The sequence below is a fragment of the Sphaerisporangium sp. NPDC049002 genome (assembly GCF_040649355.1).
In the GTDB taxonomy this organism is placed as follows: Bacteria; Actinomycetota; Actinomycetes; order Streptosporangiales; family Streptosporangiaceae; genus Sphaerisporangium.
This window is the reverse complement of the sequence record NZ_JBEZFH010000035.1, coordinates 1-43,102: the sequence shown is the minus strand read 5'-3', so window position 1 is coordinate 43,102 and position 43,102 is coordinate 1. Positions and strand designations below refer to the sequence as shown.

Annotated in this window: 38 protein-coding genes; 14 read left to right on the top strand and 24 right to left on the bottom strand. The window is 70.3% G+C overall.

Annotation, left to right across the window (positions count from 1 at the left end):
• Positions 1–539 precede the first annotated feature (539 nt).
• Entirely contained in the window at positions 540–1,286 is a 747-nt protein-coding gene (locus tag AB0B89_RS10540) for an efflux RND transporter periplasmic adaptor subunit (RefSeq protein ID WP_358550810.1), read from the top strand.
• A 7-nt stretch (positions 1,287–1,293) separates the two neighbouring features.
• On the opposite strand, the gene AB0B89_RS10535 is transcribed toward AB0B89_RS10540, so the two are convergent.
• From AB0B89_RS10535 to AB0B89_RS10520, 4 genes are read right to left on the bottom strand one after another with little or no spacing between them, the layout of a single operon-like run.
• Positions 1,294–2,808 (bottom strand): HAMP domain-containing sensor histidine kinase, encoded by a 1,515-nt coding sequence (locus tag AB0B89_RS10535; RefSeq protein ID WP_358550808.1) that lies wholly within the window; start codon positions 2,806–2,808, stop codon positions 1,294–1,296.
• A 23-nt stretch (positions 2,809–2,831) separates the two neighbouring features.
• A complete protein-coding gene (locus tag AB0B89_RS10530; RefSeq protein ID WP_358550806.1) occupies positions 2,832–3,533 on the bottom strand; it encodes a response regulator transcription factor in 702 nt (233 codons plus the stop codon).
• Between the two features lie 23 nt (positions 3,534–3,556).
• Positions 3,557–4,741: an L-2-hydroxyglutarate oxidase gene (lhgO, locus tag AB0B89_RS10525; protein WP_358550804.1), complete on the bottom strand. Its 1,185-nt coding sequence runs from the start codon at positions 4,739–4,741 to the stop codon at positions 3,557–3,559.
• Positions 4,738–5,781 carry an NAD-dependent epimerase/dehydratase family protein gene (locus tag AB0B89_RS10520; protein ID WP_358550802.1) on the bottom strand — a complete coding sequence of 348 codons (1,044 nt, stop codon included), beginning with the start codon at positions 5,779–5,781 and terminating at the stop codon, positions 4,738–4,740. The genes lhgO and AB0B89_RS10520 overlap by 4 nt, the downstream gene beginning before the upstream one ends.
• Before the next feature lie 88 nt (positions 5,782–5,869).
• Here AB0B89_RS10520 and AB0B89_RS10515 point away from each other — a divergent pair, with 88 nt between their 5' ends.
• Positions 5,870–6,262: a hypothetical protein gene (locus tag AB0B89_RS10515; RefSeq protein ID WP_358550800.1), complete on the top strand. Its 393-nt coding sequence runs from the start codon at positions 5,870–5,872 to the stop codon at positions 6,260–6,262.
• 155 nt (positions 6,263–6,417) lie between these two features.
• Positions 6,418–7,260 (top strand): hypothetical protein, encoded by an 843-nt coding sequence (locus AB0B89_RS10510; RefSeq protein ID WP_358550798.1) that lies wholly within the window; start codon positions 6,418–6,420, stop codon positions 7,258–7,260.
• 18 nt (positions 7,261–7,278) lie between these two features.
• Here AB0B89_RS10510 and AB0B89_RS10505 read toward each other — a convergent pair whose 3' ends face one another.
• Positions 7,279–8,421: a hypothetical protein gene (locus AB0B89_RS10505; RefSeq protein ID WP_358550796.1), complete on the bottom strand. Its 1,143-nt coding sequence runs from the start codon at positions 8,419–8,421 to the stop codon at positions 7,279–7,281.
• Positions 8,422–8,567: 146 nt separating this feature from the next.
• On the opposite strand from AB0B89_RS10505, the gene AB0B89_RS10500 reads away from it, so the two are divergent.
• The gene (locus AB0B89_RS10500) at positions 8,568–9,539 is read left to right on the top strand and encodes an aldo/keto reductase (RefSeq protein WP_358550794.1); all 972 of its coding nucleotides are present in this window, start codon (positions 8,568–8,570) and stop codon (positions 9,537–9,539) included.
• Between the two features lie 119 nt (positions 9,540–9,658).
• Here the strand turns inward: AB0B89_RS10500 and thpR are convergent, their stop codons facing one another.
• The 4 genes from thpR to AB0B89_RS10480 all read right to left on the bottom strand — a co-directional run bounded on the left by thpR (position 9,659) and on the right by AB0B89_RS10480 (position 13,637).
• A complete protein-coding gene (gene thpR / locus AB0B89_RS10495) occupies positions 9,659–10,222 on the bottom strand; it encodes an RNA 2',3'-cyclic phosphodiesterase (protein ID WP_358550792.1) in 564 nt (187 codons plus the stop codon).
• Positions 10,176–11,624, bottom strand: coding sequence for an MFS transporter (locus AB0B89_RS10490; RefSeq protein WP_358550790.1), 1,449 nt, complete (start codon positions 11,622–11,624; stop codon positions 10,176–10,178). Before AB0B89_RS10490 ends, thpR begins: the two co-directional genes overlap by 47 nt.
• Entirely contained in the window at positions 11,621–12,082 is a 462-nt protein-coding gene (locus tag AB0B89_RS10485) for a MarR family transcriptional regulator (RefSeq protein ID WP_358550788.1), read from the bottom strand. Before AB0B89_RS10485 ends, AB0B89_RS10490 begins: the two co-directional genes overlap by 4 nt.
• 280 nt (positions 12,083–12,362) lie before the next feature.
• On the bottom strand, positions 12,363–13,637 hold the full coding sequence (locus AB0B89_RS10480) for an MFS transporter (RefSeq protein ID WP_358550786.1): 1,275 nt from the start codon (positions 13,635–13,637) through the stop codon (positions 12,363–12,365).
• Between the two features lie 327 nt (positions 13,638–13,964).
• Between AB0B89_RS10480 and AB0B89_RS10475 the strand changes: the two genes are divergently transcribed.
• Positions 13,965–14,780 carry a cellulose binding domain-containing protein gene (locus tag AB0B89_RS10475; RefSeq protein WP_358550784.1) on the top strand — a complete coding sequence of 272 codons (816 nt, stop codon included), beginning with the start codon at positions 13,965–13,967 and terminating at the stop codon, positions 14,778–14,780.
• A 71-nt stretch (positions 14,781–14,851) separates the two neighbouring features.
• Here the strand turns inward: AB0B89_RS10475 and AB0B89_RS10470 are convergent, their stop codons facing one another.
• The 3 genes from AB0B89_RS10470 to AB0B89_RS10460 all read right to left on the bottom strand — a co-directional run bounded on the left by AB0B89_RS10470 (position 14,852) and on the right by AB0B89_RS10460 (position 17,221).
• Entirely contained in the window at positions 14,852–15,385 is a 534-nt protein-coding gene (locus AB0B89_RS10470; protein WP_358550782.1) for an RloB family protein, read from the bottom strand.
• Positions 15,386–15,714: 329 nt separating this feature from the next.
• Positions 15,715–16,374, bottom strand: a complete 660-nt coding sequence (locus AB0B89_RS10465) for a hypothetical protein (RefSeq protein ID WP_358550780.1) — start codon at positions 16,372–16,374, stop codon at positions 15,715–15,717.
• Positions 16,375–16,600: 226 nt separating this feature from the next.
• Complete coding sequence (locus AB0B89_RS10460) at positions 16,601–17,221, bottom strand: TetR/AcrR family transcriptional regulator (RefSeq protein WP_358550778.1); 621 nt, start codon at positions 17,219–17,221, stop codon at positions 16,601–16,603.
• Between the two features lie 70 nt (positions 17,222–17,291).
• Between AB0B89_RS10460 and AB0B89_RS10455 the strand changes: the two genes are divergently transcribed.
• The gene (locus AB0B89_RS10455; RefSeq protein WP_358550776.1) at positions 17,292–17,930 is read left to right on the top strand and encodes a peroxiredoxin-like family protein; all 639 of its coding nucleotides are present in this window, start codon (positions 17,292–17,294) and stop codon (positions 17,928–17,930) included.
• Positions 17,931–18,067: 137 nt separating this feature from the next.
• Here the strand turns inward: AB0B89_RS10455 and AB0B89_RS10450 are convergent, their stop codons facing one another.
• From AB0B89_RS10450 to AB0B89_RS10440, 3 genes are all read right to left on the bottom strand, one after another.
• Positions 18,068–18,367: a helix-turn-helix transcriptional regulator gene (locus AB0B89_RS10450; protein WP_358550774.1), complete on the bottom strand. Its 300-nt coding sequence runs from the start codon at positions 18,365–18,367 to the stop codon at positions 18,068–18,070.
• Between the two features lie 5 nt (positions 18,368–18,372).
• Positions 18,373–18,702, bottom strand: coding sequence for a type II toxin-antitoxin system RelE/ParE family toxin (locus AB0B89_RS10445; protein ID WP_358550772.1), 330 nt, complete (start codon positions 18,700–18,702; stop codon positions 18,373–18,375).
• Positions 18,703–19,100: 398 nt separating this feature from the next.
• The gene (locus tag AB0B89_RS10440) at positions 19,101–20,573 is read right to left on the bottom strand and encodes an NCS2 family permease (RefSeq protein ID WP_358550770.1); all 1,473 of its coding nucleotides are present in this window, start codon (positions 20,571–20,573) and stop codon (positions 19,101–19,103) included.
• 151 nt (positions 20,574–20,724) lie between these two features.
• On the opposite strand from AB0B89_RS10440, the gene AB0B89_RS10435 reads away from it, so the two are divergent.
• Positions 20,725–21,012 carry a DUF2530 domain-containing protein gene (locus AB0B89_RS10435; RefSeq protein WP_358550768.1) on the top strand — a complete coding sequence of 96 codons (288 nt, stop codon included), beginning with the start codon at positions 20,725–20,727 and terminating at the stop codon, positions 21,010–21,012.
• Positions 21,013–21,080: 68 nt separating this feature from the next.
• On the opposite strand, the gene AB0B89_RS10430 is transcribed toward AB0B89_RS10435, so the two are convergent.
• Positions 21,081–24,122: a hypothetical protein gene (locus tag AB0B89_RS10430; protein WP_358550766.1), complete on the bottom strand. Its 3,042-nt coding sequence runs from the start codon at positions 24,120–24,122 to the stop codon at positions 21,081–21,083.
• Between the two features lie 137 nt (positions 24,123–24,259).
• Positions 24,260–25,072, bottom strand: a complete 813-nt coding sequence (locus AB0B89_RS10425; RefSeq protein WP_358550764.1) for a DUF3027 domain-containing protein — start codon at positions 25,070–25,072, stop codon at positions 24,260–24,262.
• Between the two features lie 182 nt (positions 25,073–25,254).
• On the opposite strand from AB0B89_RS10425, the gene AB0B89_RS10420 reads away from it, so the two are divergent.
• On the top strand, positions 25,255–27,084 hold the full coding sequence (locus AB0B89_RS10420; protein ID WP_358550762.1) for an MFS transporter: 1,830 nt from the start codon (positions 25,255–25,257) through the stop codon (positions 27,082–27,084).
• A 98-nt stretch (positions 27,085–27,182) separates the two neighbouring features.
• Here AB0B89_RS10420 and AB0B89_RS10415 read toward each other — a convergent pair whose 3' ends face one another.
• Complete coding sequence (locus tag AB0B89_RS10415) at positions 27,183–27,581, bottom strand: cold-shock protein (protein WP_358550760.1); 399 nt, start codon at positions 27,579–27,581, stop codon at positions 27,183–27,185.
• Between the two features lie 92 nt (positions 27,582–27,673).
• Complete coding sequence (locus AB0B89_RS10410; protein WP_358550758.1) at positions 27,674–28,276, bottom strand: HAD hydrolase-like protein; 603 nt, start codon at positions 28,274–28,276, stop codon at positions 27,674–27,676.
• Between the two features lie 117 nt (positions 28,277–28,393).
• On the opposite strand from AB0B89_RS10410, the gene AB0B89_RS10405 reads away from it, so the two are divergent.
• Positions 28,394–29,038 carry a helix-turn-helix domain-containing protein gene (locus AB0B89_RS10405; RefSeq protein ID WP_358550756.1) on the top strand — a complete coding sequence of 215 codons (645 nt, stop codon included), beginning with the start codon at positions 28,394–28,396 and terminating at the stop codon, positions 29,036–29,038.
• On the opposite strand, the gene AB0B89_RS10400 is transcribed toward AB0B89_RS10405, so the two are convergent.
• Positions 28,986–30,104 (bottom strand): hypothetical protein, encoded by a 1,119-nt coding sequence (locus tag AB0B89_RS10400; protein ID WP_358550754.1) that lies wholly within the window; start codon positions 30,102–30,104, stop codon positions 28,986–28,988. The two genes, AB0B89_RS10405 and AB0B89_RS10400, sit on opposite strands and share 53 nt — an antisense overlap.
• Before the next feature lie 218 nt (positions 30,105–30,322).
• On the opposite strand from AB0B89_RS10400, the gene AB0B89_RS10395 reads away from it, so the two are divergent.
• The 4 genes from AB0B89_RS10395 (at position 30,323) to AB0B89_RS10380 (ending at position 37,004) form a co-directional block, all read left to right on the top strand.
• Positions 30,323–32,779 carry a helicase C-terminal domain-containing protein gene (locus tag AB0B89_RS10395; RefSeq protein ID WP_358550752.1) on the top strand — a complete coding sequence of 819 codons (2,457 nt, stop codon included), beginning with the start codon at positions 30,323–30,325 and terminating at the stop codon, positions 32,777–32,779.
• A 55-nt stretch (positions 32,780–32,834) separates the two neighbouring features.
• On the top strand, positions 32,835–34,409 hold the full coding sequence (locus tag AB0B89_RS10390; RefSeq protein WP_358550750.1) for an AMP-binding protein: 1,575 nt from the start codon (positions 32,835–32,837) through the stop codon (positions 34,407–34,409).
• Between the two features lie 69 nt (positions 34,410–34,478).
• Entirely contained in the window at positions 34,479–35,240 is a 762-nt protein-coding gene (locus AB0B89_RS10385) for a hypothetical protein (RefSeq protein WP_358550748.1), read from the top strand.
• A gap of 117 nt (positions 35,241–35,357) precedes the next feature.
• Positions 35,358–37,004, top strand: coding sequence for a DNA repair helicase XPB (locus tag AB0B89_RS10380; protein WP_358550746.1), 1,647 nt, complete (start codon positions 35,358–35,360; stop codon positions 37,002–37,004).
• Between the two features lie 237 nt (positions 37,005–37,241).
• Here the strand turns inward: AB0B89_RS10380 and AB0B89_RS10375 are convergent, their stop codons facing one another.
• Complete coding sequence (locus AB0B89_RS10375; protein WP_358550744.1) at positions 37,242–37,535, bottom strand: hypothetical protein; 294 nt, start codon at positions 37,533–37,535, stop codon at positions 37,242–37,244.
• Positions 37,536–37,754: 219 nt separating this feature from the next.
• Between AB0B89_RS10375 and AB0B89_RS10370 the strand changes: the two genes are divergently transcribed.
• Positions 37,755–39,860 (top strand): AAA family ATPase, encoded by a 2,106-nt coding sequence (locus AB0B89_RS10370; RefSeq protein WP_358550742.1) that lies wholly within the window; start codon positions 37,755–37,757, stop codon positions 39,858–39,860.
• A 223-nt stretch (positions 39,861–40,083) separates the two neighbouring features.
• Here the strand turns inward: AB0B89_RS10370 and AB0B89_RS10365 are convergent, their stop codons facing one another.
• The 3 genes from AB0B89_RS10365 to AB0B89_RS10355 form a co-directional block, all read right to left on the bottom strand.
• A complete protein-coding gene (locus tag AB0B89_RS10365) occupies positions 40,084–40,509 on the bottom strand; it encodes an ATP-binding protein (protein WP_358550740.1) in 426 nt (141 codons plus the stop codon).
• Between the two features lie 297 nt (positions 40,510–40,806).
• Positions 40,807–41,331 carry an NUDIX hydrolase gene (locus tag AB0B89_RS10360; RefSeq protein ID WP_358550738.1) on the bottom strand — a complete coding sequence of 175 codons (525 nt, stop codon included), beginning with the start codon at positions 41,329–41,331 and terminating at the stop codon, positions 40,807–40,809.
• Between the two features lie 41 nt (positions 41,332–41,372).
• On the bottom strand, positions 41,373–42,719 hold the full coding sequence (locus AB0B89_RS10355) for a transcriptional regulator (RefSeq protein WP_358550736.1): 1,347 nt from the start codon (positions 42,717–42,719) through the stop codon (positions 41,373–41,375).
• Between the last annotated feature and the right edge of the window lie 383 nt (positions 42,720–43,102).

Below are 43,102 nucleotides of genomic sequence, written 5' to 3'. Positions count from 1 at the left end.
CCGGCACTGGTGGTTCCGCGAGCGCCGTGCCATCCTCGCCCGTGAGCTTCGCCGCCTCGGCAGGCCGGGCCGGGCGGGCTTCCACCTCCGGGCACAGCGCGACCCCCAAGCCCTCTCACACCCCCACCGCCTCCCCCACATCAACCCCCAAACCCACCCACACCACCTCCCGGACCTCGACCGCGAAGCCCACTCCCACCGCCTCCCGTACCCCGGCTCCGAGACCCACCCGCGCCCCCACGCCGACCGCCTCCAGCGCGCCCACCGCCTCGCCGTCGGGTGCGCACCCGAGCCACCCAGCGCCGCGGCCGTCTCGGACTCCCGTCGCCGTCGTGCCGCCACCGGGCGGGCCGAGCGACGCCCCCGGACACAGTGGCCAACCCAGCCCGAGCGGGACCCCCACCGCCAAGCCGTCCCCCAGTTGCGGGACCCCCGACGGGCACGACGACGTGACCCCGAGCGGCAAGCCCACCCAGGGGCAGCCCCAGGGCAGGTCAGGCCAGGGCGGACAGGGAGGCCGGAGCGGTCAAGGTCAAGGCATGGGCCAAGGTCGGAGCCAGGGCCAGGGCCAGGGTCAAGGGGGCCAGGGTCAAGGGGGCCAGGCGATCACCACGGTGGCCCAGGCCGAGGCGAACATCAGCAAGGCCAGGACCACGCTCCAGAACGCCAAGGACGCGCTGGCCGGAGTGAAGATCAAGGCCCCTGCCAAGGGCACGATCCTCACCATCGCGGGCACGATCGGCACGGCGGCGAACGCCGGATCGGCGTTCGTGACCCTCGGCAACCTGGACGAACTGCAGGTCAAGGCCATGTTCTCCCAGACTGACGTCGGCCGCCTCAAGATCGGCCAACCGGCCGCGGTGTCCCTGGCGACCCGGGCAGGCAAGACGTACGACGGCGAGGTCACCCACATCGACGTGATGGCCACCAACAGCGACCAGCTCGTGCAGTACGGAGTCATGATCGCCTTCGACCGCCAGCCGGCCGGCCTGATGCTGGGGCAGTCGGCGACCGTCCAGGTCACGCTCGACGAGGCCGAGGACGCCGTCTACGTGCCGGTTCAGGCCGTACGGACCAGGGCGGACGGCGTGGCGACCGTGCTCGTCCGCAACGGAGGGCAGAGCGTCGAGCGGACGGTGAAGGTGGGAGTGCGCGGCGACCAGTACGTCGAGATCCGCTCCGGCCTCTCCGAAGGAGACCAGCTCCAGCTCCCCACCAGCGCCACCTCGGACGGCTTCCCCGACGGAACCTTCCCCGGCCTCCACCCCACCCCGGCCCCCTCCTGAACGGCCGTCAGACCGTTGAGGGGAGTACGTCGGGGGCCAGGGGGAGGTTCACGCGGAAGGTGGCGCCGGTGCCGGGGGAGGTCTCCAGGGTGACGGTGCCGCCGTGGGCGGCGACGAGGCCGGCCACTATGGCGAGGCCCAGGCCGCTGCCTCCGGGGGTCGGCGGGGTGCGCGATCTTGAGGGGTCGGCGCGGTAGAAGCGTTCGAAGACGCGTTCCGCCTGGTCGGGCGCGAGCCCCGGACCCTTGTCGATGACTTCGAGGAACGCGGTGGCGCCGCCCGTACCCGCCCGGATCCTGATCGGGGTGCCCACCGGGGTGTGCGTGAGCGCGTTGCTCATCAGGTTGCCGACGATCTGGCGCAGCCGTACCTCGTCGCCGGAGACGATCGGGGCCACGTCACCGGCGACCTCCAGGGCGATGTCACGGTCGCCCGCCAGGATGCGCGCGTCCTGGACGGCGTCGGCCGCGAGGGCGAGCAGGTCGACGGGGCCCATCGTGAGCGGCCGTTGCTGGTCGAGGCGGGCGAGCAGCAGCAGGTCCTCGACCAGGACGCCCATACGGGCCGCGGCGTCCTCCACGCGCCGCATGAGCCTGGCCGGATCGCCCGCGGGGTTCTGCCGGTAGAACTCGGCGAAGCCCCGGATCGAGGTCAGCGGGGTACGCAGCTCGTGCGACGCGTCCGCGACGAACCGCCGCATGCGTTCCTCGGACGTACGGGCCGCCGCCTCGGAGACCTCACGAGCCCGGAAGGCGGTCTCGATCTGGGCGAGCATGCCGTTCAGCGAGGCCGCGAGGCTGCCCACCTCGGTTCGGGGGTCGCGGTCGGGCACGCGCCTGCCGAGGTCGCCCGCGGCGATCGCCGCCGCCGTGTGCTCCATCTCCACCAGCGGCCGGAGGCTCCTGCGCACGATCACCACGCCGAACAGGGCGAGGACCACCATGACGACGCCACCGCCGAGCAGTTCGGTCAGCGCGAGGCGCGCGGTGATCTGGTCGACCGACGACAGGTCGATCGCGATGACGACGCTTCCCACCCCCACCACGGAGACCACGCGGACGCGCCACTCTCCCCCGCCCGTCGCCGCGCGCACCGTCTCCGGCTCCCAGGCGGGCGCCGCGCCCAGGCCGGGCAGCACGGGCCCCGGCCGGTTCTCGGTCTCCAGCCCGGCCAGCGTGGCGACCACCTTCCCGTCGCGGTCGCGGAGCTGGATGAGCCCGTCCGGGGGCACCCGGTTGCCGAGGCCAGGACCGCGTTGCAGGCGCCGGGCGACGTCCTGGGCGAAGGTAGCGAGCTGCTGGTCCACCCGGTCGACGAGGTACCCGCGGAGCACGGACACGCTGCTCACGCCGATGCCCGCGAGCGCGATCGCGACCAGCGCGAGCATCGTGGCGATCAGCTTGATGCGGAGCGGGGTCCGCGCGAACACCGAAGACAAGGCCGGAGTCCGCGCGAACACCGACGACAGGGCCGGAGTCCGCGCGGACACCGGCGACAGGGCCGAGCGCGGGGTCCTGTTCACGGGCGGCACCGGCGCGGCCCCGTTCACGTGGGAGGGGTGCGGAGCACGTAGCCGACGCCCCGCAGGGTGTGGATCAGCCGGGGGCTCGAATTGTCGATCTTCCTGCGCAGGACCGACACGTACGACTCGACGATGCCCGCGTCGCCCCTGAAGTCGTAGTCCCACACGTGGTCGAGGATCTGCGCCTTGGACAGCACCCGTCCGGCGTTCGCCATGAAGTAGCGGAGCAGCTTGAACTCGGTGGGCGACAGCGGGATGACCGTGCCGCGCCGCCACACCTCGTGGCTCTCCTCGTCCAGTTCGATGTCGGCGAAGGTCATGCGGGGCGGCGGCGCCATGGGGTCGCCGGCCGTACGGCGGAGCACGGCCCGGATGCGCGCGATCACCTCTTCGAGGCTGAAGGGCTTGGTCACGTAGTCGTCGCCGCCGAGCGTGAGACCCCTGATCTTGTCCTCGGTGGCGTCCCTCGCCGTGAGGAACACCACCGGCGTGTGGGCGCCGCCGCCGCGCAGGCGCCGTACGACGTCGAAGCCGTCCATGTCGGGCAGCATGACGTCCAGGACGATCAGGTCCGGACGGCGGCGCTGGGCGGCCTCGACCGCTTGGGCCCCGCTTCCGGCGGGGGTCACCTCGAACCCGGCGAACCGCAGGCTGGCGGCCAGCAGTTCCAGGATGTTCGGATCGTCCTCGACGACCAGCAGTCGGGCTTCAGGCGAATCGGTCACGCCCCTATAGTGGCCTGATTTCCTTAAGCTGGGATGAAAGAAAGGATGTGCCGGGCGATCGCGAGGCTCGATGTGGCGGCAGGTGAGGGGGCATTACGCACCAGGATCACCCTGCCGTGAACGTCCACCACGAAGTCGTCGATCATGCTCCCGTCCCGGGCGACGGCCTGGGCCCGCACTCCTCCGGGGGTGCGCACGAGGTCCTGCGCGGTCAGGATGGGCACGTAGCGGCGGGCGGCCCTGAGGAACGACTTCTTGACGAGCGAGCCGTAGACCTCGCCGACGCCGGTCCTCCAGTGCGCGGCGGCCATGCGGCGGGTGCCGGGCCAGGTCAGGATCTCGCGCAGGTCGCGCGGCGACACCTTGCCCCAGGAGTACCCCTCGCGGGCCAGCGCCAGCACGGCGTTGGGCCCGACCAGCACCTCGCCGTCGATGCGCCGGGTCAGGTGTACGCCGAGGAAGGGGTAGCGCGGGTCGGGCACCGGATAGACGAGCCCGCGGACGAGGTCCTTGGCGGACCCGGCCAGCTTGTAGTACTCACCCCGGAAGGGGACGATGCGCACGTCTCCCGCGTGCCCGCTCATCGCGGCGACGGCGTCCGACTGCAACCCGGCGCAGGAGACCAGCCGGTCGAAGGCCAACCGCGCCTTCCCCGCCAGCACCTCGACCCCGCTCGCGGTCTCGCGCAGCGCGCGGACCGGATGCCCCAACCGTACGGACCCGCCGAGCCCGGCGACGTCGAGGGCGAGGCGGCGGGCGACGGCGGGGAAGTCGACGATCGCCGTGTGCGGGGAGTGGACCGCGCCCACCCCGACGGCGTGCGGCTCGATCTCACGAAGCCCGAGGGCGTCCAGCTCGGCGATGCCGGGCACGCCGTTCTCCCTGGCCCGGGCGGCGATGCGCTTCAGGCCGGCGCGCTCGCCCGCCGTCGAGGCGATGACCAGCTTGCCGACCTCTTCGTACGGGATGTGGTGCTCGGCGCAGTATTCGCGCAGGAGCGCGACGCCGTCCCGGCAGAGCCGGGCCTTGAGCGAGCCGGGAGTGTAGTAGATGCCCGCGTGGACGACCCCGCTGTTGTGGCCGGTCTGGTGGGCGGCGACGTGGTCCTCCTTGTCGAGCACGGTCACCGTGGCGCCGCGTGCCGCCAGCTCCCTGGCCACCGCCAGCCCCAGGATGCCCGCCCCGACGACCCCGATTCGCTCACTCACAGGGTGATATCTTCCTCGCTTTCCGCTGGTCGCGCCAGACGGCCTGCTCGGCGGGGGGCGAGGTGCCCCGCCTCGGTGAGCCAGCGCAGCGTGTCGGCCACGCTCTCCTGGACCGGCCGCAGCCGTACGTCCAGGGTCTCCAGGGTCGCGGTGTCGTCGACGGGGACCATCGACACCATGATGTCGGCGGCGTCCCGGGTCAGGGGGTAGTCGATGCCCTTCAGCTTCTTGATCCCATCCAGCATGCTGCCCGCGGCCCTGAGCAGCGGCGCGGGGGCGGGGAAGCGGCGGCACCGCCCGCCCGTGACCTCGTCGCACACGTCGGCGAGCTCCGCCCAGCGCAGGAAGTGGCCGCCGAGCAGGAACCGGCGCGGCCCCCTGCCGGGCTCGGCGCAGCGGGTGAGCACGGTGGCCAGGTCGCGTACGTCGATCAGGGCGACCCCGCCGGAGGTGATCGGCCATCCCTGGGCGAGGCCGCCGCGCAGCCCCTCGACCATCGAGTCCAGCGTCGGCTGGTGCGGGCCGATGACGCCCGACGGGTACACGACCGTGACCGGGTGGCCCTCGTCCTGGAGTGCCCTCGCGTACCGCTCCCCGTCGACCTTCGTCCTGCCGTAGGCCGTCCGGGGGGACGACAGCGGGCTGTCGAGCGTGATGAGGGGGCCGCTCGGCGGGACGAAGACCGCGGTCGTGGAGATGTGGATCACCGGGTCGAGGCAGAGTTCGACGGCCTGGCCGAGGACGTTCCGAAGGCCGGTGACGTTGGTGCCGACCACGTCTCCGCCGTGTCCCGTGACCCCGACCTCGGCGGCGGTGTGCAGCACGGCCTCCCCGTGCCGCAGCCCCTCTCGTACGGCCCGCGCGTCCCGGATGTCGGCCACGTGGGTTTCCGGCGGATCGGTGATGCCAAGACTCGACAGGACTTTCACCGCTTTTTTGGGGTCGCGAACGAGCAGGACGGGTTCATGTCCGGCGGCCCGTAAAGCGGCCACCGCGTGGCAGCCGACGAATCCGGAGGCCCCGGTGACCACAACGCGCATGAACGCAAGCTAGCGCTTGGCAGCCAGCAAGGAAAGGGGCATAACCGATCACATAGACATCGAACAGACATTCGATACACTCCCTGACGTGTACGTTCCGCCTGGGTGGCCATCGGAGGTCCTCCCGCCGGGGAGCCCCGACTGGGAGGCCTCGGCGGTGGCCTGGCTGCTCGACGCCGTGCCGCCCGACTACCGCGCGTACGGCGTGCTCCGGCGCCACCCCCTCGCGCTGGCGCGCATGGCCCGCCACCACGTGAACGCCATGGTCGAGGCGGCGCGCACCGGCTACCGGGGCGCGGCGGTCGACCTCAAGGGACACCTGCCGCCCCACGCCGTCGAGGCCGTACTGGAGGCCTACCGCCGCGAGGGCCCTCGGCTGGTACGGCTGGCCGCGTCCATCGAACTGGTCGAGCAGGCCCTCCGCGGCGAGCCCTTCGTCGCCCGAATGGACACCTCAGGGCAAAGAAGACCGCCCCGGTAAAACCCTGGGGCGGGGCGGGCCAAGAGTCTCCGGCCTCCCGCGGTTCCGCGTTTCACCAGGGCATACCTCGACACGGCGCGCTCGGCATGATCAGTTCAGGCGCGCCCTCCTCGCCCCGGCCCCGCCGGGGCGGTCATCCGATCGAGGGGAAGTCCATGAACCAACCCCATGCTCTGGTATCCCTGCCACGGCGTGTCCTCCTTCTTGGCGTCACCGCCTCCCTCCTCACCGTCCCCGCCGCCGGCCTCGGGGCCTCCCCGGCCTCGGCCCAGCGGTCTCCGCACGGTACGGCCGCACCGGCGTCGCCTCCCATCGCGTGCCTGCCGGGCAACGGCGGCTTCGAGGAGCCCGCCGGCGTCGACGGCGCGGGCACGCTCAAAAAGGACGTGCCGAGCTGGCACACCGACTCGGCCGACGGCCTCATCAAGATCTGGGGACGTGGCAACGCGAGCGCGACCGGGGCCGAGATCCCCGCCGACTCCGGAACCCAGTTCGCCGAGCTGAACGGGACGCAGGCGTCGACCCTCCACCAGGACGTCGCGACCAGGCCCAGGACGCTCCTGGTGTGGCGGCTGGCCCACCGCGCGCGGAGCGCGAGCCCCGAGCAGAAGGACGTCATCCACGTCAGGATCGGTGCACCGGGCTCCACAGGAGTCCAGGTGCCGCTGGGTCAGACCACCGGCGACATCGCGGACGGCGGCATGGCCTGGGGCCACTACATGGGCATCTACCGGGTCCCGAAGCGCCAGAAGGTCACCCGGATCTCCATCGAGTCGGTCTCGGCCGCCTCTGGTTCGCCGATCGCCGGCAACTTCCTCGACTCCGTGGAGGTCGGCTGCACCGGCGCCTGCCCCAAGGCGAAGTTCAGGCACCGGTCGTGTGACTCCCTGGGCCTCCCGCTGTCCCCTCAGCCCCATATCCCACCGGCGCCGCCGTCCCACGCCGGCGCCGTGACGGAGCCGATCGTCCTCCCCTTGGCGCAGCCGGCGACCCGCTGACGGGCTCAGTCGACGGGCTCAGCTGACGCGGCGGGCGATGGCGGCGATGATGCCGGTGGCGCCGAGGGCGACGCCGAGCCACAGGGCGATGACCCCGGCCGGCACCCCTGAGGAGTCGCCATCGCCCGCGTCGGCGTTCGAGGCCGAGGCGTCGGGCACCCCGGCGACCCTGGTCGGCCCGGTGCCCGTACGTGACGGAGCGCTGGGCGCCGTCTTCGCGACGGCCGAGGCCGGGAGCGGCACCTCGTACACCGGGCTGTTGACCCCTTCGGACCCGGTCAGCAGGGATTTGCCGTCCCGGGTGTAGGTGATCGACTCGGCCTGCTGGAGCGACGGCATGGAGACCCGGCTGATCAGCTCGCCGGGGGCCTGGTAGAGCGACGCCGAGAAGTAGGTGCGGATCACGAAGCTCGACCCGTCGGGCGCGTACGCGGCGTCCGTGGCCATGATGGGGGCGGGGCCGACCCGGCGCAGGATGTTCACCTTGTCGGTGCGCAGCTTGGCCGGAGCCGCGTAGATCGACCCGGAGAACTGCTTGCTCACGACATAGAGCCGCCCGGTGACCGGGTTGACCATGATGCCCTCGGCGTTGCGCCCGCCGTCCTCGTACCGGAAGCGGTAGCGGGTCGCCCGGAGCGTCGCGTCGCGCATCGTCTTCGGCTCGGTCACCTTGTAGATCGAGTAGTCGGGCCAGGCGCCGTTGAGGTTGTCCCCGATGTCGGCGAACCACAGGACGCTCTCGCCGGTCGACGGGTCGACGGAGGCGGCCATGGCCTCCCAGTCGCGCGCCGCGGCCCCGGCCAGCGTGAACACCGCCAGAGTGCGCCCATCGGGCCCGACCGCGTAGAACTGCGGGCCGGCGCCGCTGTCGTTGTGGGTGTAGATGACGTTCTTGTGCGTGGGCGAGACGGCGAGGCCGCTCGACTCCGAGATCCGAGGGTCCTTGAAACGGAAGAGCAGCCGCTCCTTGCCGCTGCCCGACTCCTCGCCGCTGTCCGGCTCCTTGCCCCCGCCCGGCTCACCGCCCTCCGCGCGCGGCCCGGACTGGGTGTGCGCCACGCCTCCTGCCGATGTGACGGCGGACGCCGAGACGGGACCGGCCACCACCAACCCGACCGCCGTAAGGACCCCCGCCGCGATGCCCACCCGTCTGCTCCCCATCCGCTCATCATGCCCCGCCCCCGGGGGAACCGCGCCGGAGCCTCACCGAGCCTGGGCGGACTTGGCGCAGGTCTGGCCGGGCCGCCGCGGCCGGTGAGGCTTTCCGGGCTGGCCTGGAGTGCGCTCCAGGTGCTTAGGGTGCAGTTATGGAATACGCACACCTTGGACGCACCGGTCTCTCCGTGAGCCGCCTCTGCCTGGGCACCATGAACTTCGGCCCCGAGACCCCCGAACAGGACTCGTTCGCCATCATGGACAGGGCTCACGAGCTGGGGATCAACTTCTTCGACACGGCGAACGTGTACGGCTGGAAGAAGGGCGAGGGGATAACCGAGCACATCGTCGGGCGGTGGTTCGCCCAGGGGGGCGGCCGTCGCGAGAAGACGGTGATCGCCACCAAGCTCTACGGCTCCATGGGCGACTGGCCGAACGAGACGCACCTTTCGGCCTTGAACATCCGCAGGGCCTGTGACGCCTCGCTCAAGCGGATGCGGACCGACTACATCGACCTCTACCAGATGCACCACGTCGACCGGAACACCCCGTTCGACGAGATCTGGGAGGCGATGGAGGTCCTCCGCCAGCAGGGGAAGATCATCTACGCCGGGTCGTCCAACTTCGCCGGATGGCACATCGTCAAGGCGCAGGAGGAGGCCAAGCGGCGCAACTTCCTCGGCCTGGTGTCCGAGCAGTCGCACTACAACCTGCTCACCCGCACCGTGGAGCTGGAAGTCCTCCCGGCCTGCGACGACTACGGGCTCGGTGTCATCCCCTGGAGCCCGCTCGCGGGCGGCCTGCTCGGCGGCGTGCTCCGCAAGATCGACAAGGGGCGCTCCGCCTCGGAGAACATGCTCGCCGAGCTGGAGAAGCACCGGGACAAGGTCGAGCAGTACGAGGCCTTCTGCGACGAGCTCGGCGAGGACCCGGCCAACGTCGCGCTGGCCTGGCTGCTGGAGCAGACGGCCGTGACCGGCCCGATCATCGGCCCCCGGACCATCGAGCAGCTCGAAGGCAGCCTCCGCGCGCTGGAGATCAAGCTCGACGAGAAGGCACTCACCCGCCTGGACGAGATCTTCCCCGGCCCCGGCGGCCCCGCTCCCGAGGCGTACGCCTGGTAGGACCGCTACGAGAGCCCGGCCGCGGCTACGAGAGCAACGCGCCGATCACCACGATGATCACCAACAGGGCGAGCACCGTGGGCAGCAGCCAGCGACGGGGACGGTCCACGCACTGGAGCCTAGTCGCGTCCGGCCAGTGACCATGACCCGAGTGTCTCGTAACGCACGGACGGCCCGAGGTGGCTCCACATCAGATGCACGGAGTCCACGCGCCAGGGCGTACCGCTGAAGGAGCCCAGCGACTCGACCAGCCCGCGCGCGTCGGCGCCCGTACGGGCGCGGGAGCGGGCGAGGGTCAGATGGGGATGGAACGGCTTCCTGTCGGTGTGGACGGCCCCTGCCCGCCGCGCGCCCGCAGCCAGCGAGGCGGCCAGCCGGGGCAGGGCCGTACCTCCGCCGGACAGGCCGAGCCAGACGACCCGGGCGCGGGCCGCTGAGGAGAACGCGCCCGCTCCCCCGAAGGCCAGCGTCATCGGGGGGTAGCGGCCCGCTGCCCGCGCCAGCCGTACCTCAAGGCGGGGCAGCACCTCCTCGGCGACCTCGCCGAGGAACGTCATCGTGACGTGCCACGTCTCCGGCGCCACCCACCGCAGCTCCGGCCACGCCTCGCCGTGGGAGGCGACGACCCGCGCGACCTCAGCGAGTGCCTCCGGGGGAGGCGACAACGCCACGAACAACCGCACCGCGTGTCCTTCCCGCTGCGAACCTGGTGAGCAGGATCGCGAGGCCGACGCCCACCAGGCACATCACTCCGCAGATCACCACTCCGAGGCGGGGCCCGGCGAGCTCGCCGACCCAGCCGATCAGCGGCGCGCCGATGGGAGCTCCACCGGTGAACACCAGGACATAGATTCCCATGACACGGCCCCGCATCTCAGGCGACGCCGCCAGCTGTACGGCGGAGTTCGCGGCGGTGTTCGTCGTGATCATCGCCATGCCCGCAGGGACCAGCAGGATCAGGAAGGCCGGGTACGCGGGCGCGAACCCGGCGGCGATCTGCGCGATGCCGAAGCAGACGCCCCCGCCGACCAGCAGCCGGCGGGTCGGACGTGCGCGCTTGGCGGCGAGCAGCGCCCCGCCCAGCGCACCGACCGCGAACACGCTGGACGCCACGCCGAACGACGACGCGTCCTGCCCGAACACCTGCTTGGCCATCAGCGCGATGCTCATCGAGAAGCTGGTCGCGAACATCGCCGCGAACGCCACGAGCAGGATCGGCATCAGCAGTTCTGGACGCTGCCACACGTACCGCAGGCCCTCGCGCAGCTGCCCCTTGGCGCGGGCGACGGGCTCCGGAGTGCGCAGCTCCGACGAGCGCATCAGGAACAGACCGGTGATCACCGCCGCGAACGACGCCGCGTTCAGCAGGAAGATCGGACCGGTGCCGCCCAGAGCGTAGATCAGCAGACCGGCGACGGCAGGGCCGACCACGCGCGCGAGGTTGAAGGTGGAGCTGTTCAGGGCGATCGCGTTGGACAGGTCCGAACGGCCGACCATCTCCACGACGAACGACTGCCGCGTGGGCACCTCGACACACGAGACCAGCCCGAGGCTGAACGCCATCACGTAGACGTGCCAGGTCTGGGCGTGCCCGGTGACGGTCAGCAGGCCCATCGTGAGAGCGAGCAGGCCCAGGAGGGACTGGGCGCCCATCAGCAGCGGCCTCTTCGGGTACCGGTCGGCGAGCATGCCGCCCCAGAGGCCGAAGAGGACCACCGGCAGGAACTGCAGGGCGGTCGTGATGCCGAGGGCGGCCGAACTGCCGTGGGTCAGCTCCAGGACCAGCCAGTCCTGAGCGGTGCGCTGCATCCAGGTGCCGACGTTCGACACGACGCTGCCGGAGACGAACAAGCGATAGTTGTAGTTGCGCAGCGAGCGGAACATCCCTCCGCTCGACCGGGCGGCGGACCCCCGGCCCTCCCCGGCCTGGGCCCCTCTGATCTCCTCGACGCCCCTGGTCTCCTCGGCCTGGACCTCACGGAGCTCGGCGTCCTCGACCTCCCGGGCTTCCCGATCCCGTACGGCTCGCGCCACGGGTTCGGGAGGATCTCCGGCGTCCTCGTCCACAGGCTGTGGACGAGTCACATCTGGGAAAGCTTTTCCAGGATCGGCGCCGCGGCCCGCAGCGTCGTCCGCTCCTCGGGAGTCAGTTCCTTCAGCCGCTGGGCGAGCCACGCCTCCTTGCCCCGGCGTTCCTCCTTCAGCAGCCCTCGTCCGGGCTCCGTCACGCTGACGGTCACCTGGCGCCGGTCGGTCGGGTGCGGGGTACGGGCGAGCAGCCCCCGCTCCTCCAGCGCGGCGATCACCCGGGTCATCGAGGGGGGTTGCATCTTTTCGAGCTCGGCCAATTCGCCAGGGGTTATCCCTGAATGCCGTTCGACGGCTGCGAGCGTCGCGAGCTGGGTGGGGGTCAGTGTGTGGGCTCCGGCCTGCCGCCGCAGCCGTCTGGTCAGCCGCGCCAGGGAGACGCGCAGCGCGGACGCCAGCCCGGCGTCGCTGCGTAGGTCCGACAGGCGCCCCGTCTTTGGAGTGTTCGTTAGCATGAGTCATTACCTTTGCTAACTATATACGACATGTCATGATTCCAGGTGGCTCGGTGTTTTTCCTCAGCGCAGTACCCCGCATGCCCGTACCGTGACCTTCTCTGTCATTGCCGAACGTGCGTGGCCCCTGAGACGTTCGCGCAGACTACATAAGATCAGCATTCGGGCACCGTCAGAACGCCGAGGGCGCCGAGGGCGCCGCGCGAAGCTCCCGTACGGGGCCTTCGTACGGCTCCCGTACGGTGCTCCCGTACGGCTTCCGTGGAAGGTCAGGCCCGGGTCACTGGGGGCTCGACGCGGCGGGCATCGAGGGCTCGCCGGTCGCGCCGGCGATGCCCGGCGAGCGCATGGTGCGCACCTCGCGCGACATCAGGGCCAGCGCCGACACCGCCACCATCAGCACCGCCGCGCCGTACTGCGTGGCCGAGAGCCCGATCTTCGCGGCGATCGGCCCGGCGACCAGGGCGCCGAGCGGCATCGCCATGACGGAGCCGAGCGCGTCGTAGGCCGAGACGCGGGCCAGCTTGTCAGGCGGCACGTTGCGCGCCAGCGCCACGCTCCACTGGACCATCATGATCTCCATGGTGACCCCCAGGAACACCGCGGCCAGGCAGAGCGCGGGGAGGGGCCAGTGCATGGCGAGCGACAGCGGCGAGATCGACATCGCGGCGCCGATGCAGACCACGAACAGCATGGGCCTGCGCGGGGTGAAGCGCAGCGAGAGCACGCCGCCGACGATCAGGCCGAGGGCCTCGGCCGCGGCGATCGCCCCCCAGGCGGCCGGGCCGCCGAGATGGGCCTTGGCGACCGCGGGGCCGAGCACCTGGAAGCCGCCGTACCAAGCCATCATGATCACGCAGAACTGGGCCACGATCGCCCACAGCCACGTGTGGGAGACGAACTCCGACCAGCCATCGCGAAGTTCCCCGAGCATGCCTGCTTCACGCACCCGTTCGTGACCGGTTACGCGGATGGCGAGCAGCATGGGGATCGTGCTCAGCAGGCCGACGCCGCAGACGGTCAGCGCCCAACCGGGGCCGACCGCCGCGACCACCAGACCCGCGACGGCGGCTCCGCCCATCTGGGCGCCGTTCATCGCGAGCCTGCTGAGGGCGTTGGCCTGCTGGAGCAGCGGGTCCGGCACGATCTTCGGGAGCAGAGCCTGCGAGGCGGGCCAGAAGACCGCCATGCCCACACCGGTCAGCGTCTCCAGCACGATCATCTGCCACAGGACGGCCTGTCCGGTGAGCACGAGGATCCCGAGGGTCCCCTCCCCCACCGCGATCATGATGTTGGCCGCGACGATGACCCGCTGCGGAGGGATGCGGTCGGCGATGACCCCGCTGATCAGCGTGAACACGAGCGACGGGGCGATCTGCGCCGCCAGCACGTACGACAGGTCGGCGGTGGAGCCGCTGATGTCGAGCACCGCGAACGACACGCCGACCAGCGAGAACGCGAAGGCCGCCGGCGCGAGCAGGCGATCGGCGAGCAACAACCGGAAGTCGCGGATGGCGAGCACCGGGAAGCGGCGGGCGAGGGCACGCCACAGCATGACTATCTTCCGATCGAGCGCGGGGCAGAGGACTTCGACGGTAGTGAGGTGGCCCCCGAGCTGGCAATTCCTTTTCCTCCGACCCTGCTCTCAGCCGGACGGCCCGGAGGGCAGGCCGCGTCGGCGGCTGCTGGAAGACGTCCGCCAGGTCCCGCACGCCGAAGAGAACATGTCCGGGTGCCACTTCCCCGGGATCTGATACTCGATGAACCGTTCACCGCCGCCCAGGGCTTCTGGTGACGTCCCCGTCTCAGGCTTTACGCGCTCCCCAGGCTGGTTCACGATCACTCCAGGATTCACGCGCCGACGCCGACCGATGGGGGACCCATGAAACTCGGCACTCCGTCCTTACAGACGATCCTCATCGCGGCTTTCCTCACCGCCGCCCTGTCTCCCGTCCCCGCCGCACAGGCCGCCGCCCCCGCGGCGCAGGTCGCCATGCTCGCGCCGCAGGCCGCTCACGCCGCCGCGCCCGCCACCGATGACATCGTCCCCCCGTCGAGGCCGACCGGCCTGCGCGACAACTGCGTCTCCGACTACCCCGGCGTCGTGTTCTGCTGGCAACCGTCGACCGACAACGTCGCGGTCACGGCGTACGACGTCTACCGTGAGACCTCGACCGGCTACGTGAAGGTCGGCACGGCCGCCGCCTCCGCCTACCCGATCTTCTCCGAGCCCGGCCTGGTCCCCGGGCAGCGTTACACCTACGTGGTGGTGGCCAGGGACGCCGCGGGCAATATCAGCCAGCCCTCGGAGCCCGTCTCCGCCCTTGCGCGCGAGGGCCTTCCCGTCCCGACGCGGACACCCACCCCCCAACCGGGCCTGTCGTGCGCCGCGACCTACCTCGCCACGTCCTGGAACACCGGCCTGACCGCCGGGATCACGGTGAAGAACACGGGCACGACGGCGATCGACGGCTGGACGCTGACGGTCGACTACCCGACGTCCGACGTGCGCCTGAGCGGCGGCTGGTCGGCCGGCTGGACCCAGGCGGGCTCACGCCTCAGCGGCGTGAACGAATCCTGGAACAAGGTGATCGGCACCGGCGCCACGACACAGGTCGGCTTCAACGCCTGGCACAGCGGCTACGCCCCCGCGCCCACCAAGATCGCCCTCAACGGCACCACCTGCACCGTCCTCTGACCCCGTAGCCACCCACCGCTAGACCGGCCCTCGGGAGCGGGACGAACCACATCGACAACTTGCCGACCTGATCACGCCGGTGAGCCGGGGGAGATCTGACCGATGACTCGCCACATGCCACTGGAAGGATTGGCGTAAGGCTTCTCTCGCATCTCGTCGATCTCCTTCGCCCGCTCGCAGGCCAGGTCGATCTTGTCCTCCAGCCTGGCGAAGTCGAGTCGCGCCTTGTCGTAGTCCTGGAGATGGCCGCACAGCAGCGCACGGACCTGCTTGTACGAGCTCAAGTGACCACGCCGATTGACGAAATGGAGCAGTAACCAGAACTCGAAGCATGGATTGGAGACAGCGACGTTGACATCCGACGTCGCGGCCTCGCGTACCGCTTCGGTTATGTCGAACTCGTCTACGTCGAAAACCGCCCGCACCTCGTCGAAATCATTCTTGTTCGACTTGCTGAACGCCGCGGCGTAGCGAACGACATCGAGAGGCGACTTGTCCCTGGTCTTGATTTTGACCGCCACAGCGGGGTTTCGATAAAGACGTTTGACACCTTCGAGGTATTGCTTCTCCGTTTCCGCGGCCCCGCAGACGATCAGTACGCGCATGGACATGCGCCTGGCCTGCTTCGCGGTCCGCCGCGGTTCGCTGTTTTCCCGCGAGAACCTAGGCATCGCCGTCGGAACCCTCATTCAAGGCACGCGTGAAGGCTTCTTCGGTGACGAAGGGCACGGCCCCCAGCGCTCCACCCAGGTATCTCTTCTCCCAGTTGAGCCCTTCGCGAGGCTGGAAATCGGTCAGCGGATAGATGGTGGATTCTCCTGTCAGGTTGTCCTTCTCCGCGAACCAGATCTCGTCTCTGCGAAGCGTTTCCTCGCCCTGAATTCTGGACAGATTATGGCCTTCAGGGGAGCTGTGCCACCTACCTCGCGGAGATCTAGTCGCCCGCCGCGCCTTCCTGCGGCGTGGCCGGGACCGCCTGCTCAGGGAGCCGGGACGGGCGGGGGACGTACACCCAGGCCGGTTGGTCGAACTTCTTCGCCTTCGCCCGGACCTTCGTGAAGCGGGAGTCATCCAGGCTCGTTCGCCCGCCCTCCACGTACCTGCTGAACGCCTCCGACGAGATGATCGCCGCGAGGAAGGTGACGTCGGGGTCACTGTCGCAGAGCGCGTCGCGCAGCGGGTCGCAGTTGAGCAGCCGGTGGACGTCGTTCACCGCCCTGGCGATGCCCGTCGTGCCCGAGCCGTCGTCCTCCACCGACCCCACATGCAGAGCCGCCCGCAGCCGCAACCGGGGACCACGATCCTCATCGTGGACCCTCTGGTCGGTACGCGCCAGCTCGTCCTGCAGGTTGTCGAGGAAAGGGTGGACCAGCAGGGGAAGCGTCTCCACCGGGAGCAGCGCGACCAACTCGTCACCCGGCCTCTGCAGGAGTGACACCGACTCCCACGGCTCCTTCAGCGAGCTGCGCTCACAGGCACTCGTCAGGGCCGCGTGGATCTCGTGGTGGAGGAACGGAAGCAGGGCGTCGGGCTGTTCTCCGAAACCCGACGCGTCCACCGTGAGAAGCGCGCGGTATGGGCTCATTTCAGACATTTAGGACTCTCCTGTCATCTCAGGGAGTGAGCAACGCTGTGCGATACCGAATCGCGGGGTCACCCTGGCGAAGCACAATCGCACCCGGCTCGTACGTCCGGGGGGCACCCGCCGAGACCAGCCCCCACCACGCCTCCGGGGCGACCGCGGCGAGACCAGCCCCCGCATTCATCTTCTGCGTGCGCGCGATCCCCGGCAACACGATCTCCCGACCGCAGGCAACCCGTCAATCAAGGGGTGCGCGAAGGCCGCGCATCATGACGTCCAGACCGTGGCGGAACTCCTCGCCGGCCGAGACGCCGCGCGCCTGACGAGCGGTCTCGGCGAGCAGTGGATACTCCTCACCAGGAAGGCCGGCCATCATCGCCGTGCCCACGCCGGACAGCGGCCCCAGGTGCTCCATCTGGATCGAACCTATGAGGTAACTCAGCAGGCTGCGCAGCGCGACAACCCGCTGCTCTCCGGTGAAGCCGGCACCGGTCAGGATGGCAAGGACGGCCTCCGACCAGCGCAGCACACTCGGGGACGCATGGCGGTGGGTCAGCGTCAACGGCACCACCTCCGGATGAGCGCCGACGGCGTCGCGGACCCGTTCGACCAGCGTCGCGACCTGCCCTTGCCACGCGACGCCTTCAGGCGGAGCGGCGTCGACACCTGACAGGACCAGATCGACGACCAGCCCTTCAAGCTGCTCGCGGTCGGTGACGTACCGGTAGAGGGACATCGTCGCCATGCCCAGCTCGACCGCGACCGCGCGCATCGAAAGCGCCGCCAGTCCGTCGCGGTCGATGACGGCCAGTGCGGCGGCGGCGATACCTGTTGTCGTGAGCGACCGTGGACGGGGCACGGCTTGACAGCGTACAACATACGCTCATAGCGTCGTAAGCGTACGACGCACGCCTACGAGGATGGCTCCTATGCCTGAACGCAGACAATCGAAGCGCGTCACCCCCGGCGCGGTGATCGCCGGACGCGAGCTTGAGACGATCTCGGGGACTCGCGTTCCCATCCCGGACACCGACCGACTCGTCCACCTGCAGTTCCGGCGCTTCGCGGGCTGCCCGGTGTGCAACCTGCACCTGCGATCGGTGGTGGCCCGGCATGACGAGATCGTCGCGGCCGGGATTCGCGAGGTCGTCGTCTTCCACTCACCCCCGGATGAGCTGCGCGTCCATACGGCCGACCTTCCGTTCGCCGTCATCGCCGATCCCGGCAAGCGTCTCTACGTCGAATTCGGCGTTGAGTCCGCCCCCCGCGCGCTGCTCGACCCCCGCGTCTGGGGCCCGATCCTGTGGAGCATTCTCCGGGACCTCGGCCCTGTCCTGCGCGGGCGGCGCCCCAGCCCGTCGCTCAAGCCCCACGGCGGCAGACTGGGCCTCCCGGCCGACTTCCTGATCGCCGCCGACGGCCGCGTACTCGCCGCCAAATACGGCGCCCACGCCTACGACCAATGGCCCGTAGACGAACTCCTCACCCTAGCCCGCCGCGAAACCGGAAACCCAACTCCGACCGGTCCAGCGGTAGCGGAGAAGCAGAACACCACGCTCGGCCAATAGACCGACAGAGAACCGCCGTCTCCTGCGGAGAACTGGGTAACAGCGGATCACTCAGAGCGAGACACCCTCCCTGGGCACCTTGTTCGGCTTTCCACCGAGAGCTGCCTTCCAAGGGCTCGCCGGTCTCGACCGGCTGATCAACTCGCCTGGCGCTGCGGCTCGAATTGGACGTTGAGCCGCATCTCCAGCGCCTCTGCCAGGCGTTCGAGCATCGGGATAGTGGGCATGGTGCCACCCGCCTCGAACCGTGCGACCGCCGGCTGCTTGAGTCCTGTGCGCCGGGCGAGCTCCGCCTGGGTCAGTCCCAGTTCCTCACGGCGTAGCCGGACAGCTTCCCCCAACTCGAAGCGAATCCGGGCAGACTCGTAAGCGACCCCCGCACCGGGCCGGTTCATGATCTCGGTTCGCTTGTCGGCCCACGCCTTGCGCTCGCCCATCTCGCTCACTCCGCATCTGCCGTGTGCGCCTCTGCGACGCATCGCCGCATGGCCCGCCACGCCCTCTCGATCTCGGCAGTCTCACGCATCCGTTGCTTCCGGAACACCGTCAGCAGGATGATCCGCCTACCGGATGCGATCCAATAACTGATGCGGACCGCCTCTCGGTCAAGATGGAACCGGAGCTCCCGAAGCTTGCCGCGGAGTTGCCTGGTATACGGCTCGTCGAGCAGAACACCACGCTCGGCCAGTAGATCGACATAGAACACTGCCGTCTCCTGGCCTGCTTGATCGAGCGTGTCGAACCACTCGTCCACCTCGGGTTCCAGCTCCACCTCTCCCCAATTCATAACACGGACGTTATATGAGGTACAAGTGCCACGCCCCCTGATGACAAAGCTGGCACTCCGTCTGGCGAGAGCGCCGAGAGAAGGCTGCTCGATGCGACCCGCCCGGCGACGGCCACCGTAGTGATCCGAAAGCGAAGATGGCACGACTCGACTCGTCGACCATCAACGCGTCGGCAGGGCCGAAGGCTCTTGAGAACGGAGCCCGAGCGAAGCGAGGACCGTGTCAGGCTGGGCAGGACCTTCTCTTTCCGCACGTAGAGCGCCGGTGAACCGATCGGCTCGAACGAGCCACTGAACAGGAGACCGCCACTAAGCCCACTTTCATGGGCCGCGTAGCGGTCTCCCACGCGGAACCCTCGCGAAGACCAGGGAAGACCAGTCGATCAGCCCAGGCCGAGAAGGATCTTGATTGGGCCGATCGCGAAGTAGACGACGAAGAGGGCCGTCACCACCCAGAGCAGGGGGTGGACCTCGCGGGCCTTGCCCTTCACCAGCTTGATGAGGACGTACGTGATGAAGCCCGCACCGATGCCGTTCGAGATTGAGTAGGTGAAGGGCATCAGGACGATCGTGAGAAAGGCGGGGATGGCGATCTCGTAGTCGTTGAAGTCGATCTCCCCGATGGCGGTCATCATCAGGAAGCCGACCACCACCAGGGCGGGCGCCGCGGCCTCGTAGGGGACGATGTCGACCAGCGGCGACAGGAAGACCGCCAGCAGGAAGAGGATTCCGGTGACCACGCTGGCGAAGCCCGTACGGGCGCCCTCGCCGACGCCGGCCGCCGACTCGATGTAGGTGGTGTTCGACGAGGTCGAGGCCGCGCCGCCGGCCACCGCCGCGAGGGAGTCGACCAGCAGGATCTCCCGCGTGCGGGGCAGCGTGCCGTCCTCGGCCACCAGACCCGCCTGGCGACCGACGCCCACGATCGTGCCCATCGTGTCGAAGAAGTCCGTGATGAGCAGGGTGAACACCAGCAGCACGGCCAGCACCACGCTGACCTTGCTGAACGAGCCGAACAGGCTGAACTGGCCGATCAGGCTGAGGTCGGGTGACCCGACGATCTTCTCGGGGAACACCGGGACGACGAGGCTCCAGCCCAGCGGATTCTTGCCCCCGTTGGACGGGCCGACCTTGGCGACCGCCTCGACGATGATCGCCAGGATGGTCGTGCCGACGATGCCGAGGAGGATCGCCCCCTTGACCTTGCGGGCGACCAGCAGCACGGTGAGCAGCAGGCCGATCACGAAGACGAAGATGGGCCAGCTGGTCAGCGCACCGCCGATGCCGAGTTCGAGTGGCGTCCCCGCGGCCTTGCGGACGAATCCGGAGTCGACGAAGCCGATCAACGCGATGAACAGGCCGATGCCCACGCTGATCGCGGTCTTCAACTGGCTCGGAATCGCGTGGAACACGGCCGTGCGGAACCCCGTCAGCACGAGGATGGTGATGACGATGCCTTCCAGCACGATCAGCCCCATCGCGTCTTCCCACGACATGCTGGACGCGATGCCGAAGGCCACGAAGGCGTTCAGGCCGAGGCCCGCCGCCAGGGCGAAGGGCACCCTGGCGACGACGCCCATGAGGATCGTCAGGATCCCCGCCGTCAGCGCGGTCGCCGCGGCGATCATGGCGTAGTTGGGGGCGCTTCCGTCCCCGAGGTACTGGCCGTCCGCGTCCTTGACGCCGCCCATGATCAGCGGGTTCAGGACGACGATGTACGCCATCGTGAAGAAGGTGGCCAGTCCGCCACGGATTTCACGGTTGAGCGTCGACTGGCGCTCGGAGATGTGGAAAAAGCGGTCGAGCCAGCCGAGAAGACCCGTCGGCTGGGACACGGGGGCAGTTATCTCGCTCACGCGGGCAGAGTGACAGGCGACATTACAGTCGGGAAGTCCCCTGAGGCGCTCGTGGTCCGAATGAGACCAACTTGTGTACGGTTCGGATCCTGCGGCGGGTTATCCGACCCGGGCAGCAATGTCAGGACCGTTCTCGCCTAGGCTGGAGTGCGTGAACGAGTCGCGCCCCCCGGATCCCGCCCCGTTGGAGACCAACGACACCGCGACCATTCTCGCGGGCACGGGCCTGTGGGTGGTCGCGCTGATCGTGCTCCTGATCATGAACCCCTCGCCCGACCACCGCTGGTGGATCTGGACCTGCGTGGCCGGCATCGGGTTCGGGCTCTTCGGCTGCTGGTTCGTACGGCGGCGTGACCGGCGCGGCGACGGCCCATCGGGCACCGGCGACCAGAAGGACGAGCCGGTCCCGGGCCGCGTGAACGGCCGCGCCTCGTCGTGAATGACCGCTCCACGCCGTGAACGCCCCGCGGCACAGACGGCCCCGTGCCGCGGGTCAGTGATCAGCCGTCAGCTGTCGAGGTCGGCCTCGGCCAGGAGCAGGGGTACGGCTTCCGGGTCGCGCAGCAGGGCGGCGACCGCGAGCCGGTCTCCCCACTGGCCGCTCGCCCAGGCGAGGCCCCTGGCCAGCCCTTCCACCCCACTGGCGTGGACGGCTCCCTCGAAGAAGCGCCACGGCACCTTGACGCCGTCGACCTCCAGATCGGCGTGCTCGACGTAGCTCGCCGGAGCCGAAGGCAGCAGTGAGCGCACCTGGGCGGGCACCTGCCGCTCCTGCCCGGACGAGGTGACGTCCCCGGTGACCTCCTCGCCGATGACCGGCAGGTCGAGGAGCTCCGACAGCGCCTCCGCGAGGTCGAAGGGCGCGAGCACGAGCGGGCGCGAGGCGACCAGAGGCAGCAGGTCGGGCGCCTCGACCACGACCGGCCCGCCCGTGGCGACCAGGCCCTCGGCCAGGGCGTGGCCGTTGCCGCCGATGGGGTGGCCGTCGTCGGCGTCCGCGACGACGATCTCGCCGTTCAGCACCGCCCGTACGGCCGTGGGGGGCGCGACGCGCGAGGGCTCGACGGCGGCCAGCGCGATCCACAGCGCCCGTAGCTGGGCCCGGTCGACCTCCAGCGAGGGGTCGGCCAGCAGTTCGAGCAGCTCATCGGGCCCGCCGTGCGAGGCGAGCAGGTCGGCGAGCGTCGTGCGCACGCCGATCATCGCGAGCGCCGTCTCGTCCACGCCCTGCGGCGCGTCGCCGTAGAGGCCGTACAGCAGGGGGTCGCCCGTGGCCAGGCGCAGGGCCGTCGGGCGCCTGCCGTCGAGCACGGGGTGGTGCGACAGCCACCAGGAGGTGTACGACGGAGCCTCGGCGATCTCGCCGTTGACCAGCGCGCGGAGCGGCTGGAGCGCGGCGCGCAGCGGCGGCCGGGACAGCAGCGCCAGCGCGTGCGGCCAGTCGGCGACGTACTCCAGGTCGCGGATCGCGGTGAACTCCCGCGCCACCGGAGGCACGTCGGCCTCGGGCAGCACGTCGAGCACGGCTTCGAGCCACTCGTCCTCGGCGTCGAGGTCGTGGTCGCACTCGTCGGGGTCGAGCAGCACGTCGGAGTCGTTGACCACGGCGAAGCCGTCGAGCACGCCCGCGGCCGACAGGACGCGCGAGCCGTACCGCTCGACCAGGTCGGGGGCGGCGACGCCGAACGGCACGTCCTGGTCGATCAGCTTGGCCAGCGAGCCCTCCCCCAGCAGCAGCTCGCCCGCGGGGTACAGCTCGCCGTCGGCTCCGCGCAGCGCCAGCGCCGACAGCCACGGAGCCTCCCCCGCCGTCAGCCCCGCCGCGTCGACCAGCGCCAGGACGGCCTGCGCCACCGGCTCAGGGTCGGCGCTGTCGAGCGACTCGGACACCGTCGCGCGCGTGAGCGGGTCCTCAAGGACGCTCCTCGGGCTGGCCTCCGCCGCGCCCAGCCGGAGCAGGAGCGGGTGGGCGGCCTCCGGGTGCACGACGCGCAGCCCGAGCGGACCGAGCAGCGCCGGATCGAGGGACGAGCCGTCCGTGAGCAGCAGCGTGCCGCGCGGGCCCCGTACGAGACGGCCGTCGGCCAGCGGGACCGGCACGGCGCCGAGTGCCTCGCGGTCGTCACCGGGCACCACGTCGTACAGCGCGTGCCACCAGGCGGCGGACCTGTCGTCGACGGCGTCGCCCGAGAGCATGTCGACGACGTCGGACAGCTCCACCCGCGTGACCCCGAGGGTGGTGAGGGCGGGATGCCTCGACGCCCACCCGGCCGGCAGCAGGCCGGGCACCACGTCGGCGATCATGGCGAGGAACTCGGCCGGGCCCGCCACTACGGAGGCCTCACGTCCGGAGACGACGAACGATCCCCCGGCGTCCGCGTCACGGGAGCCGTCGGGAACGTCGGCGGGCGGGGAGATCGCGGGCAGCAGAGGCGTGTCGGGAAGGCGGCGCAGGATCGCCCGCCGGATGGCCGCGTCCAGCTCGCCCTTGCCCATCAGGCCCGGTACCAGGTCGAGCAGGCGGGGAGTCTTCGGCAGCGACTTCAGAAGATCGAGGTAGGTCTCGGCGGCCCGCTCGATCAGGAAGTCGGCCAGCGGCCCCGAGGCCACGTGCCGCCGGTCGGTCGCCAGAGGGAAGCTCGCGATGAGCAGGGCGGGCAGGTCGAGCGGCTCGTCGCTCGGCGTCGGCGCGTGCACGACGGGGGCGACGTCCTTGGGCAGTCGTCCGTGGTCGGCGGGCACGGCCCAGCGGACCAGCCAGTATGGCCGGTTGCGCTCCTCGGTGGGCCGGTCGGCGAACAGCTCGGCCACCTGCTCGGCCGTGAAGGTCCCGGACTCCTCCCTCACCTGCCAGTCGCCGGCCATGACCGTGCGGATCTCGCCGTCGATCTCGATCTCGATCGTGGTTAGCGCGGGCATGGCCAGGGGCAGCGCCGGGCCCGTCTCGTCGAGCATCTGCCGTACGGCCTGCTCGACGGCCTTGTCACGCAGCGGCAGGCGCACGACGGTGTCGAAGCCGCCGGGCACCTCGACCGGCCCGGCCTCGAAAGGCAGGCGCAGCAGCGGCACATGCCCGCCACGGGTGGCGAGCTCCGCGGCCAGCGCGGGCTCCGCGGCGACGAGCGCGGCGGTCTCCGACCGCGACCAGCGGACGGCCCCGGTCGCGCGCGAGGCGATCAGCGGCTCGTCGCAGACGGAGACCACGGCCGCGAAGCCCACGCCGAACCGGCCGATCGAGCCGACCTCGTCGCGCTTGCCCGACACGCGGAGCGTGGCGAGCCCCTCGACGCCGGTCGCGTCCAACGGGGCGCCGGTGTTGGCGGCGCTCAGGACGCCGTTCTCCAAGGTGAGCCGGAGCCGTCCGGGGACGCCGGTACGTAGGGCCGCGTCGGCGGCGTTCTGCGCCAGCTCGACGATCAGCCGATCGCGGTACCCGCCGAGGGCGAAGTCCTCCTCGGCGTTGGCGTCCTCACGGAACCGCGCGGGCGAGGCCGTCCAGGCGGCGAGGACGGTGCCGCGCATGCGTTCGGTGCCAAAGATGTCAGTCACCAGTCATGTCCCAAGGGTGGAGGAGGTGGGCCGGGCTTTCCATACCAAAGGTTCGCAAAGCTTCTGCGCCCGGAAAGCATCTCCGGTCCCCGAGCCCCACGGGAGCCTTCGGCCGTAAAACTCGGAGAGAACTGGACTCAGGAATGGCCGAACGGCTCGGAGACCTCGTCGTCGACGGACCCGACGGCCGGGGTGCCCTCTTCCATCAGGTCGTAGCCGAGGTCGTCGAGGATGGGCGTCGCCTGCTCGACGCCGGCCGGCGTCACCACGGCCGCCTCAGAGTGGGCGCCGCAGCCGTGGTCGGCGGCCACGACCTTGCCGTCGTCGGGGGCGTACTCGTTGGCGCAGACGCCGAAGCCGAGGCGGAGGGCGCCGGCGAGCGGCCAGTAGAAACCGCAGGTGGAGCACTGCGCGGGGGCGGCGTGGGCGAGCGGGGTGTGGGGGCCGGAGTCGCCCGCGTGCCAGCGGTGGACGGCCCGGTCGCGCCCGATCGCCGAGAGGACCCGCGCCCGGCCGAGGCCGTACTCGAAGATCATCTGACGGTCGGAGTCGTCGTCGGTCTCGGTGAACCCGGGGGCCAGGCGGTCGTCGTCGTCGGAGGTCGGCAGCAGGTCGCCGACGCCGAGGTCGCCGGGGAGCAGGCGCTCGCTCCACGGCACCCACGCCGGGGGAAGGAGCGCGCCGCCGCCCGGCAGCAGCACGGTCTCGCTCACGGTGACGTTGCGGGCCCGGGAGGCGCGGGTCACGGTGATGGCCCAGCGCCACCCTCGGTAGGCGCGGTCGAGACAGGCGAAGTAGTGCGTGACGACCCGCTCGGCCTCGCTCTCGAAGCCGAGATGCTCGCCCACCTCGCCGGGTCGGGCGATCTCCTCGGCGGCGGCCCGGGCCGGCTCCACAGCGGCGGCGCAGGCCTGGTCGACGGCAAAGGTGCGGGAACGAGTGCGGCTCACACGTCAATTCTCACCCATGCTACGAGCGGACATCACTCGTATGGGTCGGGTAAGACTGTAAACCAAAGCCCCGCACGGGATTCTGGAGATCCATCACCAAGAACGAACATGATCGAGGGCATCGAGGGAGGAAGCGTGGGACGCCTGGCCACCGGTTCCGGTGACCCGCCCGCGCGCGCGTGATGGCGGGCGCCTGGGACAGAGCCCGGCATTCGCTGTCGCGTGCCGGCAAGGCCGCCGCCGCCGCGAGCCGCGGCACGGTCCGCGTCGGCCGTACGGCCGCGAAGAGGACGGCCGGCGCCGGGCGCACGGCCGCGAGGGGGACGGTACGCGCGGGCCGGGGCATCGGCCACGCCAGCCGCAAACTCACCCACGCGCAGGGCGCCGACCGCACCGGTCTCGGCCGCCTCATCGAGCTGACGGCCGCCCACGGCGCCGGGGACGCGCTCATCACCGTCAGCCTGGCGGGCACCCTGCTCTTCGGCCTGCCGGTGGACCAGGCGCGCGGCCAGGTGGCCCTCTACCTGCTGATCACGATGGTGCCCTTCACCGTCGTGGCCCCCTTCGTCGGGCCGGTGCTCGACCGGTTCCGGTCGGGACGCCGCTACATCATGGCGGGCACCCTGTTCGCTCGGGGGCTGCTCTGCTGGGCCATGGCGGCGGCGATCGGCCCGGCCGACGGGCTCACGCTCTTCCCGGCCGCCCTGGCCGTGCTCGTGCTGTCGAAGGCGTACAACGTCTCGCGGGCGGCGACCATGCCGAGCGTCCTGCCCGCCGACATCACGCTGGTGACCGCGAACGCCCGGGTGGCACTCTTTTCGCTGGTGTCCGCGGGGCTGGCCGCCCCGGTCGCCGTCGGCCTGACCGCGTGGCTGGGGGCCGACTGGGTGCTGCGCGGCACCATGGTGATCTTCCTGTCGGCGGGCGTGGTCGCCGTACGGCTGCCGCGCCACGTCGACGCGCCCGACCTGGACTTCGACGACGACGGGGAAGCGGACGATGCGAGGCCTCGCTGGCGCACCCTTCTGAACGTGGGCCCGGTGGTCGCCGAGGCCATGCGGGCGAACGCCGCGATCCGGCTGCTGTCGGGGTTCCTGGTGTTCTTCCTGCTCTTCCTCGTGCAGGACGGGCACCTTCGCGGCAGCGGCATCCCCGAGCAGATCGTGATCGCGATCCTCGCGGGCGGCGCCGGAGCGGGCGGCCTGATCGGAGCGGTGGTCGCCTCGTGGGTACGGGGCCACTCCCCGCAGGTCATCGTGCTGGTCTCGCTGGCGCTCGCCACGGCGACCGCGACGGTCAGCGCGTTCTTCTTCTCGCTGTGGACGGCCGTCGTGGTCGCCCTGGTCGCGGGGTTCGCGCAGGAGGTCGGCAAGCTGGCGCTGGACGCGATCGTCCAGCGGGAGATCGGCGAGGAGGTGCGCTCCTCGACCTTCGGCGTTGTGGAGGCGCTGCTGCAGATCGCCTGGGTGGGCGGTGGCCTCGCCGGACTGCTGCTGTCCCTGCTGAACGGCCGCTCCGCGGGGCCGATCGGGCTGGCCGTGGTCGCGGTGGGGCTCGTCGCCGCGCTGGCCTGGCTTCTCGTCGCCCGCCACCGCCGGCTGCGCGCCCGCTCCGAACGCATCCGCGCCGCGCGGACCTCGGGGCCGTCGGCCAAAGGACCGTCTGCCTCGGGGCCGTCCGCCTCAGGACCCTCCGCCTCGGGGCCGTCCGCCTCAGGACCCTCCGCCTGGGGACCCTCCGCCTCTGAACCGTCCGCCTCGGCGCGGCCCGCTTCGTGGTCGTCCGCCGGGCCGTCGGGCACGGCCGCGCCGAAGCCGTTCACCGACGTCCACAGGACGCCCGTACCGCGCGAGGACGGCCCGTACCGCGAGAACTCCCCGCAGCGCGCGGACAGCCCGCACCGCGAGGGCACCACGCCCCGCGAGGACTCCTCGTACACCGAACGCCTCAGGCCCGAGGCCGCGAGGCCCCGGCCGGACTCGACCAAGCCTCTGACCAACCCGCACGGCTGATCCCGGAGCCCGGCTCTCCACCGGCCGGGACAAGCCGTATGGCGGCCCGGCAGGGCTTCGGGGAAGGGGGCTCCGGGAAAGGACCCGGGGAGGGGCGGTCAGGCGTCTATGTCGTCGGCGACGGCTCTCAGCACGGTCGCGATCTTCTTCGCGTGGGCGGCATCCGGGTGCTTGCCCCGCTGGTAGGAGTTGGAGACGTCGTCAAGCAGCTTGATCAGGTCCTCGACGATGACGACCAGCTCGTCGGGCTTCTTGCGCTTGCCCTTCGGCTTCACCGTCTTGGCGAGCGTCGGCGGCTGCTCCAGCACGTGCACAGAAAGCGCCTGCTGGCCACGGCGGCCTTCGGCCACACCGAACTCGACCTTCTGACCTGGCTTGAGCGCCTCCACGCCCTTGGGAAGCGCTGAGGAGTGCACGAAGACCTCACCGCCGTCGTCGCGGGTGAGGAAACCGAAGCCCTTGTCAGCGTCGTACCACTTGACCTTGCCAGTAGGCACAGGGGTGACCTCGTTCAGACTGTCATGAATGGTAATGGATAGAGGTTATGCCCACCCGGGGCATCACATGACCGTCGAAACGGCCCGATTTCCTAGACGCGCCAAGCTTCGTACCACCCTGCGAACCCCGTCAGATCCGGCAGGACGAAGTCGGCTCCGTGATCGCGCAGAGCCTCCTCGGTGTACGGACCGGTCGCCACGGTGACGCTCACCGCGCGCCCGGCCCTCGCGGCCTCGATATCGCCCACGTGATCTCCAACGTAGACGGCCGCCCCGAAGTTCGCGATGGCGGCGCCCTTCGCCGCCCCGAACACCGAACCGACGACCTCGTCGACGTCCAGGCCGAGGAACTCGACGGTCTGGCGGGCCGTGTCACCGTGCTTGCCGGTGACGACGATCACCCGCCCGCCGTGGCGGCGCACCTCGGCCACGGCCTCCATCGCTCCGGCCATGAGCGTGGTCATCGGGACGGCGGTGCCGGGATAGAGGGAGCGGTAGAGGGCGGCGGCGCCCGGGATCTCCTCGGGTGGAAGCCAGTAGGTCAGCTCATGCTCCAGAGGCGGGCCGAGCCGGCCGATCACGACGGCACTGTCGATCTCCACGCCGAGGCGGCGCGCCACCTCGTCGTAGACCGCCGCGATCCCCGCCCGGGTGTCCGCGAGCGTCAGATCAAGATCAAAACCTACCGAATACACCCTTGAAGGATGCCAAACCCCGGAGGGTCACGCGTACTCCTGCCGGTTATGGCACCCTTGGCGGCGAGAAAGGGCTTACTTATCGACGCGCGTCCCCGCGCCGGAAAGCGGGCGTTCATGACGAGATCGACGCGCGAACGGATCATCGGCGAGTCCCTGAGACTGTTCGCCGAACGGGGCTATTCGGCCACCTCGGTCGCCGAGATCGAGGCCGCCGCCGGGCTGTCGCCGGGAGCGGGCGGGCTCTACCGGCACTTCAAGTCCAAGTACGAGGTCCTCGCCGCCGCGATGAACGAGCACGCGACCCGCACACGCGCGCAGATCGCCGAGGAACTGGACGAGCTGAACGCCATCGGCGCGTCGGTCCCCGTCGAGGAGCGTCTCGCCCGCCTGTGCAGGGCGGGTCTCGCGAAGGCCCACGAGGAGAGCGAGCTGACCCGGGTCTTCTTCCGCGACCTGAGCCAGTTCCCCGAGCTGGTCGCCACCGTCCGCGAGGGACTGCTCCAACCCATGTTCGACGCGGTCACGACCTGGTTCCGCGCGCAGCCGGAGTACGCCGGAGCCGATCTCGACTGGGCCGCCATCGGCGCGGTGCTGGGCGGAGCGGTGGTCCACTACCAGCTGTTCCAGGAGACCGTCGGGGAGCCTCCTGGCCGGGCCGAGCGCGACAGGTTCGTGGCGTCCTGGGTGCGGTTGTCGACGGGCCTGCTCAGCGCACCGTCCCGAGCGGCTGCCGCCGGGGTGGCGGAGGTGGCGGGTTGAGCAGGCGGTAGGCCAGCCACATCACCCCGCCCACCGCTCCGAGCATGAACATCAGCCCGCTGACGTGCCAGAACGAGTCGACGAACGCCTGAAGCCCCACGGTGGGCTCCTCGGATGACCGCAGGGCGCCGAGCAGCAGGCCTCCGGCCAGATAGGCGGCGACCGGCGCCACCAGCCCGGTCAGGCGGTCCTTGAAGATCCAGCCCTCGCTCGCCAGCACCGTCAGCGCGCCCGCCGCCCACACCAGCACCGGGAACGGGAAGATCGCCACGTACGGCAGGGGGAACGGGATCAGCAGGCCGGCGAGGATGAGCAGGGCCATCCCGATCACCTCGCGGCGGTCGTTGCGCAGGATGGTGCCGATGTCACGCCCGTCGCTGGAAGTGGCGTTCACCCGGCCGCGCAGGCGTGCCGCCAGCGGGGTCCGTACGGCATCGGGAGGGGGGCCGAAGGAACCCCCGCGGGGCGCGGGAACGGCGCCGCGCGGCACCGGCCTCGCGGGCCTTGCGGGCCCTGCGGGCCTTGCGGGCCTGGGCGGCCGTGGCGGCTGGGCCGGGATGACCGCGGTCGCGTCGTCGGCCACGGCGGGGAAGACCTCCGTGGCCGAGTCGCCGAAGTCGTCCGCCGCCTTTGGACGGACGGCGGGCGGGCCCCCGGCCGAGCCGTTCTCAGCCGGACGCGACGCGCGGAAAGCCGGAGAGGACGCGGAAGACGCGGAGGACGGAGAGGACGCTGAGGACGCGGAGCCAGGCGCCGGACGTGACGCGCGGAGGGCCGGAGAGGACGGGGAGCCGGGCGCGGGGGACTCGCGGGAACGGCGCGCGGCCTCCTGCTCGCCTGCGGCCAGCCGCTGGATCTCCCGCTGGAGCAGCACCCCCGGATCGCCGAACCGGGCGATCACCTTGCGGACGGTCGCGAGATCGGCGCTGCCGCGACGCTCCTCCTCGATGCGGGTGCGGAGCCGCCCGACGAAATCGAGGCGCTGGTCGGTGCGCAGCACGCCGTGGGCGGCGTCCGCCACCTTGCTCACGTACTCCAGGACGAGCTGGTCGGCGCGCTCGATCACGCTCGCCATACTGCCCCAGCCCACCGGCCCGCGCGCCCTTTCGGCGAAATGGCTATCCGCCGGCCGGTGACGCTACCCGTTTCCGGTGGAATGACGGAAGTGCCGGTGATCGGGCAACTGGCGTGCGATGGCCCGTGGGCTCCTACGATGGAGGGGACGGTTCCACGGCGTGGGACGCGCATGCGGCGAACGGTGGACAGGGGGTTCGGTGGAGCGTGATGAACACCGAGTTCGCTGAGTGGCTGCGCGGCCTGGCCGACGACCGGCTGCGCGCCCTGGTGGCCGCCCGCCCCGAGCTCATCACCCCCGTTCCCGCGCACCTCGAAGGTCTCGTGATCCGGGCCACCAGCCCCTCGGCGACCGGCAGGGCGCTCGACCGGCTCAACCGCTTCGCCCTCGCGGTGGTCGAGACGCTCCTCGTCACGACCAGCGAGGAGGGGCCGGGGCAGGCTTACAAGGATCTCCGCGACACCGTGGCCAGGTCCGTTTCCCCCGAGGACGCCGCGCGCCTCGACGAGCCGCTGCGCGAGGCGATCGACCTGCTCCAGATGATGGCGCTGGTGTACGGCCCCGAAAGCGGGCTGCGGCTCGCCCCCGGCGTCCGCGACGTGTCCGAGACGCCCGCCGGGCTCGGACCGCCGGCCGCCGAGGCCTTCCGGCACCACCCGTCCGAGCGCGTGGAGGAGCTGATCCGGGCCGTCCGGGGCGGGCGGGCCGTCCAAGGCGGTCGGGCCGTCCGGGGGGAGGCGGTGCCCGAGCGCCTCGCCGCCCTGCTGGCCGGGGAAGGCGTCGTCGAACGCCTGCTGGAGGACGTCGCCCCCCAGGCGCGGGCCGCCCTTGAGGAGCTGGCCTGGGGCCCGCCCACCGGCCGCCTCCCCAACGCCCGGCGCGAGGTGAGCGTGGCCACCGCCCAGTCGCCCATCGAGCAGTTGCTCGCCCGTGGCCTGCTGGCCGCCACGGGCGACGAGAGCGTCGTGCTGCCCCGCGAGGTGGCGCTGGCCCTGCGGGGCGGCCGGGTGCATCGCGACCTGCGTCCCGAAGCGCCGCCGCTCGACGGGGCCGCGCGCGACCAGGCCCTGGCCGACCGTACGGCCGCGGGGCAGGCGTTCACCTTCGTCCGCACGGTCGAGGAGCTTTGCGAGCACTGGAGCGTCGACCCTCCGGGCACCCTGCGCGCCGGCGGGCTGTCGGTGCGCGACTGGAAGAAGGCCGCGCAGCTCCTCGACCTGCCCGAGTGGACCACCGCCCTGGTCGTCGAGGTGGTCCACGCCGCGGGTCTCATCGCGTCGAGCGCGCCCGTGGACGGCGAGTGGCTTCCCACCACGGCCTACGACGGCTGGCGCGTCAAGGCCACCGAGGACCGCTGGGAGGCGCTCGCGGCGGCCTGGCTGACCAGCGACCGCGTGCCCGGCCTCGTCGGCGAGCGGGACGACCGCGACCGCCTGATGAACGTCCTGCATCCCGAGCTGCGTCGTCCGGCCGCGCCCGAGGTCCGCCTGCGGACGCTGCGCGTGCTGGCCTCGGCGGGCCCCGGCCTGGCCCCGTCCGCGGAGTCGGTGCGCGAGCGGCTGGCCTTCGAGCAGCCCCGCCGCCGCGGCACCTACCGCGACCAGTTGGTCGGCTACACGCTGCGCGAGGCCGAGCAGCTCGGCCTCACCGGGCTCGGCGCCATGTCGGTCTTCGGCCGCGGACTGCTCCCCGGGGCGGCCCGCGAGGCGGAGGCCGCCAAGAGCTCCACCAGGGCGAGGGCCCTCGCGCCGGCCACCCCCGCCGAGCTGCTGGCGCCGCTGCTGCCCGAGCCCGTCGACCACGTGGTGCTCCAGGCCGACCTCACCGCCGTCGCCCCCGGCCCGCTGACCAGCGAGCTCGGACGCTGGCTGTCGCTCGCCGCCGACATCGAGTCCAAGGGCGGCGCGACCGTCTACCGGTTCGGCGACGGCTCGATCAGGCGTGCGCTGGACGCCGGATCCAGCGCCGACGAGCTGGTCGCCATGCTGGAGAAGCACTCGACCACCTCGGTCCCCCAGCCGCTGCGTTACCTGGTGACCGACGTGGCCCGCAGGCACGGCCGCCTCCGGGTGGGCACCGCCAGCGCCTACGTGCGCTGCGACGACCCTTCCGTGCTCGACGAGGTCATGGCCGACAAGCGGGCGGTCCCGCTACGCCTGCGGCGGCTCGCGCCCACCGTCGTGGCCTCACGGAGCTCCCGCGCGCTGGTGGTCGACTCGCTGCGCGCCATCGGCTACTCCCCCGTGGCCGAGTCGTCCGATGGCGACGTCGTGGTGACCCGGGCCGACGCGCGGCGTACCGAACGGCCTCCCACCGTACGGCCGGCGATCAGCTCGTCCGGTCCGGACGCCGATCTGGTGGCGGCGGCCGTACGGGCCATCAGGGCCGGGGACGAGGCCCACCTGGCGCGCCGTCATCCGGTCGCGGCGCCCGACGGGCAGGTGCCGCGCTCGCCCTCGACGAGCACGATCGTGGCGCTGCAGGACGCCATCCGGCAGGGGTCTCGCGTCTGGATCGGCTACCTCGACTCGCAGGGCCACGCCACCAGCCGCATCCTTGAGCCCGCCCGCATGGAGGGCGGCTATCTCACCGCCTACGACGAGACCCGCGCCGCTATACACCGCTTCGCGCTCCACCGCATCACCGGCGTCGCGGACGTCAACTGACCGGACTCCCGCCACCATAAGGGTTGACGGCCCTCATATGCCGCATCAGGTTGGCGTGCGAGGGCGTGAATCCCTGTGGGAGAAGGTGAGCATGATGGGCACGGAGCGGACGCTTGGCCGGTTGGCGGAGGAGTCGTGGAACAAGCTCGGAGACTTCGACGCGCTCCACTTCGAGGGGTCCTGGCACCGCGGCCACGATCTGGCGCAGCGCACGAGGCATGTCACCGGCGGGCTGAAGGCGCTCGGCGTGGAGCCTGGTGACCGCGTCGTCGTGATGATGGTGAACTGCCCCGAGGTCCAGATCGCCTACCAGGCGTTGTGGGCGGCGGGCGCGGTGGTGACCCCCGTCCTGTTCCTGGTCGCGGCCGAGGAGCTGCGGCACATCATCACCGACAGCGAGCCGCGCGCCCTCATCGTCTCCGCCGAGTTACTCCCCGCCGCGCTGACGGCGACGGACGGCCTCGACGTCGCGGTGGTCGTGGCCGGCGAGATCCCCGAAGGCGCCCCGCAGGGTGGGACACAGCGCGTCAGCGGCTTCGCGGAGCTGGAGGAGGCGCCCGAGGCGGGGGCCGCGGGCCGGGACGAGGACGACCTCGCCGCCCTGATGTACACCGGCGGCACGACGGGCCGCGCCAAGGGCGTCATGCTCAGCCACGGGGGCCTGTGGCACGTCTCCAAGGCCGCGCACGACCTCACCCACCGTCCCGGTGTCGACCGGGCCATCGTCCCGGTGCCGCTCTCGCACTCGTACGGCCTGATCATCACGATCGCCGCGATGCACGCTCCCGAGCCCCCGCACACGGTGCTCATGCGGTGGTTCGACCCGAAGGCGTTCCTGCGGCTCGCCGCCGGGCACCGCGTGCAGTACGGCGCGGTGGTGCCGACCATGCTCCAGGAGCTGCTGACGGAGCCGCTTGAGGCCACCCCGCTACCCGACCTGCAGTATCTGACGTGCGGCGCGGCGCCGCTTGGGCGCGAGGTGCTCACCGGCTTCGAGCGGCGGGTGCCCGGCGTGCGGATCATCGAGGGGTACGGCCTGACGGAGACGAGCGCGGTGACCACGTTCAACCCGCTGGACCGCAGGAAGACCGGGAGCGCCGGGCTGCCCCTGCCCGGATACACGATCACGATCAGGGACGAGGACGGCGAGCCGGTGGAGCCCGGGGACATCGGCGAGATCTGCGTCCGGGGAGACGCGATCATGCGGGGCTACTGGCGGTCTCCTGACGAGAGCGGGCACGCCCTGTTGGACGGCGAGCTGCGCACCGGAGACATCGGGTGCACCGACGACGACGGCTACCTCTACGTCGTCGACCGCAAGAAGGACCTCATCATCAGGGGCGGCTTCAACGTCTTCCCGCGCGACGTCGAGGACGCGCTGAACAGGCACCCCGACGTCGCGATGTCGGGGGTGGTGGGCCGTCCCGACCCGAGGCTCGGCGAGGAGGTCGTCGCCTTCGTCCAGCTGAACCCGGGGGGCGCGGCCACGGCCGAGAGCCTGATGGAGTGGGCCAGGGAACGGGTCGGCCGGGTGAGGTATCCCCGCGAGCTGCACTTCGTGGACACGATCCCGCTGACCAGCGTGATGAAGCTCGACAGGAAGGTGCTGCGGTCCCAGTTCGACCGATAAGCGGCGCGGCGGCCGTCCGCGACGTGGTAAGTGTTGATCCGCCTGGAAAGCCACAGAAGTGAGACGATCGTGAGCAGCGGCCCTCCCGAGTCCTCCGGCCACAATCCCAAGGACTGGCAAAGTCCCTACGGATCGCAAGGAGGGCACGACGCCTACGGCGCCCAGCCGGCGCACGGCGATGCCTACGCCGGCCCCGCCCGCAATACGCCGTACGGCGACCAGCCGCCCCGTGACCAGCCGTACGGGCAGCCTGGATACGACCAGTACGGTTCACCCTACGACGCACCGGCCCAACCCTCCTACGACCAGCAGCCCTACGACGCGCCCGCCCAGCCTCCATACGACCAGCCGGCATACGACCAGCCGGGCTACGACCAGGGGTACGGCCAACCGGCCTATGGCCAGCCCGGGTACGACCAGCAGGCCTACGGGCAACCCGCCTACGGCCAGCCCGGGTACGACCAACCTGGTTACGGCCAGCCGGGATACGGGCCGCCCGCATACGGCCAGCCTGGATACGGGCAGCCCGGCTACGGTCAGGCGGGGTACGGGCAGCCCGGTTACGGGTACCCGCCGAGGCCCGCGAGCGACGGCCCGCGCAGCCACGCGATCGTCGCCCTCGTCGTCAGCCTCGTGCTGGTGCTGAGCTGCTACGTCTCGCTGGGCGGCATCGCCGGGGCCGTCATCGCCGGCATCGCGCTCAGCAAAGTGGAGTCCGATCCCGCCCGTGCCAGAGGCATGCTCAAATGGACCTGGATCAGCATCGGGATCAACATCGGCCTGCTCGTCCTCGGGATCGTGGCCGTCGTCGTCCTCAGCGCCGCCTCGTAAAGGAGCAGGTCGCGGCGGCAAGCCGCGGGAAAACGGGACTGATCCGGCTCGTTCTCTTGTTGGATAAGCGGACGGGACCGCCAGCACGGTGGCCGTATGCGAACGGGAGAAGAGATCGTGTCTGATGGCCCGCTGATCGTTCAGTCGGACAAGACGCTGCTGCTGGAGGTGGAGCACGCCAGGGCCGACGACTGCCGCAAGGCGATCGCGCCCTTCGCCGAGCTGGAGCGCGCTCCCGAGCACGTCCACACCTACCGGGTGACCCCACTCGCGCTGTGGAACGCCAGGGCCGCCGGGCACGACGCCGAGCAGGTCATCGACGCGCTGATCAGCTTCAGCCGCTATCCCGTGCCCCACGCGCTGCTCGTGGACATCGCCGAGACGATGTCCAGGTACGGCAGGCTCAGGCTGCAGAAGAGCGAGCACCACGGGCTGACGCTGACCAGCACGGACAAGGCCGTCCTTGAGGAGGTGCTCAGGGCCAGGAAGATCCAGCCGATGCTGGGCGAGCGCATCGGCGACGACACGGTGGCCGTACACCCGAGCGAGCGCGGCAACATCAAGCAGGCTCTGCTGAAGCTCGGCTGGCCCGCCGAGGACCTCGCGGGGTACGTCGACGGCGAGCACCACCCGATCACGCTGGCCGAGGACACCTGGAAGCTGCGGCCCTACCAGCGCGAGGCGGCCGACTCGTTCTGGCACGGCGGGTCAGGTGTGGTGGTGCTGCCCTGCGGCGCCGGCAAGACGATCGTGGGCGCGGCGGCGATGGCGCACGCGAAGGCGACGACGCTCATCCTGGTCACCAACACGGTCTCCGCCCACCAGTGGAAGCAGGAGTTGCTGAAGCGCACCTCCCTCACCGAGGACGAGATCGGCGAGTACACCGGCACCAAGAAGGAGATCCGCCCGGTCACGATCGCCACCTACCAGGTGATGACGACCCGGCGGCAGGGCGTCTACCGGCACCTGGAGCTCTTCGACGCCCGCGACTGGGGGCTCGTGATCTACGACGAGGTCCACCTGCTGCCCGCGCCGATCTTCCGCATGACCGCCGACCTCCAGGCCAGGCGGCGGGTCGGGCTCACCGCGACGCTCGTACGCGAGGACGGCCGCGAGGGCGACGTCTTCTCCCTCATCGGCCCGAAACGGTACGACGCGCCGTGGAAGGAGATGGAGAACCAGGGCTGGATCGCGCCCGCCGACTGCGTCGAGGTCCGGGTCACCCTCACCGACCAGGAGCGGCTCGCGTACGCGATGGCCGAGTCTGAGGAGCGCTACCGCTTCTGCGCGACGACCCCCTCCAAGACCCGGGTGACCGAGACGCTGGTCAGGCGGCACGCGGGCGAGCAGGTGCTGGTCATCGGGCAGTACATCGACCAGCTCGACGAGCTGGCCGAGCACCTCAACGCGCCCGTCATCAAGGGCGAGACGCGGATCAAGGAGCGCGAGCGGCTGTTCCAGGCCTTCCGCGACAAGGAGATCCAGGTGCTGGTGGTCTCCAAGGTGGCGAACTTCTCCATCGACCTGCCGGAGGCCTCAGTGGCGATCCAGGTGTCGGGGACCTTCGGCTCGCGGCAGGAAGAGGCGCAGAGGCTCGGGCGGGTGCTCCGCCCGAAGGCGGACGGCGGCGGAGCGCGATTCTATTCGGTCGTCAGCAGAGACACGATCGACCAGGATTTCGCGGCGCACCGGCAACGTTTTCTCGCCGAACAGGGTTATGCGTACCAAATCATCGACGCGGACGACGTGCTCGCCAGCGAGTGACTCGTTTCGCTGAGCGGCACGCCGCCGGTCCCCCCAAACCTGTCCCAGGAAAAGCTTCGCCCAGGGGACAGGCATTCAGGTCCACGAAATACCGTCGGTCCTGTACAACCGCATCACCCCCTCGCCTATTGGCTCCCACGGCGCCAACTGCGACATACCCGATGATCTAACTAAATCACAAGGGCTGTCCTGGTTTTTCGCGATTTTGGTATACGCTAACGCAACGTGTTCGTCAGATCACCGACCGACTAACCCGCCGACGTAAAGCACACCCAGCGCGATTAGCCAGGAAGCCGTCGCGATCCCCACAAGCACCAAAGACTTTTCCGGATATCTACGCATTATCGGTGGTAATAGGCCGCCCACCGTGCCGCTCGCGGCCACGAGCGCGAACACCCCCGAGAGCGTGGACACCACCGTCAACCGGTCCATGCACGAGTCGAACGGCTCCCCGTTCCCGCAGAACGCGGCGAACCCCCACCCCGCGAAGACCGACAACGTCCACAGCCCGCCGAGAAGCAGATTGGCCATGGCGGGAATTACCGGAGAGACCGCCAACTGGGTACGCGTCGTCACCCTGACGGCTGTACCCAAAGGCCAAGAGTCGGCAAACTCCGGACAAGCAATACGTCGTACGTCCATCTGGGGACACGCGACATAGGGACGAGCCGACGGACGTGGCGTCAGCATATAGGCTTGCTGGTTCGCTGCCTTTGTCCACCGCCCCCGTCCCCCGAGGAGTCCTTCAGCATGCCCGGACATCAATTGGCCCCTGACATATCCGGAGAGGACCCCGGCACGCCGGAGAACGACCCCTCTCACCTCACGGAAAGCCCCTCAGGCGTCCCTTCCGAAGACCCCGCCGACCCTTCCCAGGTCCTCCAGGCCGAGCGCGCCCACCTGGCCGCGTCCCGCTCCGCGCTCCGCGCGATGCGCGAGCACGCCCAGTCGCTGTCGGCCGACGCGGCAGGTGACTGGGTCTCGCAACAGGTGCTGCAGGGCCTGCTCGACCAGCGTGTGGCGGCGCTCGCCGACCACGCCGACACCCCGCTGTTCTTCGGCCGGCTCGACAGGACCGGCGACGACGATCTCCCCGTCACCATCCACGTCGGACGCCGGCACGTACACGACGACAACAGCCGTCCCCTGGTGATCGACTGGCGCGCCCCGGTGTCCCGGGCGTTCTACCAGGCGCGCCCGTCCGACCCGATGAGCGTGCGGCGTCGCCGGCGTTTCGGGTTCCACGGCGGCGAGCTCACCGCGTACGAAGACGAGCCGCTCGACCAGGGCACGGCGCCCATCCAGGAGTCGAGGATCCTCACCGAGGAGATCGAGCGGCCCCGCACCGGCCCCATGCGCGACATCGTCGCCACGATCCAGCCCGACCAGGACGAGATCGTGCGCGCGGACCTCGGCCAGACCGTCTGCGTCCAGGGCGCCCCCGGCACGGGGAAGACCGCCGTCGGCCTGCACCGGGCCGCCTACCTGCTCTTCACCCACCGCGAGAAGCTGGCGCGGTCGGGCGTGATGATCGTCGGACCGAACCGCGCGTTCCTGTCCTACATCTCCTCGGTGCTGCCGGCCCTCGGCGAGGTCAAGGTCGACCAGACCACCGTCGCGGGCATCGTCGGCGACCACTCGGCCCCCGAGGACGCCGCCGTCGCCACGGTCAAGGGCGACGCCCGGCTGGCGCCGGTCCTCCACAGGGCCCTGTGGATGCACATCAGCAAGCCCGAGGAGGGTCTGCTGATCACCCGCGGCGTGAACCGCTTCCGCGTCCCCGACCACGAGGTCCGCGAGATCGTCGCCTCCCTGCGCGGCACCACCCGGTACGGCCCCGGCCGCGCGGCGCTCGCCCAGCGGCTGGCCCACGCGATCCTCGTCCGCATGGAACAGCGCGGCGACTCCCCCGACGACCGCGTGCAGGACGCGGTCGCCAGGTCCAAGCCCGTCAAGCAGCTCGTCGACCAGGTGTGGCCGCGCGTGCCCCCTCAGCAGGTGCTGTTCCGGCTCCTGTCCGACGCCGACTTCCTCGCCCGCGCCGCCAAGGACGATCTGACCCCCGAGGAGCAGCAGACCCTGCTCTGGGCCAAGCCTCCCCGGTCGTGGAAGTCCGCCAAGTGGTCCGCCGCGGACGCCGCGCTGCTGGACGAGCTGGCCGACTGCGTCGAGCGCACCCCCACGCTCGGGCATGTGGTCGTGGACGAGGCGCAGGACCTGTCCGCCATGCAGCTGCGCGCGCTCGGACGGCGCTGCCGTACCGGCTCGGCGACCGTCCTCGGCGACCTGGCCCAGGGCACCACCCCGTGGTCGGCCCGGTCGTGGGTGGAAGTGCTCGAACATCTCGGCTTCACCGAGGGCGCGGTCACCGAGCTGACGCTGGGCTTCCGCGTCCCGCGCGAGGTGCTCGACTTCGCCGCCCGCCTGCTCCCCTCGGTGGCCCCCACCCTGGCCGCCCCCCGGTCCCTGCGGCCGGGCGCCGGCTCGCTGTCCGTACGGCGCGCGACCGACCTGTCCGCGGCCGTCACGGAGGCCGTGGCCGAGGCGATCGCGCACGAGGGCTCCATCGGCGTGATCGCCGCCGACGCCTCCATCGGAGTGATCGCATCCGCCCTGGCGACGGCGGGCATCCCACACGACGTGCTCGGGCCCGATTCCTCCCCCGAGCAGCGGGTCTCGGTCATCCCCGCGTCGCTGGCCAAGGGCCTGGAGTACGACCACGTGGTCGTCGCGGAACCGGCGGACATCGTCGCCGCCGAGGACCGCGGCCTCGCCCGCCTCTACGTCGTCCTCACCCGCGCCGTCACCTCCCTCAGAGTCCTCCACACCCGCGACCTCCCACCCCAGCTCACTTAACCGCCCCGTCTTCGACGCTCAGCGTGATCAGCCGTGCCCGACAGGCCACACAGCAAGATCGGGCACGGCATGGACTCACAACCTCCATCGCCCACCCGGCACCCAGTGTCGTGGGTACCCAGTGCCACCCACCCAACCGTGGCCCCCAAGGCGGCAAGGCGTCGACACGTCCCCCGCCGCGGGCAGGCCACGGCTGTCGATGCGGAGAGCGGTTGCGCGTCAATCAATCGGTCTCGGTGGCTACGTTGGCCTGAGGTAAATCATCAAGACTCAGACCGATCGAAGCCGCCGGTCCCTGATCATTGCGCTGGCACGGGACCACAGGAGCCTCCTTAACGCCACTGGATCTCGCGTTCCCGGACACGGCGTTCCAACGTGCCCATACCGTCTTGCCGAGCCCGTCCGAGGTTGGTTTGACACCCCAGTCACAGGCGAGGCTAGCGACGATCACCAGTCCACGGCCATGGACGGCGTCGAGGCCGAGGTCGAGGCACCGGGGCTCTCCTGGACCGTGATCGGTGACCCTAATGTAGAGATCACCCGCCGTAGCCCACATCGAGAGCCTGATCGGAGGAGCGCCGTAGGAGATCGCGTTCCCCAGCAGCTCGCTAGTAAGTCTTGGAAATGTACCTCTTCTGTTACAGAACACCTGGTCACGGTGGGGTTGCTGTTCACCTACAGTGCCCCGTCTGCCTGGCCGTCCCGTATGCCGTCATCCCGCCCGTCAGGGAAGCGGGCCAGGGGGCAGGGGTACAGGTGGAGCACCCTACTGTCTGACCGACCTGTGCCCCTGCCCCCTGGTCTGCTTGGCTTTGCCCGGGTGACGGCAGAAGGGACGGACGGGCTTCCACAGCAACCCGCTACGGTCTTTCGGCAACGCGGGTCGCTGCCCCGGAGCCGGATTCCCCCGCCGGAGGCGCCTTGCTTTGGTCTTTGGATGCTGACTCTATGCCTCGGTGAGGATGTAGAGCAGCGCGGCGAGAGTCGTCCCGCTGACGATGTCGCGCTTGTCGATCAATCGCCGTATGTCTGTGAGCGGAACCCACTCGATGCGCTCGGACTCCCATCCCTCGGTGGGCGGACCAAGATGGGTGGCGCTGTCCGCGCGAAAGATGTGGTGCTCGGAGTCAGAAATGCCATTGGTGGGCTGGGTGTAGAGCAGCGGGCGGAGCGGTCCGGGCCGCCACCCGGTCTCTTCCTCGACTTCGCGGGCGGCTGCGGCCATCGGCTCCTCGCCTGGGTCGATCTTGCCGATGGGAATTTCCCACCCCCACGTGTCGGTGATGAACCGATGTCGCCAGATCATCAGCACGCGGTGCTGATCGTCGGTTACCACCGCTCCGGCTCCGGGGGCGGTGCGGATAAGACGATGGTCAAGGTGCCTGCCGTCTGGGAGTTCGACGGCGGCCAACCGGATGTCCAGCCACTGGTCGGTGTAGAGCGGCTCTTCTGAGTTGACCTTCCAACGCATGCGGCGCACTCCCAGCTTGGCGTCTGATCTCGACCCCCACGCTACAAGGGAATAGCGGCCTGCTGCTCCACGCGCGTGAGAAACTCCCGGACAACCCGGCCGTCGTAGGGCCGTAGCGCGTCGGCTACCGTCACCACACGATCGGCCATGACTCCTGATTCCATCCCCACGGCGCGGTCGAGCATTCTCCCTCCGGCGGCAACTGCCTGCTCCAAGTCACCTCGTTCGGCGAGGATAAGAGCAAGCGTCGCCAAACGGTGCGCCTGCCCTCGGAGATGACACTCATCGGCGGAGACTAGAGCCTCCTCCGCGTACTCCTGAGCGGCCTGGAGATCGCCGAGTCGGCGTAGCGCTTCGGCGTGCTGACACTCCAACAGGCCGGGTTGGACGTATCCCGTCTCTGGCGGCTCATCGTCCTGTCGAATCCGTGCAGCCGTCGTCTCTGACATCTTCATGTGCGCATGACAACTAGCCCGGTCCTTCATCCGCGCGTAGGCCTTCGCCTGGAGCGTGTGAAGATCGGTTACCAGAGCAGGGGACAGATGGCCACGAGCCCCCCGTAGCGCCGTCTCGGCGTACTGGATCACGTAGCGGTGCTTCGCGCGGGACATCGCCTGATTGGCCAGCAGGGCAACCACATACCCGCCGAACGCGAGGTTGCCCGATGCCTTCGCCATACGCAGGGCATGAAAGAAGTAGCGCTGGGAGAGTGCTGGTCGGCCGGCGTCATAGGCGCAGATCCCCGCGAGGGCCACCAATCCCCCTGCTGCGCGAAACAGTTCACGCCCGGTCCTATCGTCGTGCCCGCCCTTGAGGAGCGGGGTCACACTGGCATTGAGGAACGCCACCACGCGCGGACGGACGGGTATGCCTCCCACGCGGCGATACATCTGCTCGTAGCGGGTCCGGACATTCTTGAGGACCTGGACGTCTTGCATGCTCACTTGGTGCGGCCCTCGACGGGACACGTCCACTTCGTGTGGGGGGTTCTCCCACTCGAATACGGGTGCGATGGCGGCCGGTCCCTCGATCATCGCGGCATTGGACAAGAACACCCGGTTACTGACATCGCCTCGCCACAACGCGATGGCCTGATCAACTGCCTGTGGAAGTTCCGGGCCTTCCTCGCTCACAGCACTACGGATCATGCCGATGTCAGCGAGGGATAGCGCCCGTCCTACCCTTGCTCCGATGATCTCGCAGATGATCTCGGGCACGTCGCCTCTAGGAACCGCTTTGTCTCTAATCCATCGCGCGACGGCCGAGTGATCGTAGCGAGTGGGGCGTTTGGCGGTTGATGTGCCCTCGTTGATGCGCGCGGCCAGTCCAGCATGAGAGATCCTCGCTTCGGCAAGTAACGAGTCAAGCAAGATGTTCGGTTCGCTCATACATCTCTCCTCGGATGGGCTCGCTGGCCATATGTCGAAGTGTAAGCAGGTCAACGCTTCGTGAGCGGCGTTCTACCCCTACGCAACCATCACGGCCCAATCACTTTCACACGGGGTGTGAAAGCCCTGCCATTCTTCAGCTCGATCACACCCTTATTCCCAAGGTGACCCCACGGTCAACTGGGCTCATGACCTGATCGAGCTTCCTCGATGGGCCACGACGACGATGTCACGGAGGGTGGGTGTATGGCGAGCACGTTGGGTGGCGGCCCGGTTGGCGCTGGCGGGGGGTTTGTTCCGTTGCGTCCCTCGGTCGATACCGGTACGCCGCGTGTGGCGCGGATCTATAACTGTCTGCTGGGTGATGACGGGGATAGCTTCGC

What these genes read in the sequence shown, in the direction of transcription:
- AB0B89_RS10540 (WP_358550810.1), top strand. Translation starts at nt 540, where the DNA reads ATGGGCCAAGGTCGGAGCCAGGGCCAGGGCCAGGGTCAAGGGGGCCAG.
- AB0B89_RS10520 (WP_358550802.1), bottom strand. Translation starts at nt 5,781, where the DNA reads ATGCGCGTTGTGGTCACCGGGGCCTCCGGATTCGTCGGCTGCCACGCG.
- AB0B89_RS10510 (WP_358550798.1), top strand. Translation starts at nt 6,418, where the DNA reads ATGAACCAACCCCATGCTCTGGTATCCCTGCCACGGCGTGTCCTCCTT.
- AB0B89_RS10505 (WP_358550796.1), bottom strand. Translation starts at nt 8,421, where the DNA reads ATGGGGAGCAGACGGGTGGGCATCGCGGCGGGGGTCCTTACGGCGGTC.
- AB0B89_RS10500 (WP_358550794.1), top strand. Translation starts at nt 8,568, where the DNA reads ATGGAATACGCACACCTTGGACGCACCGGTCTCTCCGTGAGCCGCCTC.
- AB0B89_RS10485 (WP_358550788.1), bottom strand. Translation starts at nt 12,082, where the DNA reads ATGCTAACGAACACTCCAAAGACGGGGCGCCTGTCGGACCTACGCAGC.
- AB0B89_RS10480 (WP_358550786.1), bottom strand. Translation starts at nt 13,637, where the DNA reads ATGCTGTGGCGTGCCCTCGCCCGCCGCTTCCCGGTGCTCGCCATCCGC.
- AB0B89_RS10475 (WP_358550784.1), top strand. Translation starts at nt 13,965, where the DNA reads ATGAAACTCGGCACTCCGTCCTTACAGACGATCCTCATCGCGGCTTTC.
- AB0B89_RS10470 (WP_358550782.1), bottom strand. Translation starts at nt 15,385, where the DNA reads ATGCGCGTACTGATCGTCTGCGGGGCCGCGGAAACGGAGAAGCAATAC.
- AB0B89_RS10465 (WP_358550780.1), bottom strand. Translation starts at nt 16,374, where the DNA reads ATGTCTGAAATGAGCCCATACCGCGCGCTTCTCACGGTGGACGCGTCG.
- AB0B89_RS10455 (WP_358550776.1), top strand. Translation starts at nt 17,292, where the DNA reads ATGCCTGAACGCAGACAATCGAAGCGCGTCACCCCCGGCGCGGTGATC.
- AB0B89_RS10450 (WP_358550774.1), bottom strand. Translation starts at nt 18,367, where the DNA reads ATGGGCGAGCGCAAGGCGTGGGCCGACAAGCGAACCGAGATCATGAAC.
- AB0B89_RS10420 (WP_358550762.1), top strand. Translation starts at nt 25,255, where the DNA reads ATGGCGGGCGCCTGGGACAGAGCCCGGCATTCGCTGTCGCGTGCCGGC.
- AB0B89_RS10405 (WP_358550756.1), top strand. Translation starts at nt 28,394, where the DNA reads ATGACGAGATCGACGCGCGAACGGATCATCGGCGAGTCCCTGAGACTG.
- AB0B89_RS10395 (WP_358550752.1), top strand. Translation starts at nt 30,323, where the DNA reads ATGAACACCGAGTTCGCTGAGTGGCTGCGCGGCCTGGCCGACGACCGG.
- AB0B89_RS10375 (WP_358550744.1), bottom strand. Translation starts at nt 37,535, where the DNA reads ATGGCCAATCTGCTTCTCGGCGGGCTGTGGACGTTGTCGGTCTTCGCG.
- AB0B89_RS10370 (WP_358550742.1), top strand. Translation starts at nt 37,755, where the DNA reads ATGCCCGGACATCAATTGGCCCCTGACATATCCGGAGAGGACCCCGGC.
- AB0B89_RS10360 (WP_358550738.1), bottom strand. Translation starts at nt 41,331, where the DNA reads ATGCGTTGGAAGGTCAACTCAGAAGAGCCGCTCTACACCGACCAGTGG.
- AB0B89_RS10355 (WP_358550736.1), bottom strand. Translation starts at nt 42,719, where the DNA reads ATGAGCGAACCGAACATCTTGCTTGACTCGTTACTTGCCGAAGCGAGG.